We start from the raw sequence: 46,457 nt of genomic DNA on the forward strand, positions 1-46,457 counted from the left end.
GGGCGGGCACGGGGTGGGGGCGGGGCGGAAGGGCGGTGGGGTGGGGAGGGGCGTCAGGGGGTGCGGATGGCGTCGAGGGCCAGTAGGGCTACGTGGAGGGAGAGGCTGGTCTCGACCGAGTCGAGGTCGACGCCGAGGATTCGGCCGATCCGGGCCAGTCGCTCGTAGAAGGCCGGGCGGGACAGGTGGGCGGCAGCCGCGCCGGCCGACTTGTTGCGGCCCTGCTCCAGGTAGGCCCGCAGGGTGCCGAGCAGTTGCTCCCGGGGGTGTTGGGCGTCGTGGGCCAGTAGCGCGCCGAGTTCCCGTTCGACGAAGGTCTGTAACCGGGGCTCGTCGCGCAGCAGGTGCAGCAGACCGGCCAACCCGACGTGCGGCAGCCGGAAGACCGGCAGTTCCCGGCTGTCCCGGCGGGCGGCCTCGGCGAGCTGCCGGGCCTCGACCAGCGACCGGCGTACCTCCCGCAGGCTCCCCACTCCGGAGCCGGCGGCGACGATCACCGTCAGCCGGTGGCTGTTCCCGCCGGACGGCGGCGGGTCGGGGTGGCGGCGGCGCACGGCGGCGGCGAAGGCGGCGAGGGCGCGTTCCTCGGCGGCGGCGTCCGGCAGGGCGAGCAGGACACCCACCGCCTGGTCGTCGACCGGACTGGTCAGACCGGACAGCTTCGTCTCCCGCAGCGCCTGGCCGACCGCCTCGGCGAGATCCCGCAGCCGGGCCGGGCCGGCCTGCGGGTCCGCCGGGGCCGGTGTCGGCCAGGTGGCCGGGTACGCGGGAGGGCCGGCTCCGTCGACGGGTGGCCCGCCCTCGCCCGGTGCGGGGGTGCCCGCCGGGGCGGCGCGGCGGTGCCGGACCATGATGCCGACCAGGTGCCGGCGGTCGAGGGTCACTCCGAGCGCCCGGGCCCGCAGGGCGATCTCGTCCACCGGGCGGGAGTGGTCGAGCAGGGCGGTGAGCAGGGTACGGTGCAGTTGCCGTTCCAGTCCTTCGGCGTCGCGGCGGATCAGCCGGCCCAGCGCCAGCGTCGAGGCGGCCCGCTCCACCAGGATGGTCAGCCGGGTGGGCGGCGTGCCGACGGGCCGACCGTCGCCGAGGCCCGCCCGTGCCGGCCAGCGCAGCAGCAGCCGACCCCAGTCCTGCCCGCGCGCGCCGACGGTGGTCACCAACCAGCCGCTGTCCCCGTCGTACGCGGTCCGGCCGGTGGGACGGATCCGGCGGGAGTGCTGCTCCCAGCCGTCGAGCAGCAGGTCGGCGCTCTCCCCCGCCGGGTCGTAGGCGAGCACCTGCCGGGACAGGTTCTCCAGCACCACCGGGCAGCCGGCCAGCTCGGCGGCCTGCCGGACGACCTCGGCCGCCCCGGCACCCTCGACGGACAGCTCGGTGAACCGCTGGTGGATCTCCTCGGTGGCCCGCAGCTCGTGCAGTTGGGCGTCGACGATCTGGGCGTGCACCGCCTCGGTGATCCGGACGAACGGGGTGGCCCGCCGCAGCTCGACCAGGGGCAACCCGCGCCGCTCGGCGGCCACGGCCATCACCCGGGGCACCTCGGTCGGGTAGCGGCGGCCCAGCTCGACCACCAGACCGGAGACGCCCACCTCGGCGAGGTCGCCGATGAAGGCGCGGAGCCCGGCGTCGTCGGCCGGTAGCCCGATGCCGGTGGTGAGCACCAGTTCACCACCGCCGAGCAGGGTGGCGATGTCGGGCACCTCCGCCACGTGCACCCAGCGCACCGGCCGGTCCAGGCCGGCCTCCCCCGCCACCAGTCGCGGTGCGCCCCGACGGACCGGGTCCAGCGCCAGCACCTCACGGACGGTCGGGAACACGGGCGACACGCTACCCTCCGTGACCCCGGGTCCCGCCATCCGCCGTCCGTCGCCGCCCCGACGACGAGGGCGGCCCCGCCGGCCGGGGCGGTGACCCGTCCCGGCCGGCGGCGCGACGGTCAGTCGACGCCGAACTCCATCGCGGCCCGGTCGAGGGCCTCGTCGTCGGCCGAGGCGACGCCCCGGGAGGCGATGGCCTCCGCGCCGCCCTGCGGCATCGCCCCGATCAGCCCGGTGGAGGCGGCCTGGGCCGCGCCGACCGCCCGCTGGGGGGTCCCGCCGCCGACCAGGCCGAGGGTGGCGTACTGCTCCAGCTTGGCCCGCGAGTCGGCGATGTCCAGGTTGCGCATGGTGAGCTGCCCGATCCGGTCGGACGGGCCGAAGGCCGAGTCCTCGGTACGTTCCATCGACAGCTTGTCCGGGTGGTAGCTGAACGCCGGGCCGGTGGTGTCCAGGATCGAGTAGTCCTCGCCCCGGCGCAGCCGCAGGGTCACCTCGCCGGTGACGGCGGTGCCGACCCAGCGCTGCAACGACTCGCGCAGCATCAGTGCCTGCGGGTCGAGCCAGCGGCCCTCGTACATCAGCCGGCCGAGGCGGCGGCCCTCGTGGTGGTAGTTGGCCAGGGTGTCCTCGTTGTGGATGGCGTTGACCAGCCGCTCGTACGCGGCGTGCAGCAGCGCCATGCCGGGGGCCTCGTAGATGCCCCGGCTCTTGGCCTCGATGATCCGGTTCTCGATCTGGTCGGACATGCCCAGGCCGTGCCGGCCGCCGATGGCGTTGGCCTCCAGCACCAGGTCGACGGGGCTGCCGAACTCCTTGCCGTTGATCGTCACCGGGCGGCCCTGGTCGAAGCCGATGGTGACGTCCTCGGTGGGGATCTCCACGGACGGGTCCCAGAACCGGACCCCCATGATCGGGCTGACCGTCTCGATGCCGGTGTCGAGGTGCTCCAGGGTCTTGGCCTCGTGGGTGGCCCCCCAGATGTTGGCGTCGGTGGAGTACGCCTTCTCGGTGCTGTCCCGGTAGGGCAGGCGGCGTTCGAGCAGCCACTCCGACATCTCCTTGCGGCCACCCAGTTCGGTGACGAAGTCGGTGTCCAGCCACGGCTTGTAGATCCGCAGCTGCGGGTTGGCCAGCAGGCCGTACCGGTAGAACCGCTCGATGTCGTTGCCCTTGAAGGTCGAGCCGTCGCCCCAGATCTGCACGTCGTCGGAGATCATCGCCCGGACGAGCAGGGTCCCGGTCACGGCCCGGCCCAGCGGCGTGGTGTTGAAGTAGGCCCGGCCGCCGGAGCGGATGTGGAAGGCGCCGCAGGTCAGCGCGGCGAGGCCCTCCTCGACCAGGGCGGCGCGACAGTCGACCAGGCGGGCGACCTCGGCGCCGTAGCTGAGCGCACGTCCGGGCACCGAGTCGATGTCGGGCTCGTCGTACTGGCCGATGTCAGCGGTGTAGGCGCACGGGACGGCGCCCTTGTCGCGCATCCACGCGACCGCGACCGAGGTGTCGAGGCCGCCGGAGAAGGCGATGCCGACACGTTCGCCGATGGGCAGGGAGGTGAGAACCTTGGACACAGGAAAGATTATGCACCTGGCCGCATTCTCATGCAAATAGCCGGTGGTCGTGGTGGCTACCCGTCGACCGGGTCGTCCCGGCCCAGCTCCCAGAACGCCACCGCCGCCGCTGCGGCCACGTTCAACGAGTCCACGCCACGCCGCATCGGGATCACCACCCGCACGTCGCTGGCCGCCTGGGCCGCCCCGGTCAGCCCCGGGCCCTCCGCCCCCAGCAGCAACGCCGCCCGCGCCCGCTGCGCCGACGTCAACCGCTGCATGGGTACGGCGTCCGCCGCCAACGTCATCGCGAGCACGGTGAACCCCGCCTCCCGCACCTGGTCCAACCCCACCGGCCAGCGCTCCAGCTTCGCGTACGGCACCGCGAACACCTCCCCCATGCTGACCCGCACGCTGCGCCGGTAGAGCGGATCGGCGCAGGACGGCGAGAGCAGCACCGCGTCGATGCCGAGCGCGGCGGCCCCCCGGAAGATCGCGCCGAGGTTGGTGTGGTTGTTGATGTCCTCCAGGATCACCACCCGACGGGCGGCGGCCAGCACCTCGGCGGCGGTGGGCAGGGGCTTGCGGTGGAACGAGGCGAGCACGCCCCGGTGGACGTGGAAGCCGGTCGCCTTCTCCAGCACGTCGGGGGTGGCCGCGTAGACCGGGACGTCCCCGGTGTCCAGGTCGGCGAGCTGGTCGACCCGTTTCGCGTCCACCAGGTACGACCGGGCCGGATAGCCGGCCCGCAACGCCCGGCGCAGCACCAGCTCCCCCTCGGCGATGAACAACCCGTGCGGGGGTTCCCACCGGGTACGCAGCTCGACGTCGGTCAGCGCGCGGTAGTCGGCGATCCGGGCGTCGTCGGGGTCGGTGATCTGGTGAACGGGCACCGCCCGATTCTGCCGGGTGCCCCGGCGCGCACCTGCGGGGCGGTCCGGCGCACCGCCCGCCGGAACCCGGTCGCCTTCCCCGACCCGGTCGCCTTCCCCGACCCGGTCGCCTTTCCCGACCCGGTCGACCTCCCGCCCACGGGCAGGTTCCCGGACACCGTCGCCTTCCCGGGCACCGTCGCCTTCCCGGACGCGGGCGGGTTTCCCGGGCCGGACGGGGTTTCCCCGGACGCGGGGCGGGAAGGGGGCGGGAAAGGGACGCGACCGGAGGGACCACCACGATGAGCGCAACAGGCACCGCCGACGGCAGCTTGCCGAAGAACGCCACGGTCGCCGACCACATCGTGGCCCGCCTCGCCGAATGGGGGGTGCACCGCTACTTCGGGTACCCCGGCGACGGGATCAACGGGATGACCTCCGCGCTGCAACGAGCCGGCGGCCGGGTGGAGTTCGTCCAGGTACGCCACGAGGAGACCGCCGGTTTCGCCGCCAGCGCCCACGTGAAGTACGGCGGCGGCCCACTCGGCTGCGCCCTGGCGACCAGTGGCCCCGGCGCGATCCACCTGCTCAACGGCCTCTACGACGCCAAGCTCGACCACCAGCCGGTGGTGGCCCTGGTCGGCAACACCGCGCTGACCGCCGAGGGCGGCGGCTACTACCAGGAGGTCGACCTGCTCGCCCTCTACAAGGACGTCGCCTCGGACTTCCTGGCCCAACTCGACGACCCGTCCCAGGTGAGGCACCTGGTGGACCGGGCCTGCCGTACGGCGCTGTCCCGCCGGACGGTGACCGCACTGGTGCTCCCGCTGGACGTGCAGGACGAGCCGGCGGTACCGGATCCACCGCACGCGCACGGCTACTACCACACCAGTTCGGTCCCGAGCAGCATGCCGACGGTGCCGCCGGAGGCGGAGCTGCGCCGCGCCGCCGAGGTGCTGCGCGGCGGCGAGAAGGTGGCGATGCTGGTCGGGCAGGGCGCGCTCGGTGCCGAGCAGGAGGTACGCCTGATCGCCGACCGGCTGGGCGCGGGGGTGGCCACCGCCCTGCTCGGCTTCACCGCCGTCGACCACCGTGAGCCGTGGGTGACCGGGGCGATCGGCCTACTCGGCACCCGACCGAGCTGGCAGCTGATGCAGGACTGTGACCGGCTGCTGATCGTCGGCAGCAACATGCCGTACTCGGACTTCTATCCGCCGCAGGGGCAGGCCCGTGCGGTGCAGATCGACCTGGACGGGTCCCGGATGGGGCTGCGCTACCCGACGGAGGTCAACCTGACCGGCGACGCCGGCCCGACCCTGCGGGCGCTGCTGCGGGAGCTGGGCGACGGTCCCGCCCCGACGGCCTGGCGGGCGACCGTCGCCGACGCCACCTCGGCGTGGCGACGCGCCCAGGCGGACCTGGCCGGGCAGCCCGCCGACCCGGTGAACCCGCAGCTGTTGTTCCACACCCTCAACGACGCACTGCCCGACGACGCCATGATCGCCGTCGACTGCGGCACCGCCACCGCCTGGTACGCCCGCCACCTCCAGGTCCGCCCCGGCATGCTGGCCAGCCTCTCCGGCACCCTGCTGTCGATGGGCGGCGCCATGCCGTACGCCCTCGCGGCGAAGTTCGCCCACCCCGACCGGCCGGTGGTGGTGTTGATCGGCGACGGGGCGATGCAGATGAACGGGGTCAACGAGTTGATCACCGTGGCGAAGAACTGGCGGCACTGGGCCGACCCGCGTTTCGTGGTGCTGGTGCTCAACAACCGGGATCTGGCGTTCGTCAGTTGGGAGCAACGCTCCACCGAGGGCAGCCCGCGCTATCCGGCCAGCCAGGACGTGCCGGACGTGGCGTACCACCGGTGGGCCGAGGTGCTGGGCCTCGACGGCGAACTGGTCGACTCCCCCGACCAGGTCGCCGGCCTGTGGCGTCGGGCCCTGACCGCCGACCGTCCCGTGGTGGTGAACGCGATGGTCGACCCGGCGGAGCTGATGCTGCCCCCGCACTTCACCCTCGACCAGGCCCGCAAGACGGCGGCGGCCCTGCTGCGCGGCGACACCGACCGGGCCGGCATCGTCCGCCGGGGCATCCCCGCCACCCTGGCCACCTACCGCCCCCGCCGCAAAAACCCCTGACCACCCACCCACCCGCCAGCCCACCCACCCGCACCGCCCGGAGCGGGACCGGACCGCCCCGCCCAGCCTCCGCGCCGGACCGCGGTGATCAAGAGGTTTACGTCAAGCAGAGCCCCATTCCTGACCTGAATCTCTTGATCACCGGGCCAAGCCGGGGTGGGGTGAGCCGGGGTTTGGGTGGTTTTGAGTGGGGGTGGGGTTCGGGGGGTGGTGGGGTCGTATTGGGTGGTTAGGGTGCGAAGGATGGGGCGTGGGGTGGTTGTCGCGATGGTGGGGACGGACGGGTCAGGAAAGTCGACCCAGGCCAGAGGGCTGGTGGGGCGGCTGAACGAGGCGGGGATACCCGCGACCTACCTCGAGAATGCCGGTGGACGGCCGCTGTGGAACCGGCTGGCGCGGGCGGTGGGCCGTCGCGACGGCGTGCATCTGTTCGGACGGCGTGCCTACCCGGTGCTGGAGGCGACGGTACGGTGGGTGGCGCTGGCACGTGCGGTGGCGGTCACCCGGTTGACCGGGCGGGTCGGGGTGATGGACCGTTGGACCTGGTGCCAGTACGTGATCATGCGAGCCCGCGGCGACCGGGGTGTCGGGCTGGTCCGCGCCGCGTACGCCCTCTTTCCCCGGCCGGACCTGGTCTGTTTCCTGGCGGTCCGGCCGGAGCTGGCCCAGCGACGGGTGCTGGAGCGGGGCATCGACACCGAGGAGTTGGCCCACCTGACCGCGCTCGACGCCGGTTACCGGGCGCTACCGGAGTTCGGCAGCTTCACTCTGGTCGACGGCAACGCCGCCCCGGCGACGGTGGCCGACGCCCTGGACCGGGCGGTCGCCACGGTGACCGGCAGGCGGTAGGGGTTTTGAGGCCACTCGAACATGGATCGAGCGCGATCTTGCACCTCGGTGCCACGCACGAACCCCGGCTGCGCGACCTGGGCGTACCGGCCGACTGGCACCCGCACGACCCCGGCTCAGCCCCGACGGTTCTGCAACCAGCGCAGCAGGTCCGACGGGAAGCCCTCGTCCGGTTGCGGCGCGCTGGGGGACGGCCGGGGCGTCGGACGCTGCGGGTTGCCGACGAGTTCCCGGCTGGGGGCGGTGAAATCGCGGACCGGCTGGCCATCCACGGCGGTACGGATGGTCCGGGCGACCGCCGTGATCACCTCACCCTGCACCGCCGCGCCGACCGCGTCGCTGGGGTCGTCGGGGTTGGCGGCGATGCCGGCGACCGCCACCTGCGGGGTGAAGCCGACGAAGGTCTCGGTGGCGTTCTGCTCCGAGCTGCCGGTCTTGCCGGCCACCGGGCGACCGACGATCCGGTCCACCCCACCGGCGGTGCTGCCGTTGCACTGCCCGTACGCCGACTGCTGGCCGACCGGGCAGCGGGCCGCGTCGGTGGCGGCGCGGGCCACGTCCGGCGTCAGCACCTGCTTGCAGGCCGGCTGCCCGACCGGCACGGTCGTGCCGTCCGGGGCGGTCACCGAGACCACCGGGGTCGGCGCACAGTACGTCCCCTCGGCGGCCACCGTCGCGTAGGCGTTGGCCAGGTCGAGCGGGGTGGTGGCGGACACCCCGAGGGTGAACGCCCCCCAGTCGTCGGCGTCGTGCGCGGCGAGGTCGGCGTCGGCCGGCGCGCGGAAGGTTATCCCGAGGCGCTGGGCCATCTCCACCACCTTGGCCGGGCCGACCTGCTCTTCCAGCCAGACGAAGTAGGTGTTCACCGAGCGGCCGAAGCCGTCCCACATCATCCGGTAGCCGTCCATCCGCGCCGGGTTGGCGTTGGCCGGGCACCACCGGCCGTCACAGGACGCCTCCCCCTCGGCGGGGAACCGGGTGGTCAGCCGGCTCGGCGAGTCGAACCCGGTGGACAGGGTACGACCGTTCTCCAGCGCAGCCAGCATGGTGAACAGCTTGAACGTGGAGCCGGCCTGGTAGCCGGCGATGCTGCCGCCGCCGGAGACCAGCGGGTTGACGGTCTGGCCGTCGCCCACCCCGTACTCCCGGTTGACGGCCAGGGCGAGCACCCGCCCGGTGCCGGGCTCGACGGCGGCGATCGGCAGGGCCCGGGCGTCGTCGGCGGGGTAGACCTTGCGGGCCTCGGCGACGGCGGTGGCCTGCACGTCGGGGTCGAGCGAGGTGACCACGGTGTAGCCGCCCCGGCGCAGCGACTGCTCCCGCTCCTGGGCGGTCGCACCGAAGGCGGGCTGATCCAACCACCAGCGGCGCAGGTAGTCGCAGAAGAAGCCGGCGTCGGCGCTGGCCGTGGCGGTGCAGCCGTTGGGCTGGGCCGTGGGGTGCAGGGTCAGCTTCTCGGCGCGGGCCCCGTCGGCCTGGGCGGCGGTGATCGCGCCGGTGGCGACCATCGAGTCGAGGACGTACCCGCGTCGCTTCAGGGCCGCGTCCTGGTCACCGTCGATCGGGCTGTACGCGTCGGGCGACTGGACCAGGCCGGCGAGCAACGCCGACTCGGCCAGGGTCAGGTCGGCGGGTGCCTTGCCGAAGTAGCGCTGGCTGGCGGCGGCGACCCCGTACGCCCCGGAGCCGAAGTAGGCGATGTTGAGGTAGCGGTTGAGGATCTCGTCCTTGCTGAGGGTCTTCTCCAGCTCGGTGGCGTACCGGATCTCCTGGAGCTTGCGCCCGACGGTCTGCTCGGTGGCCGCCTCCCGTTGCTCGGCGGTGGCCGTGGGGTCGGTCTTGAGCACGTTGCGCACGTACTGCATGGTCAGCGTGGAGCCGCCCTGGGCGGTGCCGCCGCCGGTGACGTTGGCGACCAGGGCGCGGGCCATGCCGCGCAGGTCGGCCCCACCGTGGGAGTAGAAGCGGCGGTCCTCGGCGGCGACGATCGCCTGCCGCAGTGTCGGGGCGATCTCGGCCAGCGGCACGTCGGTGCGGTTGACGTCGTAGAACGTGGTGAGCAGCGTCTTACCGTCGTTGGCGTAGAGGTAGGAGCGCTGCGGGGTGGCCGGGGTGCGCAGCGCCGCCGGCAGGTCGTCGAACGCCCCCAGGACCGCCTTGGTGGCGATGCCGGCGAGCAGGTTGCCCGGGAGCGCGGCGACTGCGAGGACCAGACCGGCCAGCAGGCCGGCGAGCAGCACGGTGAGCAGCCGCGTCAGCGGCGTCCGGGGTGAGGACATGGACGCAAGCATTGCCACCGCACCGGGTAGCAGCCCACTCCGCCAGCGGATTGTCAGGTAACTCACCGTAATCTGCCAGCGACTTCCCCGCCCCGTCCCCCTCCCGTCCCCGCATCCCCCGTCCATCCCGTCCATCCCGTCCATCCCCTCCGTCCCGGCGGCTCGGTGATCAAGAGCTTTGCGTGCTCTCCGGCCGAATTCCTGACGCAAACTTCTTGATCACCGACCCGAGCCGACCCGAGCCGACCCCGAGGCGGGGGCGGGGAGGGAGCGGGGGCGGGGTTAGGCGGCGGGGAGGGGGCCTTGCGGGCCGGGGGTGGGGGTGGGGGTGGTGACGCTGGCGGTGGCGGCGTCGTGGGCGATGGCGGCCGGGAGGAGGCGGCCGGAGCGGTAGCCGATACCGACACCCGAGATCAGCACGAAGATCGCGCCGAAGGTCGGCAGCGAGCCGACCAGCGCGCCGCCCAGGCCGAGCAGCGGGGCGGCGATCATCAGCATCGCCCCGTCACCGATGGCGAACGCCCCGGAACGGGCCACCGCCCAGCCGGTGAGCAGCCACCCCGCGCTGTAGCAGGTGGCCCCGACCAGCACCAGCGTCCGGGCGGTGGTGCCGAAGACCGGGGTCTGCTCGGTCAGGCCGGCGAAGGGCAGCATCAGCACCGTGCCACCGATGCCCACCAGCAGGCCGGCCACCGCCGCCCGCCGGCTGCGGGTGGCCGCGAGCAGACCGGTGAGCGCGAGCAGGGCGAGCAGACCCAGCCAGATGGCGGCGACCCAGCCGAGCAGGTAGAGGGGTCGACCGTCGGCCGGGTACGGGTCGTTGCCGACCGCGCCGTCGCTGGCCATCGCCACCGCCCCGTAGAGCACCGCGTAGGCGGGCAGCAGCCAGACCGCCGCCCGGGCGAGCCGGCGCAGCGACCAGGCCCAACTGGCGTCGGTGGCCGGCGCTGACGGGCCGGGGTCACCGACGAAGGGCAGCACCCCGAAGCCGCCGCCGGTGCGCCGGGTGCCCAGCGGACCCGCCGGGTCGTGTGCGCCGGCAACCGGGGTACGGGAGAACAAACGCTGCGCGGGTTCCTTCATGGCTCACCTCGTCTGCTCCGACGGGCGGCACGCGCGGCGACACCCGTCTGCTCCGACGGGTGGCACGAGCGGCGACACCCGTCTGCTCCGACGGGTGGACCGGCACGCGCCCCCGTCCGCCCTCCCGACGGGCGGCACGGGACGCGCCACCCGGCTGCTGGCGACGGGCCGGCCGGAACGCGTCCGGCGCCCCGGTGCCTGACCACCACCCGTCCCTCAGGACCGATCGTGGCAGGCACCGGGGCGCCGGATGAGCGTTTCTCACATTTGCCGCCGGGGTGGGCGGCGGCGGGTCAGGCCCGTTCGCGCTGGTCGACCGGGTCGCTGACCAGGCTGGCCGGGGAGACCGGCTCGGGTGCCGGCAGCCCCTGCGGCACCTTGCCGCCGGTGGCCTGCGCCTCGGCGACGCGTACCTCGTCGTGGATCTGCTGGGCGGCGATGGCCGCCGCCTGCGCCGCCTCGGCGGCCTCCCGCTCTACCTCGCCGGCGCTGTGCTTCGCCTCCGGGGCCGGCTCGTCGCCGACCATCCGGCTGAGCCCGCCCAGCGCGCCGCCCATGCCCTCCAGGGCCTTGGTCAGCTCGGTCGGGATGATCCAGACCTTGTTGGCCGTGCCGTTGGCGATCTGCGGCAGCGCCTGCAGGTATTGGTAGGCCAGCACCTTCTGGCTCGGGTTGGCGGTGTGGATCGCGTCGAAGACCGTCCGGATCGCCTTGGCCTGACCCTCGGCCTGGAGGATCCGGGCCTGCCGGTCACCGTCGGCGCGCAGCACCGCGGACTGCTTGTCACCCTCGGCGGTGAGGATCTGCGACTGCTTGTGGCCCTCGGCGGTGAGGATCGCCGCCCGGCGGTCCCGCTCGGCACGCATCTGCTTCTCCATCGAGTCGCGGATGCTGGCCGGCGGCTCGATCGCCTTGATCTCCACCCGGGTCACCTTGATGCCCCACCGGCCGGTGGTCTCGTCGAGCACGCCGGAGAGGTGCCGGTTGATCTCCTCGCGGCTGGTCAGCGCCCGCTCCAGGTCCAGCGAGCCGATCACGTTACGCAGCGTCGTGACGGTCAACTGCTCGATCGCCTGGATGAAGTTGGCGATCTCGTAGGTGGCCCGGACCGCGTCGACCACCTTGTAGTAGAGGACGGTGTCGATCGACACCACCAGGTTGTCCGAGGTGATCACCGGCTGCGGCGGGAAGCTCACCACCTGCTCGCGCATGTCGACCTTGGTACGCACCGCGTCGACGAACGGGACCAGCAGGTTCAGGCCCGGGTTCAGGGTGCGCTTGTACTTGCCGAGCCGCTCCACCACGTCCTGACGCTGCTGCGGCACGATGCGTACCGCCTTCGCCAGCGTCACCACCATGATCAACGCTACGGCCACCAACAGGACCGCTAGAAATTCCATACCGTCACCTTTTCGCTTCCGGCAGCTCGCCGGGGGAGGAAATGTCGTCCTGCCACACCAGGGCGGTGGCGCCCCGGACCTTTATCACCTGCACCCGCGCACCGGGCTCGAAAGTCTGCGTCGCGTCGTACGGACGCGCCGTCCACAACTCGCCGTCGATCTTCACCATGCCCTGGTCGGCACCGACCTGCTCGATCACCAGTGCGGTGGCGCCCTCCAGCGCCGCCACCCCGAACGGCTGCTCGCCGCTGTCCACCGACGGCCGCATGTGCCGGCGGATCGTCGGCCGGGCGAGCGCCACCGTCAACGCCGACACCACGGCGAAAACCACCGCCTGCACGGCGACGGGCGCACCCAGCGCGGCGGCCCCGGCAGCGGCGAACGCGCCCACCGCGAACATGATCAAAAACAGCGTCGTCGTGAAGATCTCGGCGACGGCCAACAGCACACCCAGCACGATCCACACCACGGCGTCCACCCCCCGATCGTGACACGTCCACGCGAATCCACCCACTCCTGGTGATCAGTAAGCTCAGTTCAGGCCCGTTCCGACCGCCGCCAAGGAGCCGATCGTGACCCTGCTCGCCGAGACCGTCCGCCGGATCGACACCCTCGTGGCACAGGCCCAGGCCACCGGGCGTACGCCGTCGTTGGCGCTGGGCGTCGTACGGAACGGGACCCTGGTGCACCTGGCCGCCGCCGGCGACCACCCGCGCCCGGACCCCGACCTCCAGTACCGGGTGGGCTCGATCACCAAGACGATGACCGCGACGCTGCTGCTGGGGGAACGGGACGCCGGCCGGCTCACCCTCGACGACCCGCTGGAGCGGCACCTGCCGGGCACCGCCGTCGGCGGGCTCACCCTGCGCCAACTCCTCGGCCACGCCAGCGGCCTGCACCGCGAACCCGACGGCCCCTGGTGGGAGCGGACCGAGGGCACCGACCTGGCCACCCTGGTCGCCGGCGTGACCACGGACAAGGTCGGCTACCCCGCCTGGCGCGGCTACCACTACTCCAACCTGGCGTACGGGCTGCTCGGCGGGGTGCTGGAACGGGTCACCGGGACGCCCTGGGCGCAACTGCTGAGCACCCGGATCCTCGACCCGCTGGGCCTGCGGCGCACCACCTACCACCCCACCGCGCCGTACGCCCCGGGCTACGTGGTGCACCCGTGGCACGACACCCTGCGGGAGGAGCCGCGCACCGACACCGGGGCGATGGCCCCCGCCGGGCAACTCTGGTCGACCGTCACCGACCTCGCCCGCTGGGCGGCGTTCCTCGCCGACCCCGACCCCGAGGTGCTGGCCGCCGACACCCTCACCGAGATGTGCACCCCGGTCATCCTCAGCGACCTGGACTCCTGGCGTGGCGGCCACGGCCTGGGCCTGGAGCTGTACCGCGAGGGCGACCGGGTGTACGTGGGCCACGGCGGCTCGATGCCCGGCTACGTCGCCGCGCTGACCGTGCACCGGCCCAGCCGGACCGCCGTGGTCGGCTACGCCAACTCGTACGGGTTCCGCACCGGCCACATCGGCGGGCTGTCCCGGCAACTGCTCACCCTGGTCCTGGACGCCGAACCGACGCCGGTCACGCCCTGGCGGCCGGCCGCCGCCCCACCCCCGGCGGAACTGGCCGAGCTGACCGGCCGCTGGTGGTGGATGGGCATCGAGTACGAGGTCCGGGCCGACCCGGCCGGCGAGCTGTGGGCCGGCCGGCCCGGCGAGCCGACGCTGCGGTTCACCCGGACCGGACCGGACCGCTGGCGGGGCCGCTCCGGCGAGGAGGACAGCGAGGTCCTCGCCGTGCTCCGCGACCCGGACGGGCGGGCGGTGGGCCTGGACATCGGCACCTTCGTCTTCACCCGCACCCCCGACCAGGAGCCCTGACCGGGGCCGACGGGCCGGCGGCGGCGGGTGTCAGCCGGGTTCGGTGACGAAGTCGATCAGGCGTTCCATCGCGTTGATCAGCGGCGTCTCCACGTCGGCGAAACTGTCCACCCGGGACAGGATGCGCCGCCACATGTCGGCCGGCTCGGCCACCCCGAGGGCCGCACAGACGCCCTCCTTCCACGGCCGGCCCGGCGGCACCACCGGCCAGGCCCGGATGCCCAGCGCGGCCGGCTTGACCGCCTGCCACACGTCGACGTACGGGTGCCCGGTGACCAGCACGTGCGGGGAGTCCACCCGGGCCACGATCCGGCTCTCCTTGGAGCCGGGCACCAGGTGGTCGACGAGCACCCCCAACCGGCGGCCGGGGCCGGGGGCGAAGTCGCGTACCTCGGCGTCGAGGGCGTCGATGCCGTCCAACGGCTCCACCACCACGCCCTCGACCCGCAGGTCGTCGCCCCAGATCCGCTCCACCAGGGCGGCGTCGTGCACGCCCTCGACCCAGATCCGGCTGGCCTTGGCCACCCGCGCCCGGACGTCGGCCACGGCGATCGATCCGGAGGCGGTGCGGCGGCGGGCGGCGGGCACCACGGGGCGTACCGGCCGGCGCAGGGTCACCGGTGCCCCGTCGAGCAGGAACGCGGCGGGCAGCAGCGGGAAGACGCGCCGCCGGCCGTGCCGGTCCTCCAGCACCACCGCCCCCGACTCGAACCCCACCACCGCGCCGCAGAACCCGGAGTCGGCGTCCTCCACCACGAGATCCACCTCGGCGTCGACCTCGGGGGTGACCTTCCGTCGCCGCCAGTCGCCCGCCAGCACGTCCTCGCCGTATCGCCCCGCCATGTCGATCACGCTAACCTCCGGCGCGCTCCGGCACCTCCCGACGCGCCCGTCCGACGTGCCGCCCACCCGGACCGACGCGCCGCCCGCCGAGCCCGACGCGCCCCATCCGACCGCCGTCCGCGCGGGCCGACGTGCCAACCGCCCCGGACCGACGTGTTAACCGCCCCGGACCGACGTGCCGCCCGTGCGGGCCGCCACCTGCACCGGTGGGTGGGCCGTGGGACCCACGATCCGGCAGTCGAGACAGGGGCGGCGGGGAGCACGTACCCTTTCGGCATGTCCTCCCCCGCAACGGGCGCGGCCACCCTCGCCGCGCGCCGGTCGAGCCGTTTCGTGGCCTGGGTACGCGCCTGGCGGGCCGGCCTGGTGCCCTTCGACGAGGTGGCCGAGTCGGTCGCCGGTGACGAGGAGCACCTGGTCGCCGACGCGCCGGGCACCTGGCGGGACGTGCCGCTGCGCGACGCCCTGCCGACGTTGGCCAAGCTCTCCCCCGACGAGATCCGCCTGGTGCTGCCGGCACCGGGCGACCCGCGGGGGCTGCCCGGTCCAGGCGACTTCGCCGGGGCCGCGCTGCTGGCCGGGGAGGCCGTGGTGGCCGGTGGGCTCGGGCTGATCCCCGAGGTGCGCACCCACACCTCCGGCTCCGGGATGACCTGGGAGACGGTGCTGTGGCGGGTCTACCCGCTGCCGGCCGACGCGCCGAAGGCGTCGCTGACCGCGCCCGGAGCGGCCGAGGCGGAGGCGGAGCTGGCCACCGCGCTGGCCGAGTCCACCGCCGCGCTGACCCGCCTCGACGTGGCCCAGTGGCGGCCCGAGCTGGCCGGGGCGCTCGCCGCGCTGCGCCGCCCGGACGGTGCCACCGACCTGCCGCCCGGGTTCGACCCGCGCGCCCGGCGGCTGTTCGCCCGCGCCGCCGTCCTCGACCGGGTCCTCGCGCTGGCCGGGGAGAGCGCGCCCGGCGGAGCGATCAACAACCACGAGGCCCAGCAGCGCGACGCCGCCCTGCGCCCGCTCACCACCGCCTGTAGGCAGGCGCTGGTCGCCGCCTGCAACGCCCCGCTGCGCCCCTGACCGCACCCGCCGCGCCGTCCGCACCGCGCCGCACACCGGGCCGGGCCGCTCACACCGCGCCGCACACCAGGCCGGGCCGCCCGCGCCGCGCCGTATGCAGGGCCGAGCCGTCCGCACCGGGACGCCATGCCCGCCGGCCGGGACGCCGCCCGCACCCGGACCGGATCGCGCCGGAACGGTACGGCTCAGATCTCGTCGATCAGGTCCAGCACCGAGTCGACGATGCGCGACGGCCGGTACGGGTAGCGTTCCGTCTCCGCCCGGGTGCTGATCCCGGTGAGCACCAGGATCGTCTCCAGTCCCGCCTCCAGGCCGCACAGGATGTCGGTGTCCATCCGGTCGCCGATCATCGCGGTGCTCTCCGAGTGGGCGTTGATGGTGTTCAACGCCGAACGCATCATCATCGGGTTGGGCTTGCCGACGAAGTACGGCTCCACCCCGGTCGCCTTCGAGATCATCGCGGCGACCGACCCGGCGGCGGGCAGCGCACCCTCCACCGACGGGCCGGTGACGTCCGGGTTGGTGCAGATGAACCGGGCCCCGTCGTTGATCAGCCGGACCGCCTTGGTGATCGCCTCGAAGCTGTAGGTGCGGGTCTCCCCCAGCACCACGTAGTCCGGGGCGAAGTCGGTCAGCACGTAACCGACGGCGTGCAGCGCGGTGGTCAGCCCCGCCTCGCCGATCACGTACGCGGTGCCGCCCGGCCGCTGGTCGGCGAGGAACTGGGCGGTGGCCAGCGCCGCCGTCCAGATCGCCTCCTCGGGCACCTCGAAGCCCATCCGGGTGAGCCGGGCCTGGAGGTCGCGCGGGGTGTAGATGGAGTTGTTGGTGAGCACCAGGAAGGGCTTGCCGGAGGACCGGAGCCGGTTGACGAACTCCGGGGCGCCGGGCACCGGCTGGCCCTCGTGCACCAGCACGCCGTCCATGTCGGTGAGCCAGCTCTGCACCGGTTTGCGGTCAAGCATCTGTCGTCCCAAGGGGGTGTCGGGGAGGGTGGGTCGTCGGCATCAGGGTCGGCGGGCGGCCGGCACGCAGCACGGGGTCGGGCAGCTGTCCCACATCGGCAGCTCACCGAGGCGACGGCGGGTCGCCGGCCCGTCGGGCGTGGTGCGTTCGGCCACCAGTTCGCGCACCATCGAAACGAACCTCGGGTCGGTGCCGGGGGTGCCCGCCCGGACGAAGTCCAGACCGAGCTGCTTGGCCGTCTCCAACGCCTCGGTGTCGAGGTCCCAGACCACCTCCAGGTGGTCGGAGACGAACCCGATCGGGCTGACCACCACCCCGGTCACCCCCTGCCCGGCGAGGGCGGTCAGGTGGTCGTTGACGTCCGGCTCCAGCCACGGCACCTGGGGCGGGCCGGAACGGCTCTGCCAGACCAGGTCGTAGGGCAGGTCGGGTGCGGCGGCGGCGTGCACCAGCCGGGCGGTCTCCGCCAGCTGCGCGGTGTACCGGCCGCCGTGCGGGCCGGCGGTGGCCGCCGCCGAGGTGGGGATGGAGTGCGCGGTGAAGACCAGCCGGGTGGTGTCCCGCCGGGCCGGGTCGAGCTGGGCCAGCGCCGAGCGCACCGCGTCGGCGTGCGGCTCGACGAAGCCCGGGTGGTCCCAGAACTGCCGCAGCTTGTCGATCACCGGGGCGTCCGGGCCGACGGCGGCCCGCGCGGCGGCGATGTCCTCCTGGTACTGCCGGCACGACGAGTAGCCGCCGTACGCGCTGGTGACGAACGCCAGCGCCCGGGTGATCCCGTCGTCACGCATCTGCGCCACGGTGTCGGCGAGCATCGGGTCCCAGTTCCGGTTGCCCCAGTAGACCGGCAGGTCGACGTCGTGCGCGGCGAGGTCCGCCCGGATCGCGGCGAGCAGTTCGCGGCACTGCTGGTTGATCGGGGAGACCCCGCCGAAGTGCAGGTAGTGCTCGGCGACCTCGGCCAGCCGCTCGGGCGGCACCCCCCGCCCCCGGGTCACGTTCTCCAGGAAGGGCAGCACGTCCTCGGGCCGCTCCGGGCCACCGAAGGAGACCAGCACCAATGCGTCGTACGACATGGGGTCATTCTCCCCCGCGCCCGAAGACGGCCCGACGACGCCCCCTGGTCGCGGGCGTGCCGCAGGGGCCCCGGTTCGGGGCCCCTGCGGGCGGTTCAGGCGCCGACGGCGTGGTAGCCGCCGTCGACGTGGACGATCTCGCCGGTGGTGGCCGGGAACCAGTCCGACAGCAGGGCCAGGCAGGCGCGGGCGGCCGGCTCCTGGTCGGTGAGGCTCCAGCCCAGCGGGGCGCGCTCGGTCCACGCCTGCTCGAACTGCTCGAAGCCGGGGATGGACTTCGCGGCCATGGTGCGCAGCGGCCCGGCCGCGACCAGGTTGCTGCGGATACCCTGCTTGCCCAGGTGCACGGCGAGGTAGCGGGAGGTGGACTCCAACCCGGCCTTGGCCACGCCCATCCAGTCGTAGACCGGCCAGGCCTTGGTGGCGTCGAAGGTGAGCCCGACCACCGAGCCGCCCGGCGACATCAGCGGCAGCGCCGCCATGGCCAGCGACTTGTAGGAGTACGTGGAGACGTGCAGCGCGGTCGCCACGTCCTCCCAGGAGGCGTCGAGGAAGCCGCCACCGAGGCAGCTCTGCGGGGCGAAGCCGATCGAGTGGACCACCCCGTCGAGTCCGTCGACGTGCTCGCGCACCCGGTCGGCCAGGCCGGCGAGCTGCTCCGGGCTGGTCACGTCCAGCTCGATGATCGGTGCCGGCTGCGGTAGCCGGCGGGCGATCCGCTCGACCAGCGAGAGCCGGCCGTAGCCGGTGAGCACGACCTGGGCGCCGTTGTCCTGGGCGAGTTTCGCCACCGAGAAGGCGATCGAGGCGTCGGTGATGACGCCGGTGACCAGCAGCCGCTTACCGGCGAGCAGTCCTGACATGTGTTGGCTTCCTCCGTACGTTCTCAGTGACCCATGCCGAGGCCGCCGTCGACCGGGATGACGGCACCGGAGATGTAGCCGGCGGCGTCCGAGGCGAGCCAGGTGACCACCCCGGCGACCTCGTCCGGCGCGGCGAACCGCCCGGCCGGGATGACCTTGCGGTACTCGGTGCGGCGCTCCTCGGGCAGCTTGGCCGTCATCTCGGTGTCGATGAAGCCCGGGGCGACCACGTTCGCGGTGATGTTGCGGCTGCCCAGTTCCCGGGTGATCGAGCGGGCCACCCCCACCAGGCCGGCCTTGCTGGCGGCGTAGTTGACCTGGCCGGCGCCGCCGTAGAGGCCGATCACCGACGAGATGAAGATCATCCGGCCCCACTTGGCCCGGAGCATCTTGGACGAGGCCCGCTTGGCGCACCGGAAGGCGCCGGTCAGGTTGGTGTCGAGCACCCCGGTGAACTGCTCCTCGGACATCCGCATCAGCAGCGTGTCGTCGGTGATGCCGGCGTTGGCGACCAGCACCTCGACCGGTCCCAGCTCGGCCTCGACCGCGGCGAAGGCGGCGTCGACGGAGGCCGAGTCGGTGACGTCACACCGGACCCCGAACAGCCCCTCCGGCGCGTCGCCGCTGCGGTGGGTGACCGCCACCCGGTCGCCCTGCTTGGCGAAGGCCTGCGCGATGGCCAGTCCGATTCCCCGGTTGCCGCCGGTCACCAGCACGGTACGGGCCACTGTCCCCCCTCGTTTCCACTGATCATTCCGGTCGGAGCCTAGGCGTTACCGACAGGTAACCGCTAACGGTCCGCCACCGGCGGCCGGCCGAGTACGCGTTCGCGCAGTCCCCGTTGTACGATCATCGTCGTCCGCGAGCCGAATGCGACTCGCGTTTCCGGGCCCGCCGACCGCAGGAGGTGATCGCTGTGCGAGATAGCGATCCTCCCAGTCGTGGCCGGGCCCTCCGTCAGCCCCGCTGAGCCACGACTCAGTCGGTCGAGCTGACCCAGCTCCCGCTCCCCGCACCTCCCGTCTGCGGCCCCGGCCACAGACCGGTCGGTGGTGCCGTCCCGCGTCGGGACGCCCCGGTGGAGCAGCCCGGTCACGACTTCGCGTGTGCGCCCCGTTCAACCCTTTGCGGTCCGCCCCGCCCCCGCGGACCGCCCCGTCGCCACCGGAGCCGTTCATGAGCCGCTACGTCGCCCCGCTGAGCTTCACCCTCGCCGCCGTCTGGGTGGCCGTCGTGTTCGTGCTGGCCGGCGGCGGTCACTGACCACCACCGGCCGTCGCGCCGACCCGCACACCCCGACGGGACACCCCGGACCGGGTCACCGCACCCCGGGACGTCCGCCAACCGCCGCACCACACCCCGGACGTCCAGCCGGGCGTCACAGCATCCGGGACGTCCACAGCAGGCTCAGGCCGCCCGCGCAGAGCACCAGCAGCAACGCCACCCCCGCGTACCACTGGGTGATCTCGCGGGGCTCGGTGCGGAACCCGATCGACGAGCCCATGTCCTGGTAGACCTGCTTCAGCTCGGCCACCGAGGCCGCCTCGTAGAAGTAACCCTCGGTGGTCTCGGCGAGCTGGGCCAGCGCCAGCCGGTCCACCGGCACCCGCTGCAACTGACCACCGATGTCGACCTGCCCCGAGTCGGTGCCGAACGCGATGGTGGACACCGGCACGTTCGCCGCCTGCGCCGCCGCCGCGGCCTCCTCCACCGACCGGCCCGAGGTGCGGAACCCGTCGGAGAGCAGCACGATCCGGGCCGGCGGAATGCCGGCCGCACCGTCGGCCGGCACCGACCGGATCGCCTCCAGGCAGGTGAAGACCGCCTCACCGGTGGCGGTCGCCTCGGCCAGGGTCAGCCCGTCGATGGCCGCCGTCACCGCCGCCCGGTCCTTCGTTGGGGCCACCAGCACGTTCGCCGCCTTGGCGAAGGAGACCAACCCCAGGTTGTAGCTGGCCGGCAACTCACCGACGAACTGCTTCGCCGCCTCCTGCGCGGCCTCCAACCGGTTCGGCGACACGTCGTCGGCCTGCATGGACAGCGACACGTCGATGGCGAGCATCACGGTGGCCCGCTCCAACGGCTCCCGGGTGTCGATCGCCGGCCGGGCCATCCCGGTGGCGAGCGCCACCATCGCCAGCAGCAGCACGGTCGCCGCCGCGTGCCGCCGCCAGCCCAACCCCTTCGGCGCGAGGGTACGCAGCAGGTCCACGTTGGTGAACCGCATCGCGTACGCCCGGCGGTGGCGCTGCCGCCAGACGTAGGCCGCGGCCAGGGCCAGCACCGGCACCAGCGTCAACAGCCACCACGGTTGCATGAAACGGATCATCGCGTCGTCCCCCGGGTGCGGGCGTGCCGCTGGGCGGCCACGAATCGCACCATGTCCAGCAGCCAGTCTCGGTCGGTACGCAACACCAGGTGCCCGGCACCGGCGGCACGCAGCTCGGTGGCGATCGCGCCGCGCTGGGCGGCGGCCGCCTCCGCGTAACGGCGGCGCAGCCGCGGATCGGCGGTCTGCACCTCGTGCAGCTCCCCGGTCTCCGGGTCCACCACCGGCAGCACCCCCACGTCGGGCAACTCCAGCTCGCGCGGGTCGACCACCTCGATGGCCAGCACGTCGTGCCGGACCCGCAGCTTACGCATCGGCCGGCCCCACTGCGCGGGCGGTGCGAGGAAGTCCGAGATCACCACGGCCAGGCCCCGGCGGCGCGGCGGCCGGTTGAGCAGGTCGATCAGTGCCCCCAGGTCACCGCGCCCGGGACGCAGCGGGGTGTGCGCCACCGCGCGCAGCAACGCCTGCGCCTCCCGCCGGCCGGAGCGGGCCGGCACCCGGGTCAGCGTCCCCGGCCCGGTGGGCTCCGGTGGTGGGGCGGAGCGCCACCGACGGGTGGGCGGGGCCGGCGGCGGGGCCCCGGTGCCGATCACCGCGCCGATCCGGTTGCCGCCGCGCACGGTCAGGTGGGTCAGCGCGGCGGTCGCGGCGACCACCACGTCCCGCTTGAGCCACCGGCCGGTGCCGAAGTCCAGGCTCGCCGACAGGTCCACCGCCAGCCACGTCTCCAGCTCCCGGTCGGCCACCGTACGCCGCACGTGCGGGGTGGTGGTGCGGGCGGTCACCGGCCAGTCCATCCGGCGTACGTCGTCGCCGGGGCGGTACTCGCGCGACTCCCCCGCCTCGCTGCCCGGCCCCGGCAGCAGACCCGCGTAGTCGCCCTGGAGCAGTCCGTCGAGTTTGCGGGTCACCAGCAGTTGCAGCCGGGACAGCACCGCCTCGTTGCGCTCCCCACCGGCGTCGGCCGGGCTTACCGGTGCGGTCACGGGCGCTGCCCGGGCCAGCCGGCGGCCGGCGGGCCGCTGACCGGCGGCGGCGCGGACGCCTGCTGACGGGGCGCCACCGAGGGCATCGGGATGGTCGACATCACCCGGTGCACCACGTGGTCGGCGGGCACGTCGTCGGCCAGCGCGTCATAGCTGAGCACCAGCCGGTGGCGCAGGATGTCCGGCGCGATGTCCTGGACGTCCTGCGGCAACGCGTAGTCCCGGCCGCGCAGCAGTGCCAGCGCCCGGGTGGCCCGGATCAGGCCGAGCGAGGCGCGCGGGCTGGCCCCGTACTGGATCAGCCGGGCCACGTCGGGCATCCCGTGCTCGGCGGGACTGCGGGTGGCCAGCACCAGCCGGACGGCGTAGTCGACCAACGCGTTGTGCACGAAGACCTGGTCGGCCTTGCGTTGCAGGGCGAGCAGGTCGTCGGCGGTGAAGACCTGCGCCGGCACGGGCGCGGCGACCCCCATCCGGTAGACGATCTCCCGCTCCTCGGCGTCGGTGGGGTACCCGACGACGATCTTCATCAGGAAGCGGTCCCGTTGCGCCTCCGGCAACGGATAGACGCCCTCCTGCTCGATCGGGTTCTGGGTGGCCATCACCAGGAACGGGTCGGGCACCCGGTGGGTCTGGCCGCCGATGGAGACCTGCCGTTCGCTCATCACCTCCAGCAGTGCCGACTGCACCTTGGCCGGGGCCCGGTTGATCTCGTCGGCGAGCAGGAAGTTGACGAAGACCGGGCCCAGCTCGACGTCGAACTTCTCACTCGACTGCCGGTAGATCCGGGTGCCCATGATGTCGGCCGGCACCAGGTCCGGGGTGAACTGCACCCGGGCGAACTCCCCACCCACCACCCGGGCCAGGGTCTCCACCGCGAGGGTCTTGGCCACCCCCGGCACACCCTCCAGCAGGCAGTGCCCCCGGGCCAGGAGCGCCACGAACATCCGCTCCACCATCCGGTCCTGCCCGACGATCACCCGTTTGATCTCGAACAGCGCCCGCTCCAGCAGGGTGGCGTCCTGGGCGGGAGTGGTCACCACCGCAGGTGTCTCGGGGGCCGTCCCGTTCGGGGTCGGGGCGTCGGGCGTGGTCGGCTGGGCCACCGGTCCTCCACAGCATGATCGGTCGTCGTGGCGTGGTGCGGTAACAAGACTCGCATGCCCGGCTGAGAGCCGAGGTGGGGAGAACCCGATTTCCGCCACGCCGTCCCGATCACCGAATCGCTGAACGAGGGTGGACACGAAGGGGTCTGCCGCGTGTACGATTCACCCCGTCGCCGGGCGGCTCCCCCCGTGGCCGCCCGGCGCTCAAACCTCCGGCCCAGGCGTGCCTACACTTCCCTGGTGACCGATCCCACCCCCACCGACGAGGCCCCCGTCTGTTCGTCGCGGGGGTGTCGCGCGCCCGCCACCTGGGCGTTGCGCTGGAACAATCCCCGACTGCACACCCCCGACCGGCGCAAGACCTGGCTCGCCTGCCCGGCCCACCGGGGCAGTCTCGGCGACTTTCTCGACGCCCGGGGGTTCCTCCGGGAGGTCGCCGGGCTCCCCACATCGCATACCCTCGAAGCGTGAACGCTGCCGAGCCACCCCAGTCCCCGGTGAGCGCCCTGGAACCCTGGCCGGACACCGTCCGCTGGCAGCCGATCTCGACCGACCTGATCTGGGTCGAACTGCTCCGCCTGGCACTGGGCCTGGCGGTGCTGCTGGTCGGGCTGGCGGTGGGCTGGGCGCTGCAGGGGCACTGGCTGTTCGGCGCGGGCTGCGCCGTGGTGCTGCTCGGCGGCGGCTGGCGGGCGGTGACGATCGTCCGGGGCGTACACGCCTGGGGGTACGCCGAACGCGACGACGACCTGCTGGTCCGGCACGGGTTGCTGGTCCGCCGGTTGTCCATCGTGCCGTATTCGCGGATGCAGTTCGTCGACGTCAGCGCCGGCCCACTGGAACGCGCCTTCGACCTGGCCACCGTGCAGTTGCACACCGCCGCGGCGGCCACCGACGCCCGGGTGCCCGGCCTGCGGCCGGCCGAGGCGTCCCGGCTGCGCGACCGGCTCACCGCCCTCGGTGAGGACCGGGCGGAGGGGCTGTGACCGACGGCCACCCCGGCCCCGGCGCGGCCCGTCCCGCCGACCCGACGCCCACCAGGCCCACACCGTCTGACCCACCAGCACTGTCCGACCGTTCACCATCCGGCCCACCGGCACCGTCGGACCATTCACCATCGCACCGAGCGGCACCGTCGAGCCCAGCGGCACCGTCGGGCCCAGCGGTGCCGTCGGGCCCGCCCGCGCCGGGCGGGGTCGCCGCCCCGCAGGTGGCGACCGTCCCGGACCGTCTGGAGTCCCCTGCGCCGGCGGGACCCGTCACTGGTCCAGATGCCGACCAGCCGGGGCCGACCGGTCCGGGCGCGACGGCCGCCGATGCGCCGCCCCGGCAACGGCTGCACCCGCTGAGCCCGGTGTTGCAGGGGGCGAAGTCCCTGTTCGTGGTGATCGCCGGCCTGTCCTGGTCGACCCTGTCCCGGGTCGGCTTCGGCTGGTTCGCCGTGCTGGTGGCGGTACTCGCCCTGGGCGCGACCGTACTGGCGGTGGTCAGCTGGTACAACACCGGTTACCACATCGTCGGGCGGGAACTGCGGGTGCACGAGGGTCTGCTGTGGCGGCGCACCCGGGCGATCCCGCTGGAACGCCTACAGGCCGTGGAGGTGGTCCGCCCGCTGCTGGCACAGCTCACCGGCCTGGCCGAGCTGCGCCTGGAGGTGGTCGGCGGCGGTAAGACCGAGGCGCCGCTGGCGTACCTCTCGGTGGCCGACGCGGCCCGGCTGCGGCAGCGGCTGCTCGCCGTGGCCGCCGGCACCCCGGACCAGGAGACCACCGGGGCGGTCCCGCCGACGCCCGGCGACCCGGAGGTGGACGCCACCACGCCGACCGAGCGGGAGCCGGCGGGCCGGCCGCTGCACGCGGTGAGCAACACCGACCTGCTGGTCAGCCAACTCCTCACCCCGCAGGCGTTCCTGCTCCCGGTCGGGGTGGCCTTCGTGGTGGCGCAGTTCCTGTCCGAGGGCTCCTGGTCGTTCATCGCGGTCGCCAGCACCCTCACCGCGATGGCCGGCGTGCTGCTGCAACCGGTCCGCCGGGTCCTCGACGACTGGAGCTTCCGCCTGGCCCGCGAATCCGACCGGCTGCGCATCCACAACGGGCTGCTGGAGACCCGGATGCAGACCGTGCCGCTGGAACGGGTGCAGACCGTCGTGGTGACCTGGCCGCTGCTCTGGCGGATGAAGGGCTGGCTGCGGCTGCGGCTGGAGGTCGCCGGCTACTCCGGCGGCGAGACCGACGACCGCAACCGGCCCGACCGGCTGCTCCCCGTCGGCGACCTGGCCGTCGGCACGACGATCGTCGACGAGGTGCTGCCCGGGGTGCGGCTGGACGCGCTGCCGTTGACCCCGCCACCGCAGCGGGCCCGCTGGCTGCGCCCGCTCAGCGCCCGGGCGCTCGGCGCGGGGCTGCACGAGCGGGTGTTCGCCGTCCGGTCCGGTCTGCTCACCCGGCAGTTGGCGTTGGTGCCGTACGCCCGCATCCAGAGCGTGCGGGTGGTGCAGGGGCCGGCGCAGCGGCGGTTGCGGCTGGCGACCGTGCACGTCGACACCGCCGGTGGGTCGGGTGCCGCCGCGTACGACCGGGACCTGGCCCAGGCGTGGGCGCTCGCCGCGGAGCTGACCGCCCGGGCCCACGCCGCCCGCCGCGCCCGCTGATCAGCGCCGGGCGGACCCGGCCGGGGTGACGGCGACCGCAGCGTCGTCGGGTGACGCCGCGGCGGTGGAGCCGGCACGACGGGCCTGGCGGGCCCGCCAGGCCCGCTCGGCCAGCCCCACGACCAGGAACGTCACCCCCACGTACGCCCAGCCCACCAGGACGTCGATGACGTAGTGCTCACCGCTGTAGACCAGGGTGAAGGTCATCGCCAGCGGGTAGGCCAGCAGCAGCGGCCACCAGCGCCGCCGGGTCGAGCGCAGGAAGAACAACACCACGAACAACGCCCAGGCGGTGTGCAGCGACGGCATCGCGGCGACCGGGTTGGAGGCGATCTGCCCGGCGTTGAGCAGGTTGCCCGCGCCGTGCATCCCGAACTCCTTCCACCCCCGGGTGGAGATCCGGGCGACCTCGGTGAGCAGACCGTTCTGCGCCGCCCACCACGGCGGAGCGGCCGGATAGACGAAGTAGGTGACCAGGCCGGCCGCGCAGAGGAAACCCCACCGCCGCATGTACGCCGCCCACCGTGCCCGGCTGCGCAGCCAGAGCACCGCGGCGGCGGCCAGCGTCACCACGAAGTGGGAGAAGTAGACCCAGCTGACCACCACGTCCCACCAGCGCACGTCGGGGCGGTAGAGGTGCTGCTGGAGCCAGACCGTCGGCACCTCGCCCCCGGTCGCCCAGCCGAACATCAACCGGTCGGCGACGATCAGCTCGTAGGCGTGCGGGGTGCGGCCGTTGTCGGCGAACCCCCGGGAGAGGTTGTAGAAGGCGAGCAGCAGCACCACCGGGATCCAGTCCCGGGCGAACCGCAGGTGGCTGCGCCAGGGCCGGCCCCAGTTCCAGGCGACGGTGCCGGCCCAGATCCACAGGAAGGCGTACGCCGGGTCGGTGGGCAGGCCGATGGCCAGCCAGGTCACCACGAAGGCGACGGCCCAGACGGACATCGCGATCACGCGGCGGCGTCCACCGGCGGACGCGCCGACGGACCCGGACGGGACGGGGGGCGGGGGCTCAGTCACAACGGCCATCGCGGTCAAGGTTAACGGTGGGCGACGCATCGACCACCGCCGACCACCTGTCGGGTGACCACCGGGCACGGGAGCCCGCCGACGGCGGCGGAAGCACCCGGCCGGCCGCCGATGTCCCGGCCGGCAGCGGGGGCCCGACCACTAGGCTGACCCCATGCTGGAACAGCCGGACGCACCGTTCCCGCCGGGGCTGACCGCCCGGGTGGAGCTGACCGTCGCCGACGCCGACACCGCGCGGGCCGTCGGCTCCGGTGACGTGCCGGTGCTGGCCACCCCCCGGGTGCTGGCCCTCGCCGAGGCCGCCACGGTGGCCGCGACGGCACCCCGGATGCCCACCGGCCGGACCACGGTCGGGGTCCGGGTCGAGCTGGCACACCTGGCCGCCACCCCGGTCGGGCGGACCGTGGTGGCCCACGCCCGGCTGGTCGAGGCCGACGGGCGGCGGCTGCTGTTCGAGGTGACGGTGACCGACGGCGACACGACGGTGGCGTCGGGCCGGGTGGAGCGGGCGCTGGTCGACCGGCAACGGTTCGTCGAGCGGGCGGCGCGGGTGTCATGACGAACCGGTTCGTGGAGATCGCCGACCGGGTCCACGTGCTGCGGGAACCGCTGCTCGACGTCAACGTCACTCTGGTGGTCGGCGACGGCGCTGCGCTGCTGGTGGACACCCTGTCCACCGCCGGTCAGGCCGCCGAGCTGGCCGCCGCGGCGCGGGCCGTCACCCCGCACCCGTGGACGCTGGTCAACACCCACCACCACTTCGACCACTGCTTCGGCAACGCGACGCTCGCCGCCGACCCACCCCGCCCGGTGTACGCGCACGAGGTGGCCGCCGCCGCACTGCGGGACCGGCCGGACCGGCTGCGCCGGGCGGCGTACGAGGAGATGCGGGCGGAGCATCCCGGGCTCGCCGCCGAGCTGGCCGGGACGACCCTGCTGGCCCCGACGCACACCGTGCACACCGAGACCGTGCTGGACGTCGGCGGCCGGCGGGTGGTGCTGCGGCACCCGGGGCACGGGCACACCGACGGGGACCTGGTGGTACACGTGCCGGATGCCGACGTGCTGGTCGCCGGGGATCTGGTGGAGCAGTCCGGGCCGCCGGCCTTCGAGGAGTCCTACCCGTTGCAGTGGCCGGACGCCGTGGCCGACCTGCTGCGGATGACCACGCCCGCGACGGTGGTGGTGCCGGGCCACGGCACGCCGGTGGACGTGGAGTTCGTCCGGGCCCAGCACGCCCAACTGGTCGAGCTGGCCTGGCTGATCCGGGCCGCGCACACCGGCGACGCCCCGCCGGAGCGGGTGGCCGCCGACTCCCCGTTCGGTGCCCGACCCGGCCTGGTCGCCGCCCGCCGGGGCTACCGGGAACTCGACGGCACGCCCTGAGTCACCGGCCGCCGCGGACGGCCGGACGAACTGGCACCACGCCGTGCCCGACCGTCGACCCGGTCGCTGCGGTGACCGGGTGGGCGGCGCTCAGTCGGTGAAGCGGCGGCGTACCGCGTCCCGGGTGGGCATGGCGACCGCACCGCCGGGCGACTCGCAGACCAGGCCGGCGACCCGCAGGGCGAACGCCACCCGCCGGTGCCAGCCGGTCGGCTCGGTCGGTTCGCCGTCGGCCAGCAACTCGGCGATGAGCGCGGCCATCACCGAGTCGCCCGCGCCGGTGGCGTCCACCGCCTGGACCTTCGGCGCAGGCACCCGGACCGGGTCGGGACCGGCGGCGACCAGGGCACCGTCCGCGCCGAGGGTCACCACCACCGTGCCCGCGCCCACCTCCCGCAGGTACGCGGCGACCCCCTCGACCGGCTCGTCGGGCCAGAGGAGGGCGGCGTCGGCGCTGCTGAGCTTCACCAGGTGCGCCGAGGCGGCGAACTCCACCACCACCTGGCGCAGGCCGGCCAGTTCCGCCGGGCCGGACAGCAGCCGGGGCCGGACGTTGGGGTCGAAGACCCGCAGGCCGGGCGCGAGCGACCAGGCCCGCCGGGCGGCGGCGAGAGTCGGTGGGCGCAGCAGCACGATCGAGCCGCAGTAGAGCACGTCCGCGCCCTCGATCAGCGCCCCGTCGAGGTCGTCGGCGGCGAGCAGGCCGTACGACGGTGGTTCGCCGTAGAAGCGGAAGTCCGGCTCGGCCCCGGTGTGGGTGGTGACCGCCAGCGTGGTGGGTGCGGGCACGGTGACCGCGCCGGTCAGCCCGACCCCGGCGTCGGCCAGGAAGGCGCGGATGCGGCCGGCGAGCACGTCGTCGCCGAGGGAGCCGACGAACTCGGCGGTGCCGCCGAGCCGGGCCACCCCGACGGCGACGTTGAGCGGGCCGCCGCCGATCGCCTGCCGGAACACCGGCTGCCCCTCGGACTCGGCGTCCAACAGGTCGATCAGCGCCTCACCGAGCACCACCGCGTACCCCACGTCGCCTCCCAGCGCGTCGTCGTCGGCTACCAGGCTGGCACAACGGTCCATGCCGATCGGGGCCGGCCGGGCAACCAGATCCCACCCATCGAGCAACGACTATTGCGTGGTTCGTCCGGGCGTGATGGTATTGGGGTGCCGGGCCGGCGCGGAGGGCTGCCGCACCCGCTCGGCGATCAGCTGGGGTCTGACGCGAGAGGCACCGGTCCGTGGGCACGGACCGCCGACGGCACGCGCCCGTCGGCCCCTGTCGGGCCGCCGGCCAGAGCCGCGACCGACGCATCCCTCACCTTGTGCGGGGCGGGCGTTCGCGCCACCCCGCGGATCAGGAGAAGCTCGTGCTTCGTTCCCGTACGGCCGCGTTGTTCACCGCGGCCGCCACCCTCGCCTTCGGGGCCGTCGCCCTGACGGTGCAGCCCGAACCGGCCGCCGCACACGGCACGCCGATCGTTCCGGGCAGCCGGACCTACCTGTGCTGGCAGGACGGCCTGAGCCCCACCGGCGAGATCCGGCCGAACAACCCGGCCTGCTCCGCCGCCGTCGCCCAGAGCGGCACCAACTCCCTCTACAACTGGTTCAGCGTGCTCCGCTCCGACGCCGGTGGCCGCACCGTCGGCTTCATCCCCGACGGCAAGCTGTGCAGCGGCGGCAACACCGGTTTCGCCGGGTACGACCTGGCCCGTACCGACTGGCCGCTGACCCACCTGACGTCCGGTGCCCGGCTGGACTTCAAGTACAGCAACTGGGCGCACCACCCGGGCACCTTCTACTTCTATGTGACGAAGGACAGCTGGAGCCCGACCCGGCCGCTGGCCTGGAGTGACCTGGAGGAGCCGTTCCTCACGGTGACCAACCCGCCCCAGCGGGGCGCGTCGGGCACCAACGAGGGGCACTACTACTTCAGCGGGAACCTGCCGTCGGGCAAGTCCGGCCGGCACATCATCTACTCCCGCTGGGTCCGCTCGGACAGCCAGGAGAACTTCTTCGGCTGCTCGGACGTCACCTTCGACGGTGGCAACGGTCAGGTGACCGGGGTCGGCAGCGGCAACAACCCGACCACCCCGCCGCCGACCACGCCCCCGCCGACCACCCCGCCGCCGACCACCACCCCGCCGCCGCCGACCACGACCCCGCCGCCGCCGACCACCACCCCGCCGCCGGGCAACAGCGACTGCATGGCGGTCTACAAGGTGGTCAGCGCCTGGAACGGCGGCTTCCAGGGTGAGGTCACCATCATGAACCACAGCACCCGCACGTACGGGGGCTGGGCGGCGAGCTGGACCTGGCCCAACGGTCAGGTGATCTCGCAGGTCTGGAACGGCTCGCTGAGCACCAGCGGGTCGACGGTGACCGTCACCAACGCCGCGTACAACGGCTCGATCGCGCCGGAGAAGACGACCACGTTCGGCTTCACGGCGAGCAGCACCGGCACCAACGGACTGCCGACGGTCTCCTGCTCCGGCCGGTGATCCGACGCTGAACGCACACACCGGAGGCCCCCACCCGTCGGGTGGGGGCCTCCGGTCCGTCCGGGCCCGGTGTCCGTCGCGACGGGACCGGGGGCGGGGTCAGCGGACCATGCTGCCGACCACCGGCTTGGTGAGCAGGGCCGACTGGTTGCGCTGGATGCCCGGGTCGAGGGTCTTGGCCACGAAGATGGCGTGCCAGATGCAGAAGATCAGCACCGTCCACACCTTGCGGGAGTTGTCCGCCTCCTCGCGCTTGTGCTCCTCCAGCAGCCGCATCGCGTACGACAGGTCGATCAGGTCGCCGGCACCGGAGGTGGACAGCACGTGCCGGGCCCACTCGTACATCTCGCCGCGCAGCCAGACCCGGGTGGGGGTCGGGAAGCCCAGCTTCTTGCGGTTGACGATGGCCGGCGGCACGACGCCCTGCAACGCCTGGCGCATGGCGTACTTGGTGGCGTCGGAACGGGGCGGCAGCTTCAGGTCGACCGGGATGGTGGCCGCCACGTCGAAGACCGCCCGGTCCAGGAACGGCACCCGCACCTCCAGCGAGTGCGACATCGAGATCCGGTCCGCCTTGACCAGGATGTCGCCGCGCAGCCAGGTGTAGAGGTCGACGTACTGCATCTTGGTGACGTCGTCCAGCTCGGTGCACTCGGCGTAGATCGGGGCGGTGACGTCGGTGTAACGCACCGACGGGTCGTAGCGGCGCAGCAGGTGCTGCTTCTCCTCCTCGGTGAACATCCGGGCGTTGCCGTAGTAGCGCTGCTCGATCGGGGTGGTGCCGCGCTCCAGGAAGCTCTTGCCCTTGACCCCCTGCGGGATCGCCTTGGAGACCGCGCGCAGGCCCTTCTGCACCCCGCCCGGCAGCCCGTTGACGGTGCCGAGGGAGAGCGGCTCCCGGTAGATGGTGTAACCGCCGAAGAACTCGTCGGCGCCCTCGCCGGAGAGCACCACCGTGACGTGCTCGGCGGCCTTCTTGGCGACGAAGTAGAGCGGCACCAGCGCCGGGTCGGCCACCGGGTCGTCCAGGTGCCAGACGATCTTCGGCAGCGCGTCGATCATGTCCTGCGGCCCGATCTTGGTCGGGATCGTCGTCACGTCGAGATGCCGGGCCGAGTCCTGGGCCACGTCGATCTCGGAGTAGCCGGGCACGTCGTAGCCGACGGTGAAGGTGAGGATGTTGGGGTTGAACTCGCGGGCCAGGGCCACCACGGCGGTCGAGTCGATGCCGCTGGACAGGAACGAGCCGACCGGCACGTCCGAGCGCATGTGCATCCGTACGCTCTCCCGAAGCGTCTCCCGGATCTCGTGGTAGAGCCGCTGCTCGTCGGCGACCGGGGCGGGCCGGAACACCGGCCGGTACCAGCGCCGCACGTCCAGCCGGCCCCCCGGCGACCAGGTCAGGTACTCCCCGGAGCCGATCCGGCTGATCCCCTGGTGCAGGGTGCCGGGCTCGGGAACGTACTGGAGGGTGAGGTAGTGGCTGAGGTTGGCGGTGTCGATGCCGGCGTCACCCTGGTAGTAGGAGTGCGCGAAGGGCAGCAGCGCCTTCTTCTCGGAGGCGAGGTAGAGGCCGTCGGCGGTCTCCAGGTAGTGCAGCGGCTTGATGCCGAAGTAGTCCCGCGCGCCGAACGCCCGACGCTCCTGCCGGTCCCAGATGACGAAGGCGAACATGCCGCGCAGCCGGGTGAGCACCTGCTCGCCCCAGTAGTGGTAGCCGGCGACGATCACCTCGCCGTCACCGGCGGTGGCGAACTGGGCCCCGAAGTTGCGGGCCAGCTCCTCGCGCAGCTCGATGTAGTTGTAGATCTCGCCGTTGAAGGTCAGCAGGTAGCGGCCGCCCGCGTAGGGCAGCGGCTCGTGGCTGGACGCCACGTCGATGATGGCGAGCCGCTTGTGGGCGAACACCCCGTCGGCGTAGTGGCCGGTGGCGTCACCGACCACCTCGACCCCTGTCTCGTCCGGTCCGCGGTGGTGCAGGCATTCCAACGCCCCCGCGATGTTGTCGCGGTGGGCGGCGGCGTTGCCGTTCGCGCTGAAGAAGGCCAGGAGTCCGCACATGGTCGCCATCTTTCCACGCGGCACATTCCGGTCGTGCGGCACCGCTGGCTCTGTCCCTCCGCGCGAAGCGGACGGCGCTGTCCCTCCGCGCGAGCGTCCGGTGCCGGACCGCAGGCACCCCGCCCGGCCGGAGCCGGGGTACCGTCTGGACGAGCGACGAGGCGAAGGGAGCCGACATGGCCGAGGAACGGACGGAAGGCAAGCCGGCGGACGGCACCGAATCGCACGACCCGGACTTTCCGGAGGCGTTCCTGTCCTTCATGCGGCACGGCTGGCGCGACACCAGCCTGCCGGTCGGGCCCCGACCGGAGGTCCCGCACCACGCCAAGCGGCGGGCCGCGCTCTCCGCGGCCTTCCCGGGCGAGACGCTGGTCATCCCCACCGGCACCGAGAAGGTACGCGCCAACGACACCGACCACCCGTTCCGGCCGGGCAGCGACTTCGCCTACCTGACCGGGGACCACGACCCGGACAGCGTCCTGGTGCTGCGCCCCAACGATTCGGGGCACGACGCGACGCTGTACATGCGTCCCCGGTCCTCGCGGGAGACCGACGAGTTCTTCCGCAGCCGGCACGGCGAGCTGTGGGTGGGCCGGCGGCACACCCTGGCCGAGAAGTCCACCGAGCTGGGCCTGCCCACGGAGGACCTGACGGCGCTGGACGGGGCGCTGGCGCGGATGGCACCGGGGCGGACCCGGGTGTTGCGCGGCTTCGACCAGCGGGTCGACGCGGCGGTGCGCCCGTGGGACGGCCCCCGGGAGGAGGGGCAGCCGGCCCGCGACCGGGAGCTGGCGATCGTGATCGCCGAGCTGAAGCTGGTCAAGGACGAGTGGGAGGTCGCCCAACTCCAGGACGCGGTCGACGCCACCGTACGCGGCTTCGAGGACGTGGCCCGGGTGCTGCCGGCCGACCGGGGGGTCTCCGAGCGGCTGTTGGAGGGGATCTTCGCGCTGCGGGCCCGGCACGACGGCAACGACGTCGGCTACAGCTCGATCGTCGGGGGCGGCGAGCACGCGACGATCCTGCACTGGGTGCACAACCACGGCGCGACCCGTCCGGGTGAGCTGCTGTTGATGGACATGGGCGTGGAGAACCGCAACCTCTACACCGCCGACGTGACCCGGGTGCTGCCGGTGGACGGCCGGTTCACCCCGCTGCAACGCCAGGTCTACGACGCGGTGTACGCCGCCCAGCAGGCCGGCATCGACGCGATCCGGCCGGGCGTGGGGTTCCGCGAGGTGCACCTGACCTCGATGCGGGTGCTCGCCGAGGCGCTGAAGGATCTCGATCTGCTGCCGGTGAGCGTCGACGAGGCGATGGACCCGGCCTCCACGGTCTACCGGCGGTGGACCCTGCACGGCACCAGTCACATGCTCGGCATCGACGTGCACGACTGCGCGAACGCCCGCAAGGAGAAGTACCGCGACGGCCAGCTCGGTGAGGGTTACGTGCTCACCGTCGAGCCGGGGCTGTATTTCCAGCCGGAGGACGAGCTGGTCCCGGAGGAGCTGCGCGGCATCGGGGTCCGCATCGAGGACGACATCCTGGTCACCGCGACCGGTTCGGTGAACCTGTCGGCCGGTCTGCCCCGCCGCTCCGACGAGGTGGAGACCTGGCTGGCCGAGCAGCGTGAGGCGGGTCCCCGCCTGCCCGGCTGACCCCCGCACCCGGTTCACGGCGGCCCCGCCGCCGGACGCGTCGCCCCCTCGGCGGACGCCTCCGGCGGCGGGGCCGCCGTCGTTCCCGCCCCACGCACCGCTCCCGCCCCGCCTGGCCTGGCCATCCCCGGCTGAAGCCGCCCCTGCGGCGAGTTACAGGGGATCACCCGCTGAGGACCTGCTCGTCCCGAGGGTCACCGACCGCCGGAACGTGCAAATAAGGCGGGCTTTCTTCGGGTTTGGCCTCATAGCGAGGAACGTTCTCATACCGTGGGTTTCGGGAGCTACAACCGATTTGTAGCAGGGGACGTCCGCTCAGGCGCGGCGACCCTGTCTGGTACGAGGAGAGGGCAGAGAGCTCCGATGTCCAACTACCTAACGAACAACGAAGCCTCCGCGCGGGCGACGGGGAGCAGGAGCCGTCGCAAGCTCTGGCTCGCCAGTGGCGTCGCCGGGTTGACAGGTGTGGTCAGTCTCGCCGCGGTGGGCGTCGCCGGCAGTGCCGGGGCGGTCGGGGTGAGCGGACTGAAGTGGAACACCACTCAGCAGGTCACCAAGGACGGCGACCATGGCCGCGGCGACGAGGGCCCGGACCGTGGCGGCAAGGACGACCGTGGCGGCAAGGACGAGCACGAGGGCAAGGACCGCGAGCGTGGAAGGGAGGTGCCCTGCGACACCGACCGGCTCATCCAGGCCATCGTCTTCGCCAACAGCCGCGACGGCGGCGTGCTGGACCTGGCCAAGGGCTGCACCTACAACCTGACCCGCAACCAGGACGGCAACGGCCTGCCGGTGATCACCCAGAACATCACCCTTCGGGGTGAGCACACCACGATCTCCCGGGACGCCACCGCCGACTACTTCCGGATCCTCAACGTGGGCCCCGGCGGCCACCTGAGCATCAAGGGCCTGACCATCAAGGGCGGGCAGACCATCGAGGCGTTCACGGCCGTCGCGCCGGAGACGGTCTGGGGGGCCTACTCGGACTCCCAGGCGATCGCCGCCCAGGTGAAGGCCGGCACCCCGCTGACCCAGGCGCTCACCGTCCGCAAGGCGAACCCGAAGGCCGGCCTGAAGGCCGCGCCGAAGGCCACGCCCAAGGCCGCCGTACAGCTCGCACCCAAGGCCAAGCCGGGGGCCGTCACGCCGCTGGTCCTCACGCCGGGCATCAACGACGGCGCCGGGATCCTGGTGCAACCGGGTGGTACGGCCGACCTGTTCGACACCTCGGTCGTGCTGAACCAGTCCGGCGGCAACGGCGGCGGGCTGGCCAACTTCGGCACCACGTCGCTGCGGCACACCGAGGTCGCCCACAACACCGCCTTCTTCTTCGGCGGTGGCATCTTCAACGCCGGCCTGCTCAAGGTCGACGAATCCACGATCACCGACAACACCGCCGTCATCGGTGGTGGCGGCATCTCCAACGGCGCCGCGGAGATCTTCACCGAGGACGTCGACGGCGGCACCGTCCTGATCGAGAAGTCCAAGATCACCGAGAACGAGACGCTCGGCTTCGGCGGCGGCCTGCTCGACATCGGGGGCAACACCACAGTGCGCTACACGGAGGTCCTGTCGAACACCGCGGTGCTCGCCGGTGGCGGTATCGCGGCGGCGGACGCCCAGGTCAACGTGCACCACTCGACGGTGGCCAAGAACAGCACCGCGGGCGTCGGCGGCGGCGTGGCCGTGGCCTTCGACAGCGCGGTCACCATCGAGAAGAGCCACCTCAAGGAGAACACCGCCGGCTTCTTCGGCGGCGGGCTGTTCAACGCGGACAGCGTCACCACGGTGCGTGAGTCCGAGGTCGTCGCCAACCGGGCCCTCGGTCCGATCGGCGTCGGCGGCGGCATCTTCAACATCTTCGGCGAGGTCAACCTCAGCCGGACGAAGGTCGCCAACAACTTCGCCACCTTCGCTCCGGGCGGTGTGTTCACCTTCGAGGGCGTGGTGAACGTGGACGACAAGTCCGCGATCGTCGCGAACCGCCCGACGAACTGCCTGGCCATCCCGGGCGACACCATCCCGAACTGCTTCGGCTGAGCACCCTCGGGTGACGTGCGGCCGGTGACGGCGGCACACCGGGCAGGACGCGAACCGGCCCCCCTCCGCAGCACGCGGAGGGGGGCCGGTCGTCGCCTGCTCAGCGCACGACGAAGCGCCGTCGGGTCAACGCTGGACGAAGACCCCCACGCTGCGTGCCGGCACGGTGAAGGTGCCCGCCGCCCGGTCGAACGAGGCGGCCCGCAGCACCGGGTCGGCGGAGTCGGCCAGCACCGGGTGCAGGGTGGTGTCGGTGCCCCGCAACCCGGCCACCGTCTGCTTCGCCGCCGTCGGGGTGGCGTTGAAGACCACGGTCACCGTCTTCCACCGGCCACCCAGCCCCCGGGCGTCCAGGGTCATGGTGAGCACCCCCGGGGTCTCCTTCGCCCCGGACAGCGGGAAGGCGACCCGCTGCTGCACCTGGTCGGCGGTGGACAGCCCGAACACCGGCGAGGACCGCCGGATCTCCAGCAGTTCCGCGTACCGGGCGTCGGCCAGGTCGATCGCGGCGCAGTCCGGGACCAGGGACGGATCGGCCAGCAGCGGCTTCGCGTACGACCACTTGTCCTGGTTGTCCGCCGCCGGTGGGAGACCGGCACCGAAGCCGTTGCCCTCGGCGCAGTCCCAGCGGATCTGGTTGAACCAGTCACCGGAGTTGTAGGAGTTGCGGTCGAGCGACTTCGACCGCAGCCGCTCCGAGCCAGCCGCCACGAACCCGGTCCCCTGCCCGAGGGCGGTGGTGGCCAGGGCGAGCACCTGCATCCGGGCCCGGTCCGTCGCCGAGGTGCCGGTCGGCAGCTTGTACGCCAGCGCGTCGTACAGGATCTCGTTGTCGTGCGCGTCGACGTAGGTGACCGCCTCGCCGGGCGCGGCGGTGTAGCCGGCCGGGGAGCCGTTGTAGTCCACCTGCGCCCCGGTGACCTTGCGGCCGGTGGAGTCGGTGAACCGGTAGCCGCGCAGGTTGCCGGTCAGCCCCACCTTGATCAGGTCCTGGGAGTGCCGCAGCCGGGCCTGCTGCTCGGCGGCGGTGCCGTTGACCGGGTCGCCGTTGGGGTCGGTGTAGAGGCCGGAGGCGAAGCCCTGCACGCGCGGGTTGGCGTCGAAGGGGCCGCCACCGCGCACCGCGTCGCGGAGCCGGTCGTTGAAGGTGCCGATCCCGGTGCCGGCCATGTTGGTCTGGGTGGCCTGGACGAACCGGGCGTCGTCGGCGACCTCGCCGAAGTTCCAGCCCTCGCCGTAGAGCAGGATCTTCTTCCCGTCGACGCCGTCGCGGGCCAGGATCAGCTTGTCGAGCGCGGCGCGGACGGCCAGGATGTTCGCCTTCGGGTGGTGGCCCATCAGGTCGAACCGGAAGCCGTCCACCTTGTACTGCTTCGCCCAGACGACCAGCGAGTCGACCACCAACTTGCCCATCATGGCGTGCTCGGGGGCGGTGTTGGCGCAGCAGGTCGAGTTGGCGACGGTGCCGTCGTCGAGCAGCCGGTGGTAGTAGCCGGGCACCACCTGGTCGAGGACCGACTTCGCGTCGGTGCCGGCGGCCGAGGTGTGGTTGTAGACCACGTCCAGCACCACCCGCAGGCCGGCACCGTTGACCCCGGCGACCATCTGGCGGAACTCGGTGGTCCGCCGTGCCCCGTCCGGGTCGACGGCGTAGCCGCCCTCCGGGACGGTGTAGTGCAGCGGGTCGTACCCCCAGTTGTAGCCGTCGGTGTCGGCGACCGCCGCGACGCACGCCTGCTGCCGGTCGGAGTCCGGGGGCAGTGTCGCCAGGTCGCAGTCGGGCTGCCGCTGGTCGGCGCGCTTCTCGGGGATGGTGGCGAAGTCGAACACCGGCAGCAGGTGCAGGTAGTTGACCCCGGCGTCGCCGAGCGCCTTCAGGTGCCTCATCCCCGCTGTGCCGGGGTCGGTGAAGGCCAGGTAGGTGCCCCGCCGCTCGGCCGGCACGGTGCTGTCGGCGATCGAGAAGTCGCGCACCGACAGCTCGGAGATCTGCGCCTTCGACGTGGGCGGCGCGGCCGGCTTGCGCAGCCCGGACCAGCCGGGCGGGGCGAGCGCCGGGTCGGCCAGGTCGACGATCTGGCTGTGCGTGGAGTCCGCCGCGAGCGCCACCGAGTAGGGGTCGGTGACCGAGGCGGTGACGATCTTCTGGGCGGCCGGCTGCCAGGCTTCGACCCGGTAGCGGTAGTACCGGCCGGTCCAGTCGCGGCTGCCGCGTACCGACCAGACGCCGGTGCGGTCGTCGCGGCGCATCGCCACCGTGCGCGGCTGCGCCGACGGCGTGTCGGACAGTTCGAGGGTGACGGTGCGGGCGGTGGGCGCCCAGACCGCGAGGGTGGGCACCTTACCGGCGAAGCTGACGCCGAGCGTCGCGTCGGTGGCGGCCCGGTAGACGTCGTCGAGCGCGCCGGGGATCTGCACCCCGGTCGCGCGCAGCAGCGCCCCCCGGGCGTCGCGTTCGGTCACCACGAGTTGCCCGCGCAGCGCCGCCGGCACCTTCGCCAGGTCGGCCCGGTCGAGACGGAACGCCTGGTGGGCCCACAGGTGCGGGAAGGCCGCCCGCTGGGCCTCGGTGAGCCCGTTGCGCTGCGCCCGCAACGGCAGCGAGGTGTACGTCCCGGACAGCTCGCCGTCGACCACACTCAGCCCACCCGCCGGGGCGGCCACCAGGGCGTACGCCCTGCCGTCGGTCGGGCCGACGGCCCAGGTGACCGTGGACCTGTCGATCCACTGCGCCTGCTGCTTCGTGATGTCGAGGTCCTTCGTCGTCCCGGTGGCGGTGGCGGGGAGCAGCCGGCCGGGCACCCCGCCCAGCAGCCAGACCTCGTGGCCGACCCCGGTGAGGTCGAGTCGCTGGTCGTCGGGCTGATCCTTGGTGTCGCCCCGGTGGATGATGTAGTTGAGCCCGGTCGCGCCGGCCGCCAGCGGCACCCGGAACAGCGCGCCGAAGGAGTCCACCTTCTCGGGCAGGAGCGGGCTGGCCCAGTCGGTCGGGGTGGCCGCGCCGTCCCACAGGTGCAGGCCCCAGCCGGCGTAGTCGTTGTCGGCCTTGCGCCAGTGGATGATCGCGGTGCCCGGGTCGACGGGTGGGTCGGGTTCGCCGGTGGCGGCCTGCCGGGTGGGATAGAGCGCCGGGTCGCCCTGCTTGATCCAGACCTCGCCGGTGGTGGTCACGTCGATGGTGCGGTCGTTGGCGACGTCCTTGTTTCCCGCCTTGTCGACCACGAGGAACCCGACGGATTTGGCGCCGGGCTTGAGCTTCACCCAGGCGAACCGGCCGTACGAGTCCTCCCCGGCGAACGGCTGCCCGGCGGGCCACTGCGTGACGTACGCCGGATCGAGGTCACCCCAGGCGTACAGTCCCCAGTCGGCGTAGTCCCCGGCGGGGCGCTGGTAGTGCACCACCACCCAGTCCCGGGACGCGCCCTGCGCGGGGGTGCCGACCACCCCGGTCGACCGGGTGGCGGTCGTCCGCCCCTTTCCGTCGCGGACCACCGCCTTGTATTCGACCCGGGTGCCCCCGGCGAGCCCGGTCAGGTCGTGGTGCACGGTGTACGGCGCGGTGTGCGCGCTGCCCAGCAGGGCCCATTTCCCACCCGCGACCCGGGCGGCGACGGTGACGGTGGCCAGCGGGTCACCTGTCACCTGAGCGGTGACGGCGGCCCGGGTGGCGACCGGGTCGGTGCCCGGCTCGGTGAGGGTGACGGTCGGCTTGGCGGTGGCCTGTGGGACGGGCCGGCCGGCCTTGAGCACCACCGCCGACCCGGCGGGGACGGTCACGCTCAGCTTTCCGTCGGTGCCGGCGGTCGGGGTGGCCGTGCCGCCGTAGATGCCGGTGAACGTGGTGCCGGGTGACCAGGTCTGCACGGTGACAGTCTGCGGGGTGCCGGCGTTGTTCACCGCCACCAGGTACTCGGTGCGGTCGGCCGGGGAGATCCGGGAGAAGGCGAAGACACCCGGCCCGTCGGCGGCGTACCGGGTGACCTGGACGCCGTCGCGCAGGCCGGGGTGCGCGGCCCGCAGCCGGCCCAGCTCGGCGATGGTGCGGTACAGCGGGTGGGTGGTGTCGTACTGGTCCGCGGCGTGGGTGCGGGTGGTGCCGATCAGGTCGTCGTCGAGGTAGTCCGCCGTGCGGGTGGCGAACATGTCCTGCCGGGCGTCCTTGTCCCCGCCCGGCCCGGTGAAGCCCTGCTCGTCGCCGGAGTAGACGACCGGCTGACCCCGGGTGAGGAACATCAGCTGGTGGGCGAGGCGGTCCCGGCCGAACTGGCGGGCGTCGTCGCCCCCGGCGGCGGCGATGAACGAGCCGATCCGACCCATGTCGTGGTTGCCGAGGAAGGTGGTCAGCCGGCCGGCGTCGGTGTCCCGGGCGGCGTACAGCGGGTCCTTGGCGTAGACGTCGGCCAGCGCCTTCGCCGATCCGTCGGTGGTGACGTAGCCGCGCGCCGCCTCCTGGAAGGAGAAGTCGAGGGTGGCCGGCAGCCCGCCGCGCCGCACGTAGGTGGAGGTGACCTCCTGGTCGGCGCTGTAGACCTCGCCGAACATGAAGAAGTCCTTCTTGCCGGCGGAGTCGGCGGCGCGCTTGATGCCCTGGCTGAACTGCGGCCAGAAGTCGAGGTTGACGTGCTTGACGGTGTCCAGCCGGAACCCGTCGACGTCGGTGCTGGCGATCCAGTCGCCGTACGCCTTGGTCAGGCCCCGGACCACCTCGGGCCGCTCGGTCCACAGGTCGTCGAGGCCGTAGAAGTCGCCGTACTCGCTGTTCTCACCGGCGAAGGTGGAGTCACCCCGGTTGTGGTACATCGTCGGGTCGTTGAGCCAGGCCGGCACCTTGACGCCCGCGTCGGCTCCGGTGGCGAACGTCGGCGTGTACGGGCCGGCGTCGGTGTTCACCCTCGGGAAGTCCCGGGTGCCGTCGGCGTAGTTGCGGTCCTCGAACTCACGCCCCTGCGCGTCGGTGTACGGCGACGTCTTCTTGTCGACGTACGCGTACTTGCCCTCGGCGTAGGAGATGACGTCGGCGGTGTGGTTGACGATGACGTCGAGGTAGACCTTGATGCCCCGCTGGTGGGCCAGCCTGACCAGCCGCTTCATTTCCTCGTTGGTGCCGAAGTGCGGGTCGACCTGGGTGAAGTCGGTGATCCAGTAGCCGTGGTAGCCGGCGGAGACGTCCGCGCCGCTGCCCTGCACAGGGCGGTTCTTGAACACCGGCGCCAGCCAGATGGCGGTGGTGCCGAGCCCCTGGATGTAGTCGAGCTTGTCGATGACGCCCTTGAGGTCGCCACCGTGGTAGAAGCCCTTGTCGGTCGGGTCGAGCCCGGTGCGCAGCCGGTCGCCGGTGAGACCGCCGGTGTCGTTGCGGCGGTCGCCGTTGGCGAACCGGTCCGGCAGGACGAAGTAGAACTGCTCGGCGCGTCCCTTACCGGTGCCGGCGGCGAGCAGCGCCTCGGTGGTGGGTTCGGCACCCCACTGGGCGGCGCCGGCCGCGGCGAGTGCGTCGATGGTGGACGGGCGGTCGGTGGCGTCGGCACCGAGGTGGCGGACGGCGACCGGGACGCCGACGAGGGCGAGGGTGAGGGTGGAGACCAGGGCGAGCAGCGCCTTGCGCGGCAGCGGGGGTTTCATCGACGGCCTTCCTATGGTCGCTGATTCGCCCGCACGCTAGCCCTTTCCGAAAGGGTTCTGCAATACCTTGCAAACCAAGTCGCAACAAAGCAGCAAACTTGCAACGACGGCAACCGGACCGGCGACCCGACGCGACGGTCAGAGACCGGAGCAGGCCACCCCGTCGACCGTGCAGCGCGACGGCCGGATGCTGCCCCCGGTGTTCTCGAAGTGGAACCGCAACGGCACCGACGCCCCCGGCGCGACGTTCACCCCACTGGTGTACGTGAACACCCCACCCGACATCCGGGGGGTGCCCTGCGGCGCACCCTCCACCCACGAGGTGACCAGCCTGCTGCCGGCGGGCGGGACCAGCCGCACCGTCCAGGGCCGGGCCACCCGGTCCCGGTTGTGCAGCAGCACCTCACCGATGAACGCCTCGTTGTTCCAACTGTCCCGCACGCTGAACCGACCCGTCATCGGCGACGACGGCGGGGCCGGTGGCGCGGGCGGCGTGGCCTGCGGGGCCGGCGGGGCGGGCGGCGCACCTGGGTCGTCGGGCGGCACCACGACCCCGTCGGGCGGCGAGGACACCGCACCGCCACCACCCGACGGGTCACCCCCGACGACGTCGGCGGGCAGCTCGACCGGCAGCGGGTCGGTGCGGCGGGGCGTCAGACCGGGGACGACCGGTTCGGGCAGGTTCGCCGCCACCGGCGCCCGGTCGGTCCCCCCCGACCCGGGCAGCGAGTAGGCCGGCACCGGATCGGCCGGCCGCGCCTCGAACGCCGGCCCACGACTGCGGTACGACGCCAGCGCCACGATCAGGAGCACGACCATCACCAGCACCCCGGTGGCGACCACGACCCATGGCGACGACGCCAGCGCACCCGCTCCGTGTGCCCGCGGTTGTGCGCGACGCATGCCGGACATGACCCTCCCTGGTCGGCCCCGTCCGAGAAGAGTAACGATCCCGGCGTTTGCCGGAAAGTGGCTGAGGCATCGGATTTTGTCCTAACCGGACAGTTCGCCGTTCGTCAGCCCCGTACCCGCAACGCGTCCACCTGGAAGTAGACGCCGTTCCGCTTGACCGCCCAGATGGTGTACGTCCCGAGCGGAAGGTCCCTGACGCTGAACACCGTCTGCTGGGGCTGGTAACGGTTCGCCCGCGCGCTCACCCGCTGCTGCTTCACCGGCCGGCCGCCGGCATCGACGACCCACACGTCGGCATCCCCGTACTCCGGGTCCCGCGACGTGATGTAGTCCAGCCCCGTGCCGGTGAACGTGAAGCTGAACGAGTCCCCGTCGTGGATCGTGTAGTGAACGTCGTCGCGGTGGTCGCCGTACGGCCGGTCCCGGGAGACCGCCCACCGCCCCCGGTAGGAGATGCCCGGGGCGTCGTCGTTGAGCAGCGTGGTCGGCTTCGGCGAGGGCGTCGCGGCCGACGGCGACACGGACGGGGACGGGGACGGCGTGGCCGACCGGGACGCGGTGGGCGGTCGACCGGCCGGTGGCAGGGCCACGCCCGGTCCGCCACCGGGGTCCGGGCGGGTCCTGGTGGGCGACGGCGACGGCAGCACCGACTCGGTCGCCACCGGCACACCCGGCACCATGATGGCCTCGCTGCGCGCCCCGGCGCCGTGCTCGGCGTAACGGTCGTGACCGAGCACCGCCACCAACGCCTTGACCAGCAAGAAGAGCAGCACGATCACCGCGATCGAGGCGAGCGTCCAGGGCAGCGCGGCGATCGCGTGGGGCAACCGAGACGTCCACCGCGTCCAGCGCGTCCCCGGCATGATCCTCCTCGGTCGATCCCGTACGCAGAGATTAGCGACCGTCCAGTAGCGATGATCAGCGGGGGCGGTAGGCCCGGCGCGCGCAGGTCAGCCGGTCCGGATGACGGTGCAGATCGCCGGGCCGTCCTCGGTGCCACGCAGCAGGTAGCGGTAGCGCTCCCCGGGCACCGCCCGCCCCTGGCTGTCCAGGAACTCCCACCGCACGGCGACCATGGTCAGCAGGGCGGAGACCGGCTCGACCTGCTCGATCAGCGCGTGCGCCGCGACCAGCTCCCGTTCCTGGTAGTCGGGCGCGGCACCGACGAAGGAGAGCGCGACGGCGGCCATCGTGCTGAACGAGAAGCTGTAGCTGTCGGCGACCACCAGCCCGGGCAGGGCGTAACAGCCGGCGATGGCGGGCACGTCACCGGTGGTGAGTGCCACCCCGTAACGGTCGAAGAAATCGCTCAGCGTATTCAGATCGGTGGAAGCTCTCACGGCGTCACCAGTTGCCGTCGCCGCCCGCCGGCAAACCTCATCGGGGCGGGATGCGTACCTCGATCTCCGCGCCCAGCCGTGCGTCGCCGGCCAGGTCGAGGTCGTCGCCGCTCCAGAACCGGCCCGGGTCGTACCAGTTGGGCCGGCGGCCGGGCGGCAGCAACCCCATCGCCTCGTAGGTCACCGCCACCACCTCCGCGCAGTACGCGGTCTCCAGCGCGCGGTCGCCGGTCGGCCGGTCGCCGGGCTGCCGGTCGGCCGGCTCGCCGTCCCGGTCCCGCCGACCCGGCAGGGGCAACGGGATGCGCAGCTGCGGGACCCGCCCCCGGGCCCACCGCCAGGCCAACTGGGCGGTGGACGGGAACGGGGTGCCGTCGAGCCGGGCCACGGTCTGCAGCACCGCCTGCTCCATCGCCAGGTCGGCCGACGGTTCGAGCTGACGCAGCCAGGCGCGCTGGCCGTACCGGTTGGCCCAGACGCAGACCGCGTCGCGCAGGTCGTGCAGTTGCACACCGCGCTGGTGGGTGCCGGTCCACATGTCCCGCAGCGACCGCCCCAGCTCGGCGTGCCACATCAACGGCGGCATGTCGTCCAGCACCACCGCCATGCCGACGTGGTTGACGGGACTGTTGGTGGTGAACTGGATGGCCCGGTCCGGCACGCTGCGCCCCCGGAACACCCACACGTCACCGGTACGGCTCAGGTCGACGGCCTCGTCCAGGCTGATGCTCATGAGCGTCTACCCTAGGCCGATGCGGCAACGGATGCAGTGGTGGAAGGTCCTCGGGTTGGCGGGTATCGCGGGGGTCGCCGCGACCGGCGTGGTCGTCGCCCGCGCCGAACGGCGGCGTCGCGCGTACACCCCGGAGGAGATCCGGGACCGGCTGCGGCAGCGGCACGCCGAGGCCGCGAAGCCCGCCGACGACCCGGCCTGACCGACCCCGGGCCGTCCGTCGCCGGTCGGCCACGGACGGCGCCCACGGCGGCCCCGACGGGGCAGTCGGGCGGGCCGCCGACGGCTAGGCTCCCGGCATGGATGATGCGGTCGAGCAGCAACCCTTCGTGTTGTCACCGCCCGCAGCGCCGGTGGAGCGGCACGGCCAGGTCGACCTGCACCTGCCGACCGGCCCCGGGCCGCACCCCGTCGTGGTGGTCGTGCACGGTGCCCCACTTCCGCCGGGCGCACCGGATCCTCGGGACTGGCTGCTCTACCGGGGCTACGGGGCGCTCGTCGCCGAGCAGGGTCTGGTCGCCGCCGTCATCAGCTACCGGGTCACCGACCTCGCCGGGCTGCCCACCACCGCCGACGAGATCGCCGGCCTGGTCGAGGCCGTCCGGTCCGATCCCCGGGTGGACGCGCAGCGGGTGGTGCTCTGGTTCTTCTCCGGTGGGTGCCTGCTGGCGGCCGACTGGCTGCGCGCCGCGCCGGCCTGGGTACGGGGCATCGCGCTGACCTATCCGCTGCTCGTCCCGCTGCCCGGCTGGGAGGTGCCGGCGCGGTTCCTGCCGATCGATGCCCTCGGTGCCGGCTCGACGACGCCGGTGGTGCTGACCCGGGCCGGGCAGGACAAGCTCCCCGGGCTGCTGGCCGGCATCGCCGCGTTCCTCGACGCCGCCGCCCAGGTCGGGCGACCGGTGCGTCTGGTGGAGGTGCCGGACGGCCAGCACGCCTTCGACATCCTGGACCACACCGAGCAGTCGCGTGACGCCGTCCGGGCGGCCCGGGACGCGGTGGTCGACCTGATCCGGGCCGACTGAGCCGGGTCCACCACCCACCGCACCGGGTCCGGTAGCCGCCCGGACGTCCGGTTCCGACCGGAGGTCCCGCACCGGACAAGCCCGTTCGTGCCCGATCGTCCCGTGGCCGGGGCCACCCGCACGGCGGAATCGTCGCCGGGGCCGGGGCGTTGTACCTGGCATACCACCGCCACTCCCCCACCCCCCGGGGGACGGCCCCGGAACCCCGACCGCGGAATGCGGTCGCCACCGGGTCGGTTACACCTCCCTGGACGCCCGAGCAGGTCCCCCCCGACCGCCAGGCGATCCCCTGAACTTCCGGCCACGCCCCACCCCCTGAGGGCGTCCGCCACACCCCCGAATGCAGAGGAGCACGCGACCATGCGTACCGATCTGATCCGCAAGACCGCCCT

38 protein-coding genes are annotated in these 46,457 nt (G+C 73.1%); 15 read left to right on the forward strand and 23 right to left on the reverse strand.

Annotated elements, in window-relative coordinates:
* Positions 1-53 precede the first annotated feature (53 nt).
* From AB0K25_RS20880 to AB0K25_RS20890, 3 genes are all read right to left on the reverse strand, one after another.
* Positions 54-1,856 (reverse strand): PucR family transcriptional regulator ligand-binding domain-containing protein, encoded by a 1,803-nt coding sequence (locus AB0K25_RS20880; RefSeq protein ID WP_363822077.1) that lies wholly within the window; start codon positions 1,854-1,856, stop codon positions 54-56.
* An 80-nt stretch (positions 1,857-1,936) separates the two neighbouring features.
* Entirely contained in the window at positions 1,937-3,388 is a 1,452-nt protein-coding gene (gene argG / locus AB0K25_RS20885) for an argininosuccinate synthase (protein WP_363822080.1), read from the reverse strand.
* Between the two features lie 56 nt (positions 3,389-3,444).
* Entirely contained in the window at positions 3,445-4,260 is an 816-nt protein-coding gene (locus AB0K25_RS20890; RefSeq protein ID WP_357537163.1) for an RNA methyltransferase, read from the reverse strand.
* 281 nt (positions 4,261-4,541) lie between these two features.
* Between AB0K25_RS20890 and AB0K25_RS20895 the strand changes: the two genes are divergently transcribed.
* Together AB0K25_RS20895 and AB0K25_RS20900 are read left to right on the forward strand one after the other, a co-directional pair.
* Positions 4,542-6,380, forward strand: coding sequence for a thiamine pyrophosphate-requiring protein (locus tag AB0K25_RS20895; protein WP_363822083.1), 1,839 nt, complete (start codon positions 4,542-4,544; stop codon positions 6,378-6,380).
* A gap of 243 nt (positions 6,381-6,623) precedes the next feature.
* Positions 6,624-7,229, forward strand: coding sequence for a thymidylate kinase (locus tag AB0K25_RS20900; protein WP_363822085.1), 606 nt, complete (start codon positions 6,624-6,626; stop codon positions 7,227-7,229).
* 116 nt (positions 7,230-7,345) lie between these two features.
* Here AB0K25_RS20900 and AB0K25_RS20905 read toward each other — a convergent pair whose 3' ends face one another.
* From AB0K25_RS20905 to AB0K25_RS20920, 4 genes are all read right to left on the reverse strand, one after another.
* Positions 7,346-9,574, reverse strand: coding sequence for a transglycosylase domain-containing protein (locus AB0K25_RS20905; RefSeq protein ID WP_363822087.1), 2,229 nt, complete (start codon positions 9,572-9,574; stop codon positions 7,346-7,348).
* A 216-nt stretch (positions 9,575-9,790) separates the two neighbouring features.
* Complete coding sequence (locus tag AB0K25_RS20910; protein WP_357537168.1) at positions 9,791-10,591, reverse strand: hypothetical protein; 801 nt, start codon at positions 10,589-10,591, stop codon at positions 9,791-9,793.
* A gap of 293 nt (positions 10,592-10,884) precedes the next feature.
* Positions 10,885-11,991, reverse strand: a complete 1,107-nt coding sequence (locus AB0K25_RS20915; RefSeq protein WP_219463643.1) for an SPFH domain-containing protein — start codon at positions 11,989-11,991, stop codon at positions 10,885-10,887.
* Between the two features lie 4 nt (positions 11,992-11,995).
* Complete coding sequence (locus tag AB0K25_RS20920; RefSeq protein ID WP_219463646.1) at positions 11,996-12,469, reverse strand: NfeD family protein; 474 nt, start codon at positions 12,467-12,469, stop codon at positions 11,996-11,998.
* A 94-nt stretch (positions 12,470-12,563) separates the two neighbouring features.
* Here AB0K25_RS20920 and AB0K25_RS20925 point away from each other — a divergent pair, with 94 nt between their 5' ends.
* A complete protein-coding gene (locus AB0K25_RS20925; RefSeq protein ID WP_219463649.1) occupies positions 12,564-13,877 on the forward strand; it encodes a serine hydrolase domain-containing protein in 1,314 nt (437 codons plus the stop codon).
* Between the two features lie 30 nt (positions 13,878-13,907).
* On the opposite strand, the gene AB0K25_RS20930 is transcribed toward AB0K25_RS20925, so the two are convergent.
* Positions 13,908-14,720 (reverse strand): DUF3097 domain-containing protein, encoded by an 813-nt coding sequence (locus AB0K25_RS20930; RefSeq protein WP_219463650.1) that lies wholly within the window; start codon positions 14,718-14,720, stop codon positions 13,908-13,910.
* Between the two features lie 276 nt (positions 14,721-14,996).
* On the opposite strand from AB0K25_RS20930, the gene AB0K25_RS20935 reads away from it, so the two are divergent.
* Positions 14,997-15,791, forward strand: a complete 795-nt coding sequence (locus AB0K25_RS20935; protein ID WP_357537171.1) for a hypothetical protein — start codon at positions 14,997-14,999, stop codon at positions 15,789-15,791.
* 185 nt (positions 15,792-15,976) lie between these two features.
* Here AB0K25_RS20935 and AB0K25_RS20940 read toward each other — a convergent pair whose 3' ends face one another.
* From AB0K25_RS20940 to AB0K25_RS20955, 4 genes are all read right to left on the reverse strand, one after another.
* Positions 15,977-16,756 carry an HAD-IIA family hydrolase gene (locus tag AB0K25_RS20940; protein WP_088645665.1) on the reverse strand — a complete coding sequence of 260 codons (780 nt, stop codon included), beginning with the start codon at positions 16,754-16,756 and terminating at the stop codon, positions 15,977-15,979.
* A gap of 42 nt (positions 16,757-16,798) precedes the next feature.
* Positions 16,799-17,830: a ferrochelatase gene (locus AB0K25_RS20945; protein ID WP_219463652.1), complete on the reverse strand. Its 1,032-nt coding sequence runs from the start codon at positions 17,828-17,830 to the stop codon at positions 16,799-16,801.
* Positions 17,831-17,925: 95 nt separating this feature from the next.
* Complete coding sequence (fabI, locus tag AB0K25_RS20950; protein WP_208570881.1) at positions 17,926-18,693, reverse strand: enoyl-ACP reductase FabI; 768 nt, start codon at positions 18,691-18,693, stop codon at positions 17,926-17,928.
* 23 nt (positions 18,694-18,716) lie between these two features.
* Complete coding sequence (locus tag AB0K25_RS20955; protein ID WP_357537173.1) at positions 18,717-19,421, reverse strand: beta-ketoacyl-ACP reductase; 705 nt, start codon at positions 19,419-19,421, stop codon at positions 18,717-18,719.
* Between the two features lie 376 nt (positions 19,422-19,797).
* Between AB0K25_RS20955 and AB0K25_RS20960 the strand changes: the two genes are divergently transcribed.
* Entirely contained in the window at positions 19,798-19,956 is a 159-nt protein-coding gene (locus AB0K25_RS20960) for a hypothetical protein (protein WP_208570893.1), read from the forward strand.
* Between the two features lie 115 nt (positions 19,957-20,071).
* Here the strand turns inward: AB0K25_RS20960 and AB0K25_RS20965 are convergent, their stop codons facing one another.
* The 3 genes from AB0K25_RS20965 to AB0K25_RS20975 are packed head-to-tail and all read right to left on the reverse strand — an operon-like array spanning position 20,072 to position 23,117.
* Complete coding sequence (locus AB0K25_RS20965) at positions 20,072-21,022, reverse strand: VWA domain-containing protein (RefSeq protein WP_357537175.1); 951 nt, start codon at positions 21,020-21,022, stop codon at positions 20,072-20,074.
* Positions 21,019-22,029: a DUF58 domain-containing protein gene (locus AB0K25_RS20970; RefSeq protein ID WP_357537198.1), complete on the reverse strand. Its 1,011-nt coding sequence runs from the start codon at positions 22,027-22,029 to the stop codon at positions 21,019-21,021. Before AB0K25_RS20970 ends, AB0K25_RS20965 begins: the two co-directional genes overlap by 4 nt.
* Complete coding sequence (locus tag AB0K25_RS20975; RefSeq protein WP_219463659.1) at positions 22,008-23,117, reverse strand: MoxR family ATPase; 1,110 nt, start codon at positions 23,115-23,117, stop codon at positions 22,008-22,010. The genes AB0K25_RS20970 and AB0K25_RS20975 overlap by 22 nt, the downstream gene beginning before the upstream one ends.
* 240 nt (positions 23,118-23,357) lie before the next feature.
* Here AB0K25_RS20975 and AB0K25_RS20980 point away from each other — a divergent pair, with 240 nt between their 5' ends.
* The 3 genes from AB0K25_RS20980 to AB0K25_RS20990 all read left to right on the forward strand — a co-directional run bounded on the left by AB0K25_RS20980 (position 23,358) and on the right by AB0K25_RS20990 (position 25,767).
* Positions 23,358-23,588: a hypothetical protein gene (locus AB0K25_RS20980; protein WP_219463660.1), complete on the forward strand. Its 231-nt coding sequence runs from the start codon at positions 23,358-23,360 to the stop codon at positions 23,586-23,588.
* On the forward strand, positions 23,585-24,103 hold the full coding sequence (locus AB0K25_RS20985) for a PH domain-containing protein (protein ID WP_307800004.1): 519 nt from the start codon (positions 23,585-23,587) through the stop codon (positions 24,101-24,103). The genes AB0K25_RS20980 and AB0K25_RS20985 overlap by 4 nt, the downstream gene beginning before the upstream one ends.
* 350 nt (positions 24,104-24,453) lie before the next feature.
* Entirely contained in the window at positions 24,454-25,767 is a 1,314-nt protein-coding gene (locus tag AB0K25_RS20990) for a PH domain-containing protein (RefSeq protein ID WP_363822123.1), read from the forward strand.
* Here AB0K25_RS20990 and AB0K25_RS20995 read toward each other — a convergent pair whose 3' ends face one another.
* Complete coding sequence (locus AB0K25_RS20995; protein WP_219463664.1) at positions 25,768-26,796, reverse strand: phosphatase PAP2 family protein; 1,029 nt, start codon at positions 26,794-26,796, stop codon at positions 25,768-25,770.
* Positions 26,797-26,950: 154 nt separating this feature from the next.
* Here AB0K25_RS20995 and AB0K25_RS21000 point away from each other — a divergent pair, with 154 nt between their 5' ends.
* Together AB0K25_RS21000 and AB0K25_RS21005 are read left to right on the forward strand one after the other, a co-directional pair.
* Positions 26,951-27,355, forward strand: a complete 405-nt coding sequence (locus AB0K25_RS21000) for a hotdog domain-containing protein (RefSeq protein ID WP_208570936.1) — start codon at positions 26,951-26,953, stop codon at positions 27,353-27,355.
* A complete protein-coding gene (locus AB0K25_RS21005) occupies positions 27,352-28,182 on the forward strand; it encodes an MBL fold metallo-hydrolase (RefSeq protein ID WP_357537178.1) in 831 nt (276 codons plus the stop codon). Before AB0K25_RS21000 ends, AB0K25_RS21005 begins: the two co-directional genes overlap by 4 nt.
* A gap of 90 nt (positions 28,183-28,272) precedes the next feature.
* Here AB0K25_RS21005 and AB0K25_RS21010 read toward each other — a convergent pair whose 3' ends face one another.
* Positions 28,273-29,205 (reverse strand): carbohydrate kinase, encoded by a 933-nt coding sequence (locus tag AB0K25_RS21010; protein ID WP_219470196.1) that lies wholly within the window; start codon positions 29,203-29,205, stop codon positions 28,273-28,275.
* Positions 29,206-29,543: 338 nt separating this feature from the next.
* Between AB0K25_RS21010 and AB0K25_RS21015 the strand changes: the two genes are divergently transcribed.
* On the forward strand, positions 29,544-30,674 hold the full coding sequence (locus tag AB0K25_RS21015) for a lytic polysaccharide monooxygenase (protein WP_219463669.1): 1,131 nt from the start codon (positions 29,544-29,546) through the stop codon (positions 30,672-30,674).
* Positions 30,675-30,773: 99 nt separating this feature from the next.
* Here AB0K25_RS21015 and asnB read toward each other — a convergent pair whose 3' ends face one another.
* Entirely contained in the window at positions 30,774-32,735 is a 1,962-nt protein-coding gene (gene asnB, locus AB0K25_RS21020; protein ID WP_208570933.1) for an asparagine synthase (glutamine-hydrolyzing), read from the reverse strand.
* A gap of 176 nt (positions 32,736-32,911) precedes the next feature.
* Between asnB and AB0K25_RS21025 the strand changes: the two genes are divergently transcribed.
* Both AB0K25_RS21025 and AB0K25_RS21030 read left to right on the forward strand, forming a co-directional pair.
* The gene (locus AB0K25_RS21025; protein ID WP_363822098.1) at positions 32,912-34,393 is read left to right on the forward strand and encodes an aminopeptidase P family protein; all 1,482 of its coding nucleotides are present in this window, start codon (positions 32,912-32,914) and stop codon (positions 34,391-34,393) included.
* A gap of 363 nt (positions 34,394-34,756) precedes the next feature.
* Positions 34,757-36,433 (forward strand): right-handed parallel beta-helix repeat-containing protein, encoded by a 1,677-nt coding sequence (locus tag AB0K25_RS21030; RefSeq protein ID WP_219463671.1) that lies wholly within the window; start codon positions 34,757-34,759, stop codon positions 36,431-36,433.
* A 126-nt stretch (positions 36,434-36,559) separates the two neighbouring features.
* Here the strand turns inward: AB0K25_RS21030 and pulA are convergent, their stop codons facing one another.
* The 5 genes from pulA to AB0K25_RS21055 form a co-directional block, all read right to left on the reverse strand.
* Positions 36,560-42,055 (reverse strand): pullulanase-type alpha-1,6-glucosidase, encoded by a 5,496-nt coding sequence (gene pulA, locus AB0K25_RS21035; RefSeq protein WP_363822101.1) that lies wholly within the window; start codon positions 42,053-42,055, stop codon positions 36,560-36,562.
* A 138-nt stretch (positions 42,056-42,193) separates the two neighbouring features.
* Positions 42,194-42,967: a cellulose binding domain-containing protein gene (locus tag AB0K25_RS21040; RefSeq protein WP_363822104.1), complete on the reverse strand. Its 774-nt coding sequence runs from the start codon at positions 42,965-42,967 to the stop codon at positions 42,194-42,196.
* A gap of 104 nt (positions 42,968-43,071) precedes the next feature.
* Positions 43,072-43,794, reverse strand: coding sequence for a hypothetical protein (locus AB0K25_RS21045; protein WP_219463681.1), 723 nt, complete (start codon positions 43,792-43,794; stop codon positions 43,072-43,074).
* 123 nt (positions 43,795-43,917) lie between these two features.
* On the reverse strand, positions 43,918-44,307 hold the full coding sequence (locus AB0K25_RS21050) for a hypothetical protein (protein WP_219463682.1): 390 nt from the start codon (positions 44,305-44,307) through the stop codon (positions 43,918-43,920).
* 37 nt (positions 44,308-44,344) lie between these two features.
* A complete protein-coding gene (locus AB0K25_RS21055; RefSeq protein ID WP_219463684.1) occupies positions 44,345-45,040 on the reverse strand; it encodes a hypothetical protein in 696 nt (231 codons plus the stop codon).
* On the opposite strand from AB0K25_RS21055, the gene AB0K25_RS21060 reads away from it, so the two are divergent.
* Both AB0K25_RS21060 and AB0K25_RS21065 read left to right on the forward strand, forming a co-directional pair.
* On the forward strand, positions 45,039-45,242 hold the full coding sequence (locus AB0K25_RS21060; RefSeq protein ID WP_208570938.1) for a hypothetical protein: 204 nt from the start codon (positions 45,039-45,041) through the stop codon (positions 45,240-45,242). The two genes, AB0K25_RS21055 and AB0K25_RS21060, sit on opposite strands and share 2 nt — an antisense overlap.
* Positions 45,243-45,339: 97 nt before the next feature.
* Positions 45,340-46,065, forward strand: coding sequence for a hypothetical protein (locus AB0K25_RS21065; protein WP_357537189.1), 726 nt, complete (start codon positions 45,340-45,342; stop codon positions 46,063-46,065).
* Positions 46,066-46,457: the final 392 nt, after the last annotated feature.

Source organism: Micromonospora sp. NPDC049257, from assembly GCF_040678915.1.
Classification (GTDB): domain Bacteria; phylum Actinomycetota; class Actinomycetes; order Mycobacteriales; family Micromonosporaceae; genus Micromonospora; species Micromonospora antibiotica.

Bases quoted from the DNA above. Each gene is read 5' to 3' on its own strand.
- AB0K25_RS21025 (WP_363822098.1), top strand. From the start codon at position 32,912: ATGGCCGAGGAACGGACGGAAGGCAAGCCGGCGGACGGCACCGAATCG.
- AB0K25_RS20945 (WP_219463652.1), bottom strand. From the start codon at position 17,830: ATGTCGTACGACGCATTGGTGCTGGTCTCCTTCGGTGGCCCGGAGCGG.
- AB0K25_RS21000 (WP_208570936.1), top strand. From the start codon at position 26,951: ATGCTGGAACAGCCGGACGCACCGTTCCCGCCGGGGCTGACCGCCCGG.
- AB0K25_RS21055 (WP_219463684.1), bottom strand. From the start codon at position 45,040: ATGAGCATCAGCCTGGACGAGGCCGTCGACCTGAGCCGTACCGGTGAC.
- pulA (WP_363822101.1), bottom strand. From the start codon at position 42,055: ATGAAACCCCCGCTGCCGCGCAAGGCGCTGCTCGCCCTGGTCTCCACC.
- AB0K25_RS20880 (WP_363822077.1), bottom strand. From the start codon at position 1,856: ATGGCGGGACCCGGGGTCACGGAGGGTAGCGTGTCGCCCGTGTTCCCG.
- AB0K25_RS20940 (WP_088645665.1), bottom strand. From the start codon at position 16,756: ATGCTTGACCGCAAACCGGTGCAGAGCTGGCTCACCGACATGGACGGC.
- fabI (WP_208570881.1), bottom strand. From the start codon at position 18,693: ATGTCAGGACTGCTCGCCGGTAAGCGGCTGCTGGTCACCGGCGTCATC.
- AB0K25_RS20965 (WP_357537175.1), bottom strand. From the start codon at position 21,022: ATGATCCGTTTCATGCAACCGTGGTGGCTGTTGACGCTGGTGCCGGTG.
- AB0K25_RS21005 (WP_357537178.1), top strand. From the start codon at position 27,352: ATGACGAACCGGTTCGTGGAGATCGCCGACCGGGTCCACGTGCTGCGG.
- AB0K25_RS20900 (WP_363822085.1), top strand. From the start codon at position 6,624: ATGGGGCGTGGGGTGGTTGTCGCGATGGTGGGGACGGACGGGTCAGGA.
- AB0K25_RS21040 (WP_363822104.1), bottom strand. From the start codon at position 42,967: ATGTCCGGCATGCGTCGCGCACAACCGCGGGCACACGGAGCGGGTGCG.
- AB0K25_RS20895 (WP_363822083.1), top strand. From the start codon at position 4,542: ATGAGCGCAACAGGCACCGCCGACGGCAGCTTGCCGAAGAACGCCACG.
- AB0K25_RS20995 (WP_219463664.1), bottom strand. From the start codon at position 26,796: ATGGCCGTTGTGACTGAGCCCCCGCCCCCCGTCCCGTCCGGGTCCGTC.
- AB0K25_RS20910 (WP_357537168.1), bottom strand. From the start codon at position 10,591: ATGAAGGAACCCGCGCAGCGTTTGTTCTCCCGTACCCCGGTTGCCGGC.
- asnB (WP_208570933.1), bottom strand. From the start codon at position 32,735: ATGTGCGGACTCCTGGCCTTCTTCAGCGCGAACGGCAACGCCGCCGCC.
- AB0K25_RS20915 (WP_219463643.1), bottom strand. From the start codon at position 11,991: ATGGAATTTCTAGCGGTCCTGTTGGTGGCCGTAGCGTTGATCATGGTG.
- AB0K25_RS20935 (WP_357537171.1), top strand. From the start codon at position 14,997: ATGTCCTCCCCCGCAACGGGCGCGGCCACCCTCGCCGCGCGCCGGTCG.
- AB0K25_RS21060 (WP_208570938.1), top strand. From the start codon at position 45,039: ATGAGCGTCTACCCTAGGCCGATGCGGCAACGGATGCAGTGGTGGAAG.
- AB0K25_RS21065 (WP_357537189.1), top strand. From the start codon at position 45,340: ATGGATGATGCGGTCGAGCAGCAACCCTTCGTGTTGTCACCGCCCGCA.
- AB0K25_RS20930 (WP_219463650.1), bottom strand. From the start codon at position 14,720: ATGGCGGGGCGATACGGCGAGGACGTGCTGGCGGGCGACTGGCGGCGA.
- AB0K25_RS21030 (WP_219463671.1), top strand. From the start codon at position 34,757: ATGTCCAACTACCTAACGAACAACGAAGCCTCCGCGCGGGCGACGGGG.